This is a genomic window from Staphylococcus pasteuri (assembly GCF_003970495.1).
GTDB lineage: Bacteria > Bacillota > Bacilli > Staphylococcales > Staphylococcaceae > Staphylococcus > Staphylococcus pasteuri.
Map to the genome: position 1 here is coordinate 15,801 of NZ_RXWW01000024.1, position 57,671 is coordinate 73,471.

Annotated in this window: 51 protein-coding genes (1 of these 51 only partly in view); 38 read left to right on the plus strand and 13 right to left on the minus strand. The window is 30.9% G+C overall.

Translation table 11 applies throughout. The annotated features are described in order from the left end of the window. From CD121_RS12350 to ltaS, 6 genes are all read left to right on the plus strand, one after another. Window positions 1–706 (plus strand): chorismate-binding protein (locus CD121_RS12350; protein WP_257214253.1); only part of this gene is annotated, 706 nt, incomplete at its 5' end. Beyond that, window positions 706–1,314, plus strand: coding sequence for an aminotransferase class IV (locus tag CD121_RS03480; RefSeq protein ID WP_046466446.1), 609 nt, complete (start codon window positions 706–708; stop codon window positions 1,312–1,314). The genes CD121_RS12350 and CD121_RS03480, both read left to right, overlap by 1 nt. Window positions 1,315–1,357: 43 nt before the next feature. Beyond that, entirely contained in the window at window positions 1,358–1,564 is a 207-nt protein-coding gene (locus CD121_RS03485) for a hypothetical protein (RefSeq protein WP_017637522.1), read from the plus strand. 20 nt (window positions 1,565–1,584) lie between these two features. Further along, window positions 1,585–2,292, plus strand: coding sequence for a 5-oxoprolinase subunit B family protein (locus tag CD121_RS03490; protein ID WP_126567455.1), 708 nt, complete (start codon window positions 1,585–1,587; stop codon window positions 2,290–2,292). Beyond that, complete coding sequence (locus CD121_RS03495) at window positions 2,280–3,284, plus strand: 5-oxoprolinase subunit C family protein (RefSeq protein ID WP_126567456.1); 1,005 nt, start codon at window positions 2,280–2,282, stop codon at window positions 3,282–3,284. The genes CD121_RS03490 and CD121_RS03495 overlap by 13 nt, the downstream gene beginning before the upstream one ends. A 418-nt stretch (window positions 3,285–3,702) precedes the next feature. Further along, complete coding sequence (gene ltaS / locus CD121_RS03500; RefSeq protein ID WP_029056464.1) at window positions 3,703–5,643, plus strand: polyglycerol-phosphate lipoteichoic acid synthase LtaS; 1,941 nt, start codon at window positions 3,703–3,705, stop codon at window positions 5,641–5,643. 141 nt (window positions 5,644–5,784) lie between these two features. Here the strand turns inward: ltaS and CD121_RS03505 are convergent, their stop codons facing one another. Beyond that, on the minus strand, window positions 5,785–6,600 hold the full coding sequence (locus CD121_RS03505) for a ZIP family metal transporter (RefSeq protein WP_017637518.1): 816 nt from the start codon (window positions 6,598–6,600) through the stop codon (window positions 5,785–5,787). A gap of 102 nt (window positions 6,601–6,702) precedes the next feature. On the opposite strand from CD121_RS03505, the gene CD121_RS03510 reads away from it, so the two are divergent. From CD121_RS03510 to CD121_RS03535, 6 genes are all read left to right on the plus strand, one after another. Then, window positions 6,703–8,592 carry an ABC-F family ATP-binding cassette domain-containing protein gene (locus tag CD121_RS03510; RefSeq protein ID WP_185817740.1) on the plus strand — a complete coding sequence of 630 codons (1,890 nt, stop codon included), beginning with the start codon at window positions 6,703–6,705 and terminating at the stop codon, window positions 8,590–8,592. Window positions 8,593–8,602: 10 nt separating this feature from the next. Beyond that, window positions 8,603–10,384 carry a DNA helicase RecQ gene (recQ, locus tag CD121_RS03515; protein ID WP_029056466.1) on the plus strand — a complete coding sequence of 594 codons (1,782 nt, stop codon included), beginning with the start codon at window positions 8,603–8,605 and terminating at the stop codon, window positions 10,382–10,384. 241 nt (window positions 10,385–10,625) lie between these two features. Continuing rightward, the gene (locus CD121_RS03520; RefSeq protein WP_126567458.1) at window positions 10,626–11,591 is read left to right on the plus strand and encodes an ABC transporter ATP-binding protein; all 966 of its coding nucleotides are present in this window, start codon (window positions 10,626–10,628) and stop codon (window positions 11,589–11,591) included. Next, a complete protein-coding gene (locus CD121_RS03525) occupies window positions 11,584–13,101 on the plus strand; it encodes an ABC transporter permease/substrate-binding protein (protein WP_070452502.1) in 1,518 nt (505 codons plus the stop codon). Before CD121_RS03520 ends, CD121_RS03525 begins: the two co-directional genes overlap by 8 nt. A 195-nt stretch (window positions 13,102–13,296) precedes the next feature. Next, window positions 13,297–14,352 (plus strand): histidinol-phosphate transaminase, encoded by a 1,056-nt coding sequence (gene hisC / locus CD121_RS03530; protein ID WP_126567459.1) that lies wholly within the window; start codon window positions 13,297–13,299, stop codon window positions 14,350–14,352. A gap of 90 nt (window positions 14,353–14,442) precedes the next feature. Continuing rightward, window positions 14,443–14,979: a 5' nucleotidase, NT5C type gene (locus tag CD121_RS03535; RefSeq protein ID WP_029056470.1), complete on the plus strand. Its 537-nt coding sequence runs from the start codon at window positions 14,443–14,445 to the stop codon at window positions 14,977–14,979. 76 nt (window positions 14,980–15,055) lie between these two features. On the opposite strand, the gene CD121_RS03540 is transcribed toward CD121_RS03535, so the two are convergent. The 4 genes from CD121_RS03540 to CD121_RS03555 form a co-directional block, all read right to left on the minus strand. Continuing rightward, the gene (locus CD121_RS03540) at window positions 15,056–15,985 is read right to left on the minus strand and encodes a diacylglycerol/lipid kinase family protein (protein WP_126567460.1); all 930 of its coding nucleotides are present in this window, start codon (window positions 15,983–15,985) and stop codon (window positions 15,056–15,058) included. Between the two features lie 148 nt (window positions 15,986–16,133). After that, window positions 16,134–17,639 carry a peptide MFS transporter gene (locus CD121_RS03545; protein WP_017636673.1) on the minus strand — a complete coding sequence of 502 codons (1,506 nt, stop codon included), beginning with the start codon at window positions 17,637–17,639 and terminating at the stop codon, window positions 16,134–16,136. A gap of 331 nt (window positions 17,640–17,970) precedes the next feature. Next, window positions 17,971–18,471, minus strand: a complete 501-nt coding sequence (gene queF / locus CD121_RS03550) for a preQ(1) synthase (protein WP_017636674.1) — start codon at window positions 18,469–18,471, stop codon at window positions 17,971–17,973. A 17-nt stretch (window positions 18,472–18,488) separates the two neighbouring features. Next, the gene (locus CD121_RS03555; RefSeq protein ID WP_046466454.1) at window positions 18,489–19,367 is read right to left on the minus strand and encodes a DMT family transporter; all 879 of its coding nucleotides are present in this window, start codon (window positions 19,365–19,367) and stop codon (window positions 18,489–18,491) included. Window positions 19,368–20,167: 800 nt separating this feature from the next. Between CD121_RS03555 and nrdI the strand changes: the two genes are divergently transcribed. The 7 genes from nrdI to CD121_RS03590 all read left to right on the plus strand — a co-directional run bounded on the left by nrdI (window position 20,168) and on the right by CD121_RS03590 (window position 28,045). After that, window positions 20,168–20,566: a class Ib ribonucleoside-diphosphate reductase assembly flavoprotein NrdI gene (gene nrdI / locus CD121_RS03560; RefSeq protein WP_026083473.1), complete on the plus strand. Its 399-nt coding sequence runs from the start codon at window positions 20,168–20,170 to the stop codon at window positions 20,564–20,566. After that, complete coding sequence (gene nrdE / locus CD121_RS03565; protein WP_126567461.1) at window positions 20,529–22,634, plus strand: class 1b ribonucleoside-diphosphate reductase subunit alpha; 2,106 nt, start codon at window positions 20,529–20,531, stop codon at window positions 22,632–22,634. Before nrdI ends, nrdE begins: the two co-directional genes overlap by 38 nt. A gap of 390 nt (window positions 22,635–23,024) precedes the next feature. After that, window positions 23,025–23,999 carry a class 1b ribonucleoside-diphosphate reductase subunit beta gene (nrdF, locus tag CD121_RS03570; RefSeq protein WP_002450939.1) on the plus strand — a complete coding sequence of 325 codons (975 nt, stop codon included), beginning with the start codon at window positions 23,025–23,027 and terminating at the stop codon, window positions 23,997–23,999. A gap of 209 nt (window positions 24,000–24,208) precedes the next feature. Continuing rightward, complete coding sequence (locus CD121_RS03575) at window positions 24,209–25,177, plus strand: ABC transporter permease (RefSeq protein WP_126567462.1); 969 nt, start codon at window positions 24,209–24,211, stop codon at window positions 25,175–25,177. After that, the gene (locus CD121_RS03580; protein WP_126567463.1) at window positions 25,167–26,126 is read left to right on the plus strand and encodes an iron chelate uptake ABC transporter family permease subunit; all 960 of its coding nucleotides are present in this window, start codon (window positions 25,167–25,169) and stop codon (window positions 26,124–26,126) included. Before CD121_RS03575 ends, CD121_RS03580 begins: the two co-directional genes overlap by 11 nt. After that, window positions 26,123–26,896 carry an iron ABC transporter ATP-binding protein gene (locus tag CD121_RS03585; protein ID WP_046466457.1) on the plus strand — a complete coding sequence of 258 codons (774 nt, stop codon included), beginning with the start codon at window positions 26,123–26,125 and terminating at the stop codon, window positions 26,894–26,896. The genes CD121_RS03580 and CD121_RS03585 overlap by 4 nt, the downstream gene beginning before the upstream one ends. A gap of 114 nt (window positions 26,897–27,010) precedes the next feature. Next, the gene (locus CD121_RS03590; protein WP_119622726.1) at window positions 27,011–28,045 is read left to right on the plus strand and encodes a ferrated catecholamine ABC transporter substrate-binding lipoprotein SstD; all 1,035 of its coding nucleotides are present in this window, start codon (window positions 27,011–27,013) and stop codon (window positions 28,043–28,045) included. A 62-nt stretch (window positions 28,046–28,107) separates the two neighbouring features. Here CD121_RS03590 and CD121_RS03595 read toward each other — a convergent pair whose 3' ends face one another. The 3 genes from CD121_RS03595 to CD121_RS03605 all read right to left on the minus strand — a co-directional run bounded on the left by CD121_RS03595 (window position 28,108) and on the right by CD121_RS03605 (window position 30,134). Further along, on the minus strand, window positions 28,108–28,422 hold the full coding sequence (locus CD121_RS03595) for a CHY zinc finger protein (RefSeq protein WP_017637108.1): 315 nt from the start codon (window positions 28,420–28,422) through the stop codon (window positions 28,108–28,110). A gap of 23 nt (window positions 28,423–28,445) precedes the next feature. Then, complete coding sequence (murB, locus tag CD121_RS03600; protein ID WP_026083472.1) at window positions 28,446–29,372, minus strand: UDP-N-acetylmuramate dehydrogenase; 927 nt, start codon at window positions 29,370–29,372, stop codon at window positions 28,446–28,448. A gap of 234 nt (window positions 29,373–29,606) precedes the next feature. Further along, on the minus strand, window positions 29,607–30,134 hold the full coding sequence (locus CD121_RS03605) for a GrpB family protein (RefSeq protein WP_108000013.1): 528 nt from the start codon (window positions 30,132–30,134) through the stop codon (window positions 29,607–29,609). A gap of 114 nt (window positions 30,135–30,248) precedes the next feature. On the opposite strand from CD121_RS03605, the gene CD121_RS03610 reads away from it, so the two are divergent. The 3 genes from CD121_RS03610 (at window position 30,249) to CD121_RS03620 (ending at window position 33,100) form a co-directional block, all read left to right on the plus strand. After that, window positions 30,249–31,139 carry an EMYY motif lipoprotein gene (locus CD121_RS03610; protein WP_046466459.1) on the plus strand — a complete coding sequence of 297 codons (891 nt, stop codon included), beginning with the start codon at window positions 30,249–30,251 and terminating at the stop codon, window positions 31,137–31,139. A gap of 147 nt (window positions 31,140–31,286) precedes the next feature. Then, window positions 31,287–31,607, plus strand: a complete 321-nt coding sequence (gene ytxJ / locus CD121_RS03615) for a bacillithiol system redox-active protein YtxJ (protein WP_017636805.1) — start codon at window positions 31,287–31,289, stop codon at window positions 31,605–31,607. A gap of 368 nt (window positions 31,608–31,975) precedes the next feature. After that, on the plus strand, window positions 31,976–33,100 hold the full coding sequence (locus CD121_RS03620) for a glycerate kinase (protein ID WP_029056479.1): 1,125 nt from the start codon (window positions 31,976–31,978) through the stop codon (window positions 33,098–33,100). A gap of 68 nt (window positions 33,101–33,168) precedes the next feature. Here the strand turns inward: CD121_RS03620 and pepT are convergent, their stop codons facing one another. The 4 genes from pepT to gdpS all read right to left on the minus strand — a co-directional run bounded on the left by pepT (window position 33,169) and on the right by gdpS (window position 36,980). After that, window positions 33,169–34,398: a peptidase T gene (pepT, locus tag CD121_RS03625; protein ID WP_126567464.1), complete on the minus strand. Its 1,230-nt coding sequence runs from the start codon at window positions 34,396–34,398 to the stop codon at window positions 33,169–33,171. A gap of 13 nt (window positions 34,399–34,411) precedes the next feature. Next, a complete protein-coding gene (locus CD121_RS03630) occupies window positions 34,412–34,906 on the minus strand; it encodes a threonine/serine exporter family protein (RefSeq protein ID WP_017636808.1) in 495 nt (164 codons plus the stop codon). A gap of 15 nt (window positions 34,907–34,921) precedes the next feature. Beyond that, window positions 34,922–35,683: a threonine/serine exporter family protein gene (locus CD121_RS03635; RefSeq protein ID WP_017636809.1), complete on the minus strand. Its 762-nt coding sequence runs from the start codon at window positions 35,681–35,683 to the stop codon at window positions 34,922–34,924. Between the two features lie 226 nt (window positions 35,684–35,909). Next, window positions 35,910–36,980: a GGDEF domain-containing protein GdpS gene (gene gdpS / locus CD121_RS03640; protein ID WP_029056481.1), complete on the minus strand. Its 1,071-nt coding sequence runs from the start codon at window positions 36,978–36,980 to the stop codon at window positions 35,910–35,912. 454 nt (window positions 36,981–37,434) lie between these two features. On the opposite strand from gdpS, the gene CD121_RS03645 reads away from it, so the two are divergent. Continuing rightward, entirely contained in the window at window positions 37,435–38,514 is a 1,080-nt protein-coding gene (locus tag CD121_RS03645; RefSeq protein WP_017638186.1) for a glycosyltransferase family 4 protein, read from the plus strand. A gap of 77 nt (window positions 38,515–38,591) precedes the next feature. Here CD121_RS03645 and CD121_RS03650 read toward each other — a convergent pair whose 3' ends face one another. Continuing rightward, a complete protein-coding gene (locus tag CD121_RS03650) occupies window positions 38,592–39,233 on the minus strand; it encodes a YigZ family protein (RefSeq protein WP_017638185.1) in 642 nt (213 codons plus the stop codon). Between the two features lie 138 nt (window positions 39,234–39,371). On the opposite strand from CD121_RS03650, the gene fakB1 reads away from it, so the two are divergent. The 15 genes from fakB1 to CD121_RS03725 form a co-directional block, all read left to right on the plus strand. Further along, window positions 39,372–40,238 carry a fatty acid kinase binding subunit FakB1 gene (fakB1, locus tag CD121_RS03655; RefSeq protein WP_017638184.1) on the plus strand — a complete coding sequence of 289 codons (867 nt, stop codon included), beginning with the start codon at window positions 39,372–39,374 and terminating at the stop codon, window positions 40,236–40,238. Between the two features lie 55 nt (window positions 40,239–40,293). After that, on the plus strand, window positions 40,294–41,598 hold the full coding sequence (locus tag CD121_RS03660) for a DEAD/DEAH box helicase family protein (protein WP_246456618.1): 1,305 nt from the start codon (window positions 40,294–40,296) through the stop codon (window positions 41,596–41,598). Further along, window positions 41,599–42,273, plus strand: a complete 675-nt coding sequence (locus tag CD121_RS03665) for a ComF family protein (protein ID WP_126567466.1) — start codon at window positions 41,599–41,601, stop codon at window positions 42,271–42,273. A 62-nt stretch (window positions 42,274–42,335) separates the two neighbouring features. After that, window positions 42,336–42,911, plus strand: coding sequence for a ribosome hibernation-promoting factor, HPF/YfiA family (gene hpf / locus CD121_RS03670; RefSeq protein WP_017638181.1), 576 nt, complete (start codon window positions 42,336–42,338; stop codon window positions 42,909–42,911). A gap of 571 nt (window positions 42,912–43,482) precedes the next feature. Next, a complete protein-coding gene (gene secA / locus CD121_RS03675) occupies window positions 43,483–46,017 on the plus strand; it encodes a preprotein translocase subunit SecA (RefSeq protein ID WP_029056486.1) in 2,535 nt (844 codons plus the stop codon). 286 nt (window positions 46,018–46,303) lie between these two features. After that, window positions 46,304–47,411, plus strand: a protein-coding gene (prfB, locus tag CD121_RS03680; RefSeq protein WP_126567467.1) for a peptide chain release factor 2 whose coding sequence is annotated in 2 segments (ribosomal slippage) — window positions 46,304–46,375 and window positions 46,377–47,411 — 1,107 coding nt in all. Because the reading frame shifts where the segments join, the coding sequence is not laid out codon by codon here. Window positions 47,412–47,813: 402 nt separating this feature from the next. After that, complete coding sequence (locus CD121_RS03685) at window positions 47,814–48,611, plus strand: COG3942 and LysM peptidoglycan-binding domain-containing protein (protein ID WP_070452471.1); 798 nt, start codon at window positions 47,814–47,816, stop codon at window positions 48,609–48,611. A gap of 202 nt (window positions 48,612–48,813) precedes the next feature. Continuing rightward, window positions 48,814–49,455 carry a YfbR-like 5'-deoxynucleotidase gene (locus tag CD121_RS03690; protein WP_017638176.1) on the plus strand — a complete coding sequence of 214 codons (642 nt, stop codon included), beginning with the start codon at window positions 48,814–48,816 and terminating at the stop codon, window positions 49,453–49,455. 5 nt (window positions 49,456–49,460) lie between these two features. Further along, window positions 49,461–49,688: a CsbA family protein gene (locus CD121_RS03695; protein WP_017638175.1), complete on the plus strand. Its 228-nt coding sequence runs from the start codon at window positions 49,461–49,463 to the stop codon at window positions 49,686–49,688. A gap of 339 nt (window positions 49,689–50,027) precedes the next feature. Then, the gene (uvrB, locus tag CD121_RS03700; RefSeq protein ID WP_029056489.1) at window positions 50,028–52,013 is read left to right on the plus strand and encodes an excinuclease ABC subunit UvrB; all 1,986 of its coding nucleotides are present in this window, start codon (window positions 50,028–50,030) and stop codon (window positions 52,011–52,013) included. 7 nt (window positions 52,014–52,020) lie between these two features. Next, entirely contained in the window at window positions 52,021–54,861 is a 2,841-nt protein-coding gene (gene uvrA / locus CD121_RS03705) for an excinuclease ABC subunit UvrA (RefSeq protein ID WP_046466466.1), read from the plus strand. Window positions 54,862–55,133: 272 nt separating this feature from the next. Further along, entirely contained in the window at window positions 55,134–56,066 is a 933-nt protein-coding gene (hprK, locus tag CD121_RS03710; RefSeq protein ID WP_070452466.1) for an HPr(Ser) kinase/phosphatase, read from the plus strand. Window positions 56,067–56,073: 7 nt separating this feature from the next. Next, a complete protein-coding gene (lgt, locus tag CD121_RS03715; RefSeq protein ID WP_017638171.1) occupies window positions 56,074–56,910 on the plus strand; it encodes a prolipoprotein diacylglyceryl transferase in 837 nt (278 codons plus the stop codon). A gap of 7 nt (window positions 56,911–56,917) precedes the next feature. Further along, window positions 56,918–57,400 (plus strand): acyltransferase, encoded by a 483-nt coding sequence (locus CD121_RS03720; RefSeq protein WP_017638170.1) that lies wholly within the window; start codon window positions 56,918–56,920, stop codon window positions 57,398–57,400. An 18-nt stretch (window positions 57,401–57,418) separates the two neighbouring features. Beyond that, a protein-coding gene (locus CD121_RS03725) for a tetratricopeptide repeat protein (RefSeq protein ID WP_126567468.1) crosses the window boundary here: on the plus strand, window positions 57,419–57,671 show its 5' end (the start). Its footprint extends 1,187 nt past the window's final position; 253 of the gene's 1,440 nt are visible here — the first part of the coding sequence; the start codon lies at window positions 57,419–57,421; its stop codon lies beyond the right edge, outside the window.

Below are 57,671 nucleotides of genomic sequence, written 5' to 3' on the forward strand. Positions count from 1 at the left end.
TATTTATTATCCTATTGAAAAGTTATACGAACAATTAACAGCGACAGGAAATGGTAATTATACGGTGCTACTAGATACGGATGAAGTCAGTGTCGCATCCATTTCTCCGGAATTATTCTTTCAAAAAGGTCATTTTAAAATTGAAGATAATATCATTGTTAGTAAGCCCATGAAAGGGACTATACCAAGAGGAGATAATGATAAAGAGGATTATAATAACTATCTTCAATTACAACAATCAGATAAGGATAAAGCGGAAAATGTGATGATTGTCGATTTACTAAGGAATGATATATCTCGAATTGCAGAAACAGGTTCTATTATAGTTTATAAATTATTTTTTATAGAAACTTATCACACTGTATATCAAATGACGAGTATGGTAGCTGGAAAGTTATCTACTAATGTGAAGCTTGAATCAATATTAGGAGCTATTTTCCCTTGTGGCTCTATTACTGGTGCACCCAAAATTAATACAATGCGATTTATTAAAGAATTAGAACAAAGACCAAGGTATATATACTGTGGAACAATAGGATTGTTAATGCCAAATGATAAAATGATTTTTAATATACCAATTCGTACAATTGAATACCGACATCAACAAGCTATTTATGGTGTTGGTGCTGGAATTACAATTAACTCCAATCCTGATTCAGAAGTTCAAGAATTCCAAGATAAAACTAAAATATTGGAGAGATTATAATGTATTTGTTTGAAACGATGAAATTGGAAAAAGGCCAAATCTCACGTTTAATATATCATGAAGACAGAATACAACGATCTAGTAAAATGCTTAATATACCATTTGATCAATCTAAATGGGATGACTTGATTCAAACCATTCAACATCAATATAATCAAGGTATTTATCGCTTAAAAGTAATGTTAGAAGAAAATGGAGAATTAGAATATGTAGTAGCCCCTTTATCTTCTAAGTCTCAATTTACTGCAACAATAGTACCTGAACATAATGGTAGTTCTCATTTAACTAAAATCAATAAGACATCTAATCGTAATCATGTAACGTATCGTTTAGATACAGACTTAGCTCTTATATATGATAAAAATGGAAAGATTTTAGAATTTGATATCGGCAATATAATGATTAAGGAAAATGGTAACTATTATACACCGCAATATAATGAAGATTTTTTATTAGGATGTATGCGTCAGTATTTAATTGACCATGGTAAATTGAAAGAGAAAAATTATTATATTGATGATTTTATAAATAAAGTAAAAGGTAACGAAATAGAAGTATTTTTGTTGAATAGCCTTCGAGAGGTTGCCGATGTAACAATTTATCTTTAAAATTAATTTTAAGAATAGTAAATCATAATAAACGGAGAAAATAATGGCATTAGTATGGATAGTAATATTAGTAGTTGTAACGGTTGTTAATAAAGTGATTATTGATCGATTAATACACAAAAATTCATATGTATTAGCACGTATTGTTGCAACGATTACTACTATATGTGCCATTATATTAGTTTATTTTTTGATTAAATCACTTATGCCTATTGTTATTGAACGTATGAACGTATTTTATCATCAATAAAGACTTTTTGAGGTGAAGGTATGAAAATTTATAGTCAAGGCGATCAAGCCATCGTAGTATCTATAGAGAAAAAGGTGTCTAAGGATCTTACAGAAGATTTATTAGCCTTGAGAACATATTTAAATGAAAGAAACTATCCGTTCATCACAGAAATAGTTCCAACAGAATCGGATATGATGATTATATATGATGCACGAGATATGATTAAACATCACCATATACAATCACCTTTCTTATATATGAAAGCACTAATAGAATCGATTCAATTAGAAATATCACATAATGTTCAAAATAAAGAGCCTATTCAAATCCCTATAGTATACGGAGATGAGTACGGACCAGATTTAGACGCTTTGTTAAAACATTTTAAAATCGATAAATCTCAATTTATACAACTTCATTCAGGAAGCGAATATTTTGTATCAATGATGGGCTACTCACCAGGATTTCCATATTTAACAGGTATGAATAAAAAATTATATGTAAATCATACTAGTACTAAAAAGAAATTTATCCCAGCAGGTTCTGTTGTTATAGAAGGAAAGAAATGTGGCATCGTTACAACTGATACCTACAATGATTGGTTAGTTATAGGCTACACACTATTACAACTTTTCTTCCCTAATAAAACGAATTTTGCCCTTTTAAAATTAGGCGACAATGTTCAATTTATTGCAAAAGAGAAAAACGATTTGAATATAGGAGACTTGAAGACATGTCAATCATAATAGAAAATAGTGGTCTTTTTAGTAGTTTTCATGATTTTGGGAGACACGCCTATGAACATAATGGAGTAATTCCTGGTGGTGCGCTAGATAGTTTATCGCATGAAATCGCTAATCGCTTAGTTGCTAATGATAAAAATGAAGCAACATTAGAAATGACTCAAAAAATGCCGAAGATAAGATTTACTGAACCTACTTTAATTGCTTTGGCAGGTGGAAATTTTAAAGCTGAAACGAAAAATATGAAAATTTACCCATATAAGCTTTATTTAATGAAAAAAGATGATGTTTTGAGATTTGAAGAAACGAGTCGAACATCACGTGTATATTTAGCTGTTGGTGGAGGTTTTGATTTAGAAGAATGGTTAGGTTCAACTTCTACAGATTTTAATGTGAAAATGGGAGGATATGAAGGTAGACAATTAAAAGATGGTGATCAAATCGAAATGAAACGACAATATAGCGATCGTCATCAAAAACTATTTGAGAATCTCTCAGACAAACGACAAACAGATTGGGGCGTTGACGGTTACGCGCTATCTTTTAATTATATGTCAGATGTATTTCATGTTATTAGAAACAAAGGTTCAGAAGATTTTAAAGAGAATGTATTGCAACGCTTTACTTTGAATAATTACAAAGTATCAAGCAAAGCTAATAGAATGGGAATGATATTAGAAGGACAAAAAGTGAAAGCTTATTATGAAGATATGCCAGCGCATCAATCTGTTAAACGAGGAACAATCCAAGTTAAAAGGGATGGAACACCAATCATTTTATTAAATGATCACTATACATTAGGTAGCTATCCTCAAATTGGGACAATTGCGAGCTACCATTTAACAAAACTAGCACAGAAACCAACAGGTTCTAAACTGAAATTTCAATTTATTGATATTGAAACAGCAGAGAAAAATTTAATAAAATACAGTAATTGGTTAAATCAACTGTTCCATGGTATAGAATATCGAATGCAATTGGAAATGCTAAAATAAATTATATAGTAAAAAAGTTCATGCTTAAGACTGATGTCTATAAATATAATCAATAATTAAAATATATGAATAAACGAATTGATGAGTATGATAATGAGAGTAAACATTTCTAAAAGTGTGTTTTTACTTGATATTTGGGTTGACTTCCTTTATATTAATATATTGAGCTATGTATTTTGTTACAATATGATTACATTCGTCATATTAATCTTAATAAAAAATTAACATCAATTATATAGTAGCTAGTTAATAAATTAATCTACTAGCTATTTTTAACGTCAAAATAAAATGTTTAGTGAATTTTTAAAATTATAGATTGTTTTAAATCATTGAAGATAACTTGTAAATAAGTTGGAAATGGCATTGTTTAGAGTTTCTGATATTGATGATTTATTAACAATTAACGGAGGAAACAAACATGAGTTCTCACAAAAAGAAGATAAGTCTTTTTGCGTTTTTCCTGATGATGGTATTTACTATCACCTTGAAGACGTATTTTTCCTATTATGTTGATTTTTCTTTAGGTGTTAAAGGGTTAGTACAAAACTTAATATTACTGATGAATCCATACAGTTTAGTTGCACTCATACTAAGTGTGTTCCTATTCTTTAAAGGTAAAAAGGCTTTCTGGTTCATTTTTGTTGGAGGATTCTTATTAACGTTTTTACTATATGCTAACGTTGTATATTTCAGATTTTTCTCTGACTTTTTAACATTTAGTACATTGAATCAAGCAGGTAACGTTGAATCAATGGGCGGTGCATTAGGTGCTTCATTTAAATGGTATGACTTTGTATACTTCATTGATACAATTATTTACCTATTTATTCTGATTTTTAAACGTCAATGGTTAAGTACAAAAGCGTTTAGCAAAAAGTTTGTGCCAGTTGTTATGGCTGTATCAGTCGCACTATTCTTTTTAAACTTAGCTTTTGCGGAAACAGATCGTCCAGAACTATTAACTCGTACATTCGACCATAAATACTTAGTTAAGTATTTAGGACCATTTAACTTCACTGTATACGATGGTGTCAAAACGATTGAAAACAATCAGCAAAAGGCATTAGCATCAGAAGATGACTTAACTAAAGTGTTGAATTACACGAAACAAAAACGAACAGAGCCAAACCAAGAATATTATGGTGCAGCTAAAAAGAAAAATATCATCAAAATTCATTTGGAAAGTTTCCAAACTTTCTTAATTAATAAGAAAGTAAATGGTAAAGAAGTAACACCATTCTTGAATAAGTTATCAAGTGGTAAACAAGATTTCACATACTTCCCTAACTTCTTCCATCAAACTGGTCAAGGTAAAACATCTGACGCAGAGTTGACAATGGATAATAGTATATATGGGTTACCACAAGGTTCAGCATATTCATTAAAAGGTGACAATACTTATCAATCATTACCTGCTATTTTAGATCAAAAGCAAGGTTATACTTCAAATGTTATGCATGGTGACTACAAAACATTCTGGAACCGTGATCAAATTTATAAACATTTTGGTATAGATAAGTTCTATGATGCAACATATTATGATATGTCAGATGACAATGTTGTTAACTTAGGTTTAAAAGATAAAGTATTCTTCCATGATTCAGCGAATTATCAAGCTAAAATGAAAAAACCATTCTATTCACATCTAATTACATTGACTAACCATTATCCATTCACATTAGATGAGAAAGACGCTTCAATTGATAAACCTAATACAGGTGATTCAACTGTAGATGGTTATATTCAAACAGCACACTATTTAGACCAAGCATTAGAAGAATATGTAACTGATCTGAAGAAAAAAGGTCTATATGATGATTCAGTAATTATGATTTATGGTGACCACTATGGTATTTCTGAAAATCATAATAATGCTATGGAAAAATTATTAGGTGAGAAGATTACACCAGCTAAATTTACTGATTTAAACCGTACTGGTTTCTGGTTGAAAATTCCAGGTAAATCTGGCGGCATTAATAAAGAATATGCAGGTCAAACAGATGTAATGCCAACAATTTTACATCTTGCTGGTATCGATACTAAGAACTATATTATGTTTGGTACTGATTTATTCTCTAAACAACATAACGATGTAGTACCATTCAGAAATGGTGATTTCATTACTAAAGACTACAAATATGTAAATGGTAAGTTATATTCTAATAAGGATAATGAATTATTAACTAAAAAACCAAAAGACTTCGAGAAGAATAAAAAACAAGTTGAAAAAGACTTAGAAATGAATGATAGTTTACTTAATGGAGATTTATTCAGATTCTATAAAAATCCAGATTTCAAAAAAGTAAATCCATCGAAGTATGAATATAAAACAGGACCTAAAGGTAATGAGAAAAAGTAATTGATATAAATTAAAATCCGAATTGAGCGTATTTGCTCAATTCGGATTTTTTGTTCTATTTGCCTTCGTTTTAAAACTCTATTTATAGGAATTTTTATATGGAAATTGCATATTTAATGATTAGAAAAGAACCAATGATGATTAGCCTAATGCAACGTCTAATATCATCATAATGGCAAATCCAAGCATTAAACTTAATGTAGCTAAATCTGTGTTATTACCTGATTGAGAGTCAGGAATAAGCTCTTCAACGACAACAAATATCATTGCACCTGCAGCAAAAGCAAGCGCATAAGGAAGCATTGGTGTGATAATTAGTACCGCACCTGCACCAATCATAGCAAATATTGGTTCTACAATTGCTGAAGCTTGTCCGTAGTTGAACGCTCGCCAACTTGAAGAACCCGCTGCTTTAATTGGCATTGATAGCGCTGCACCTTCAGGAATGTTTTGGATACCAATTCCAATAGCTAAGCCAATTGCTCCTAAAAATGTAGCAGTACCATTACCTGATACGACACCACCAAATGCTACCCCGATTGATAAACCTTCAGGAATATTGTGTAATGTAATGGCTAAAACGAGAAGCGCATTTTTACTCAATGATGTTTGAATACCTTCTTGTTGTTGATTTTTATCTTTAGCATTTCTGTGAATATGTGGTATGACAAAATCTAAACCACGAATAAAGAAACCACCGAATAAGAAACCAATTGCGGCTGGTAGCCAAGGTACGGCTGAATCTTTACTAAATTCAATTGAGGGTTGTAGTAGAGACCAAAAACTCGCAGCAATCATAATACCTGCGGCGAACCCTTGCATAGAGTTCAACACTTTGTCATTTACAGATTTAAAAATAAAAACAGAAGCTGCACCAAGTGCTGTTAATAACCATGTAATGATTCCTGCAATTAAAGCTTGAAAATGAGGAGGCAAATTTTCGAAGAATTCTGCCATAACTAGGTCTCCTTATATCATTTAAGCTTAAAAAGGTGTATAATATATAGAACTGATTTAATCTTAACAAATTTATATTGAAAATTCGATAGTAAAAGGAAGATAAGCATGGAAGCATATAAAATTGAACATTTAAATAAATCCTATGCAGATAAAGTGATATTCGATGATTTAAATTTATCAATATCTGAGCATGAAAAGATTGGTCTCGTTGGGATTAATGGTACAGGTAAAAGTACTTTGCTAAAAGTTATAGGTAATCTAGACGAAGATTTTACAGCCGATATCACTCATCCTAATAATTATCGAATTCGCTATTCATCTCAAAAACAAGATTTAGATGGTGAAATGACTGTTTTTGAAGCAGTACTAAGTTCTGATACACCAACTTTAAAAATTATTAAAGAGTATGAACAAGCTGTAAATCAATATTCAAAAGATCAAACTGACAAACAATTTCAAGTCATGATGAATGCACAAGAAATGATGGATCGCAAAGATGCATGGGATTATAATGCAGAAATTAAAACCATCCTATCTAAACTAGGAATCAATGAGACGAATAAACTCGTTAAAGAATTATCAGGTGGTCAACAAAAACGTGTTGTATTAGCTAAGACTTTAATTGAACAACCTGATTTATTATTGTTAGATGAACCTACAAACCATTTGGACTTTGAATCCATTAATTGGCTTATCAATTATGTGAAACAATATCCTTATACAGTATTATTCGTAACTCATGATAGATACTTTTTAAATGAAGTATCATCTAGAATTATTGAATTAGACAGAGGTAAATTAAAAACTTATCCAGGTAATTATGAAGATTACATCGCAATGCGAGCTGAAAATGAAGAAATTGAACAAAAACAACAAGCAAAGCAAAAGGCACTATATAAACAAGAGTTAGCATGGATGAGAGCAGGGGCTAAAGCAAGAACAACGAAACAACAAGCTCGTATTAATCGATTTAACGATTTAGAATCTGAAGTAAAACAACAAACTAAACAAGATAAAGCACAGTTAAATTTGGCTTACTCTAGACTTGGTAAACAAGTTTATGAATTAGAGCATGTGTCTAAGTCTATTAATGGCAAGATGCTATTCAAAGATATTACTGAAATAATACAAAATGGGCAAAAAATTGGAATTGTAGGACCTAATGGTGCAGGTAAAACAACACTATTAAATATTCTAGCTTCTGAAGAACAATCGTTCGAAGGTACTTTAAAGGTAGGGCAAACAGTTAAAGTTGCCTATTTTAAACAAACTGAAGAAACTTTAGACAGAGATATTAGAATGATTGATTATCTTCGAGAAGAAAGTGAAGTTGCAATGGAAAAAGATGGCACTTCCGTTTCGGTAACACAATTACTCGAACGATTTCTTTTTCCTAGTTCAACACATGGTAAAAAAGTATATAAATTATCAGGTGGAGAACAAAAGCGTCTTTATCTATTACGATTACTAGTACATAAGCCTAATGTTTTATTATTAGATGAACCTACTAATGATTTAGATACTGAGACATTAACAATATTAGAAGATTATATATATGAATTTGGTGGATCAGTTATAACTGTTAGCCATGATAGATATTTCCTTAATAAAGTCGCGCAGGAATATTGGTATATCCATGATGGAATAATGGAAAAAATTATTGGCTCATTTGAAGATTACGAAGCCTATAAAAAATCTCAAGATAAACAAGTAGCAATCGAGAAACAAGCTACAAATCAATCAAAGACTAAGCCACAAACACGTAAAAAATCAGGTCTATCATATAAAGAACAACGTGAATATGAAGCAATGTTGAAACGAATTGATCAAACTGAAACTAGGTTAGTTGAAATTGATGAAGAAATGGTAGAAGCTAGTGCTGATTATGCAAAAATTAAAGAATTAAACGAAGAAAAAGAACAATTAGAAACAACGTATGATGCTGACATCAATAGATGGAGTGAACTCGAAGAATTAAAAGAACAATAAGGGGAATTTAATCATGCAAGAAACTTTATCGCATTATTTTGGCTACGATACATTTCGACCCGGACAAGAAGAAATTATATCGAAAATTATGGATCATAGAAATGTATTAGGTGTATTACCAACAGGTGGTGGTAAATCTATATGTTATCAAGTGCCTGGATTGATGTTAGGTGGGACTACAATTGTTATTAGTCCATTAATATCTTTAATGAAAGACCAAGTAGACCAATTAAAAGCAATGGGGATTAATGCAGCATTTATTAACAGTAGTTTGACTCAAAAGCAGCAAAAAGAAATTGAACAAAAGTTAATCAATGGGCAAATTCAATTTTTATATGTAGCACCAGAACGTTTTGAAAATCAATATTTCTTGAGTCAATTACGAAAAGTAAATATTCATTTAGTAGCTTTTGATGAAGCACACTGTATCTCTAAGTGGGGACATGATTTTAGACCTAGTTACCAAAGCGTTATTCAGAAAGTGTTCACTCTCCCTCAAGATTTTGCAATTGTTGCATTAACAGCTACAGCAACAGCAGAAGTACAGCAAGACATCATGGAAAAATTAAACATTAACAGTCAAGATGAAGTCAAAACAAGTACGAAACGTCGTAATTTAATTTTCAAAGTTAATCCAACTTATCAACGCCAAAAATTTGTCGTAGATTATGTAACAGATCACGATGAAGAAGCGGGTATTATTTATTGTTCAACACGAAAACAAGTAGAAGAATTACAAGAGGTGCTTGATAGTCATAAAGTAAAATGTACTATTTATCATGCTGGTTTAACGAATAAAGAGAGAGAAGCGGCACAAAATGACTTTCTATACGATCGTGTAAATGTTGTTATTGCTACAAATGCATTTGGTATGGGTATTGATAAATCTAACGTTAGGTTCGTCATTCACTATAATATGCCAGGAGATTTGGAATCATATTATCAAGAAGCAGGTCGTGCTGGACGTGATGGATTGAAAAGTGAATGTATTTTATTATTCAGTGAACGCGATAGAGGGCTACATGAATACTTTATAACAGTATCTCAAGCAGATGATGATTATAAAGAAAAAATGGGCGAAAAATTAACTAAAATGATCCAATATACCAAAACGAAAAAATGTTTAGAAGCAACAATTGTGCATTATTTTGAACCTAATGAAAAGTTAGAAGAATGCAAACAATGTAGTAATTGTATTCAAGAAAATAAAACATATGATATGACTAGAGAAGCAAAGATGATTATTAGTTGTGTGGCACGTATGCGACAACAAGAAAGTTATAGTGTTATTATCCAAGTCCTACGTGGGGAAATAACAGATTACATTAAATATAATGATTATAATCAATTAACAACTCACGGTATCATGAAATCGTACACAACATCTGAATTAAGTCATTTAATTGATGAATTAAGATTTAAAGGATTTTTAAATGAAAATGATGAAATACTTATTTGCGATAAATCAGTTAAAAAGTTATTAAATAATGATACAAAAGTCTTTACTACACCGTTTAAACAAAAATCTAAAGAAAAAGTTTATATCAATACAGTAGAGGGTGTAGATAGAGCATTATTTAGTGAATTAGTTAAAGTTAGAAAGCAATTAAGTGATAAACTAGGTATAGCTCCGGTAAGTATTTTCTCAGACTATACATTAGAAGAATTTGCTAAACGAAAGCCAGAATCAAAACAAGATATGATTAATATTGATGGAGTAGGAAGTTATAAACTAAAACATTATTGTCCTCAATTTTTGGAAAGAATACAGTCTTATAAAACAAGTATTTAACAGAATCTATACTGAATAAAATTGAATATAATCAATCCACTCGATAAATTTTAAGGAATATACATAAAATTTATCGAGTTTTTATATTTATTTAAAAAACTAACGAAATAAGAATTTATGTTATAGATTTATTTGATTTACAAAATACAAAAAAGTTAATTATTTTTAATTGTGTTTAAGTATAGAAAAAGGGTATAGTAAACGAAAATGTCTATTTAGTTAGATTAAAGAAGGTGAAGTTGTGATTGAATTTAAGAACGTAACGAAACGATACGGCAATCATGTAGCTGTAGATGATGTGAGTTTTAATATAAAAGAAGGAGAATTTTTCATATTAATTGGACCTTCAGGATGTGGGAAAACGACGACTTTAAAAATGATTAACCGATTAATACCGTTAAGTGAAGGATATATTTATTTTAATAATAAACCCATTAGTGATTATCCTGTATATGAAATGAGATGGGATATTGGGTATGTGTTACAACAGATTGCATTATTTCCACATATGACTATTAAAGAGAATATAGCTCAAGTACCTCAAATGAAGAAATGGAAAGATAAAGATATCGATGCAAGAGTTGATGAATTATTAAAAATGGTTGGATTAGAACCGGAAACTTATAAAAATAGAATGCCAGATGAACTGTCAGGTGGACAACGACAACGTGTTGGTGTAGTACGTGCATTAGCAGCAGATCCACCGGTTATTATTATGGATGAACCATTTAGTGCGTTAGATCCAATTAGTAGAGAAAAGCTCCAAGATGACTTAATTGAGCTACAAACAAAAATCAAAAAGACGATTGTATTTGTAACACATGACATTCAAGAAGCAATGAAATTGGGAGATCGTATTTGCTTACTAAATGATGGTCATGTTGAACAAATTGATACACCTTTAGGTTTTCAGCAACAACCACAAAGTGAATTTGTAAAACAATTTATGGGTAACCATTTAAATAGACATAAATCCAAAGTGCAATTAAAAGAATTGATTATTGATCGTCCACTAGATGAAGTTTCAGTAATGAATAATTATCCTGAAATAAGTAATCAACAATATTTAGAGGATATTTATCAAACATTGATAGCTAATGAAGCTGTTATAGTTGTTGATGAACATTCACAACAAAAAAACTTGTTAAAGAGAGAAGACGTGTTTGAGTATTTGTCTGTAACAAAGGAGGGTAACGATAATGCATGAATTTTGGCAAACTTTAGGTGAACGTAAAGGACAGTTACTCTCAACGATTATTGAACATATTCAAATTTCGTTTATTGCATTATTAATTGCTACTATTATAGCAGTACCATTAGGTATTTTATTAACTAAAACTAAAAAGACATCAGAGATAGTAATGAATATTGCTGCTGTATTGCAAACTATTCCTTCACTCGCATTATTAGGTTTAATGATTCCATTATTCGGAATAGGAAGAGTACCAGCTATTATCGCACTTGTTGTATATGCGCTTCTACCAATTTTACGTAATACATATACTGGTATAAATGAAGTAGACCCATCATTAGTTGAAGCGGCTAAAGGTATTGGTATGAAACCTATAAGACGCTTAACGAAGGTGGAACTTCCCATTGCAATGCCAGTGATTATGGCAGGGATTAGAACAGCTATGGTATTAATTATCGGTACAGCAACGTTAGCAGCATTAATAGGTGCTGGTGGCCTAGGTGACTTAATTTTACTAGGGATAGACCGTAATGATGCGTCATTAATTTTAATAGGTGCGATTCCGGCAGCATTATTAGCCATTTTATTTGATGTTGTATTAAGATTTATGGAAAAGTTATCGTACAAAAAGCTAATGATTGTTTTAGGTACAATGGTTGTTATTATTATGATTGCAATTATAGTACCGCTATTTGCTCAAAAAGGCGATAAAATTACCCTTGCAGGAAAATTAGGTTCAGAACCTTCTGTTATTACAAACATGTATAAAATTTTAATTGAACAAGATACGGATGATACAGTTGAAGTAAAAGACGGCATGGGCAAGACAGCCTTCTTATTTAATGCTTTGAAATCAGATGATATCGATGGTTATTTAGAATTTACAGGTACTGTTTTAGGTGAATTGACGAAAGAGGATTTAAAATCTAAAAAAGAACCACAAGTATATCAACAAGCTAAACAAAGTCTTGAGAAAAAATTTGATATGACTATGCTGAAACCAATGAAATATAATAATACTTATGCCTTAGCAGTCAAACGTGATTTTGCTAAGAAACATAACATTAAAACAATTGGTGACTTATCTAAAGTAGAAGATCAATTGAAGCCAGGATTTACTTTAGAATTTAATGATAGACCAGATGGTTTTAAAGCTGTTAAAAAATCTTATGGACTAAACATATCTAATGTGAAAACAATGGAACCTAAACTACGTTATACAGCAGTGAATAAAGGAGACATCAATTTAATTGATGCATATTCTACAGATGCCGAATTAAAACAATATGATATGGTCGTGTTAAAAGATGATAAACATGTATTCCCACCATACCAAGGTGCACCAATGTTTAAAGAAAAATTCTTAAAAGATCATCCAGAAGTGAAAAAACCACTTAACAAACTAGCTGGAAAAATTTCTGATGAAGATATGCAAGAAATGAACTATAAAGTAACAGTGAAGAAAAAAGATCCTTATCAAGTAGCTAAAGATTATTTAGAAAAAGAAGGGCTTTTGAAAAAATAAGCATAACTTAAGTAAAACCTTAACGCTAACATGTAATACATGTTGACGTTAAGGTTTTTTAATTAATGATCAAGATACGTTTTTTGAATTGAAAAGGGCAAACAATCGTACATAGTTTGATTTATGACATTCGATTTGTATATAATTAACATTAAGATTTTGAAATTTCAGTCAATTCAAGGAGGCAACGAGATTATGAAAAAACAACTTGATCAACTATCTGCATACCAACCAGGTTTATCTCCTAGGGCACTTAAAGAAACCTATGGAATTAAAGGAGATCTATTTAAATTAGCCTCAAATGAAAGTTTATATGGTCCTTCTCCGAGTGTTAAAGATGCTATAACCAAACATTTAGATGAATTGCATTATTATCCTGAAACTTGTTCACCAATACTTAGAGAAGCAATTAGTAAGCATCTTGGTGTAGATGAATCACGAGTATTATTTGGTGCTGGTTTAGACGAAGTGATATTAATGATTTCAAGAGCAATCCTAACACCAGGAGATAAAATTGTTACTAGTGAAGCAACATTTGGTCAATACTATCATAATGCAATTGTAGAAGCTGCATCAGTAGTACAAGTACCTTTAAAAAATGGCTCCTTTGATTTAGAAGGGATTTTAGATGAAGTAGACGATGATACATCACTTGTATGGCTATGTAATCCTAATAACCCCACAGGTACATATTTCACTCACGATGAACTTTATAACTTTTTAGCAAGAGTACCTAGCCATGTACCAGTACTTATTGATGAAGCTTATTTTGAATTTGTCACTGCGGATGATTTTCCTGATACGCTAAAATTACAGGAAACGTTTGATAATGCATTTTTATTAAGAACATTTTCAAAAGCATATGGTTTAGCAGGATTACGCGTAGGTTACGTAGTAGCCACTAATGAAGCTATTGAAAAATGGAATATAATTAGACCACCATTTAATGTGACACGTTTATCTGAATATGCAGCTGTAGCGGCTTTAAATGATGAAGCTTATTTAAAAGATATAACTCAAAAAAATGCCTTTGAACGTCAAAAGTTCTATCAAATACCTCAAAGTGAACATTTTTTACCGAGTCAAACTAACTTTGTGTTTGTTAAAACATCTAAAAGTAAAGAACTATATGAAGCTTTATTAAATGTTGGTTGTATTACCAGACTGTTTCCTAACGGTGTTAGAATTACGATAGGATTCCCAGAACAAAATGATAAAATGATTGAAGTTTTACAGCAATTTGATTACTAAAAAGATGAAATGTCAGAACAGTAAAACCTTTTGTCTGGAACATGCATTTGCTATACTTTAGAAATACATTACATTTGAGGAGTAGATTTAATGTCTCGTAAGAAAATTGCAATAGATATGGATGAAGTGTTGGCTGATACGTTAGGTGCGATTATTGATGCAGTTAATGAAAGAGCTAATCTAGGTATTACTGTAGAATCTTTAAATGGTCAAAAATTAAAACATGTTATTCCAGAGCATGATGGTTTAGTGACTGAAATACTTAGAGAACCAGGATTCTTCCGACATTTAAAAGTGATGCCAAATGCACAAGAAGTAGTTGAAAAATTAAACCAACAATATGATGTTTATATAGCAACTGCAGCTATGGATGTACCGACATCATTTCATGATAAATATGAATGGTTATTAGAACATTTTCCATTCTTAGACCCTCAACATTTTGTATTTTGTGGACGTAAAAATATTATAAATGCAGATTATTTAATCGATGACAATCCTAGACAACTTGCTATATTTGAGGGTGAATCAATTATGTATACTGCAGTTCACAATGTTAATAATGATGATTACCGTCGTGTAAATGGTTGGAAAGAAGTAGAAGATTTATTCTTAAATGAAAAATAAAAAACACGAAGTGGCATATATTCATTTTTTTATGAATGGGAGCCATTTCCTGTTTTATTTTATATTAGAAAGCATATTATTGATTATTATTTTGGTTAGGGAATGTGAGTAATTTGATTGCATCAGGTAATACTTCAAGTTCAATAGGTGTTTCTAAGGCAATTTCACCATCGATATCAATTTTCATAGTAGGTTCAGTTGATAGTTTGATTTTCTGACCTGAAATATGATCGATCCCTTGTGTAATTTCATTCCAGTTCATACTGTCACGTTTTTTGAAAATATCATTAAGTATGCTAAAACTTTGATCATCAAAGATAAATGTATTGAGTTTGCCATCTTGAGGAGATAGGTCAGTTAAAGGAATTCTACTACCACCAATATTTGGACCATTTGCTACTAAAATCATTGATGTATTTCCAGTTTTTTCTTTGCCATCTATATTTAAATTAAAATCAAATTTGCTAGGATCCATTAAAGTTTTTACTGTTGAACCAATATAACTTAGTTTTCCGAAGATATCTTTAGAACCATCTTGAACATTTTCAGCATTTTGAACAATTAAGCCTAAACCAACAAAATTTAGAGCATACATATCATTTACTTTAATAACATCGTAAGTTTGAATATGTGAAGATAACAACTGTTGACTAGCTAGCGTATGATTTGGGTTAAGATTTAGTGTTTTAGTGAAATCATTGAATGTTCCTCCAGGGATGATACCAATAGGTAAATCTAAATCATTTTCCATAACACCATTGATTAATTCATTTACAGTACCATCGCCACCTAAAATAAACAGTAGATCTATTTGGTTTCCATAATGACCATCTTTAATTGATTGGCAGTAACGTTTAATGTCACCTTCATTTTCGCTTAATTGAATTGAAAAATGTTTACACATAGAACTTAAAGACTTTGTTACTTCACCTAAACCTTGGTAGATATCTTTTAAGCCGCTATGTTCATGATAAAATAACACACCATGATTATATTTATTTGTCATTATACATACCTACTTTCCTTAAGTTCTTATTAATATATTTCAATACCCTAAATTGATGGGCAATAATGGTAAATTTATAGCATTTTTCATTATAAACTAAAAAAGCTATAAGCCGAATTATTTCGACTTATAGCAAATATTGTTTAAATTATCTAATACCTCTCATTGCTTTAACAATTTTTGGTGAGAAGGCTAAAATAATTAAAGTAATGACTATAGCTGAAGTACCTAGGAAAATGAAGTAGTTCGTTTGACCTAATGGATCAATGAGTTTTACCAAAGTACCATTAAATGCTTGAGCAGAAGCATTAGTTAATAACCATAAACTCATCATTTGAGCATTGAATGCTTTTGGTGCTAACTTAACTGCCGCACTGTTACCAGTTGGTGATAAACATAATTCACCGATTACACAAATGATGTAAGACAGAATAACCCAGTTTACTGAGAAATGCGCACTTCCATATAAGTTACCGATTAATCCCATTAAGATATATGAAAAACCAGCTAATCCAGCACCAATGACAAATTTAATAGGTAGACTTGGTTGACGTTTACCTAATTTTTGCCAAATCATTGAAATGACTGGTGCAAATAATAAGATGAATAATGGATTAATAGATTGGAAAATAGTTTCTCCGAAGTTTGTTTTCCATCCTAAAAGATTCAATTTCATATCTGAATGTTCAATACCATAAATGTTTAATACGTTTGATCCTTGCTCTTGGATAGCCCAGAATACCATACCTAAAATAAATAATGGTATAAATGCTTTAGTTCTTGAACGTTCGACCTCAGTGACATCTTTACTACGAATCATAACTGTGAAATAAGAAATTGGTAATACAATACCTAATACTAAAACAGTATTACTTACTAAATCGAATGATAATGTATTAGTCATATATGTAACGATTAATACAATGATGATAATTGCTACGATAGCACCTACAATAGCAGAATATTTTTTCTTTTCTGAAGGTGAAAGTGGGTTTGTTGGAGACATACCAACACGACCTAAATTTTTACGATTAAATAATATATACCATACTAACCCAAGTGCCATACCGATAGCTGCAATTAAGAAACCACCGTGGAAGTTTTTAACATCTAAAAATTGTTGCAAGATAATTGGTGAAATTAAAGCACCGAAGTTAACTGACATATAGAAAATTACAAATCCAGCATCCATACGAGTGTCATCTTTAGTATATAATCTACCAACTATATTAGAGATATTTGGTTTCATCATACCTGAACCTATAATGATGAAAAACATTGATGCGAATAAACCAACCATTGAGAATGGTAAGCTTAAGCAAATATGTCCGATAATAATGAGCACAGCACCAATTAGTGTCGCACCTCTAGTACCTGTAATTCTGTCAGCAATCCAACCACCTGGAATACAAGACATGTAAATTAAAGCACCGTAAACAGACATAATAGACATCGCAGTCGTTCTATCAATTCCTAATCCATGATTAGCAACTGAGTAGTACATATAGAATAAGAGCATTGCACGCATGCCGTAATAACTAAATCTCTCCCAAAATTCTACGAAAAATAATACACCCAATCCTCTTGGATGCCCGAAGAATCCTGTTTGTGGTATTTCTTGTATTGCTTGTTCATGGGAATTATTGGCTTTCATATATTTATCCCATCCTTTCTTTTCCCGTAACGCTAACGTTAAGTCGTTTTTAAAAATTGTACTATTGAAATTAAGAAGTTGCGATAATATTCAAAAAATTATAAAAAAGAAAATTCAGTCAATTTACTTGTGATTATTTTATGTATAATTCATACAAAGTAATTAATCATTAACTTCTTAAGATTTAGTACTAGTACTATATAAAATACGCTTTAACTCAATAAAGTGCAAGAGTTTTTTGAAAATTAAATAAAAAACTTTAGCACTAAATGAAACATCTTGCGAGGACATTTCAAAGTACTAAAGTTTTAACAATAAAATAATTAAGGTATTAACGATTGTCTACATTTTCTGGATACATATCATGGTTCATCATTCTATGTTCAGCCATTTGTTCATATTTTGAATTTGGACGACCATAATTTGTATATGGATCAATTGAAATACCGCCACGAGGTGTGAATTTACCCCATACTTCAATGTAATGGGGATCCATCAAATCAATTAAATCATTCATAATAATATTCATACAATCCTCATGAAAGTCTCCGTGGTTTCTAAAACTAAATAAATATAATTTTAATGATTTAGATTCTACCATTTTGATGTTAGGAATATATGAAATATAAATTGTAGCAAAGTCAGGTTGACCAGTAATAGGGCAAAGAGATGTGAATTCTGGACAATTAAATTTAACAAAGTAATCTCTGCCTTGGTGTTTATTCTCAAAAGTTTCTAAAACATCAGGTCTATAATCAAAATCGTAAGTATTATTTTGATTGCCTAGTAATGTAATATCTTGTAATTCATCTTTTTGACGTCCTTGTGCCAAAAGAATCACTCCTTTAATTAAGATTTAGATTGTTGTTGAGTTGCGTTTGATTCTCGTCTAGCTTTTTCAAACATATAATAACTTGCGCCAATAATTACGACATATCCAAGTGTAGCTAATACATCAGGTGATTCTCCGAATAAAATGAATCCGAACAATGCCGTAAATATAATAGAAGCATAAGTAAATATAGAAATATCTTTAGCTGCTGCGAAACTATAAGCTAATGTGATACCAATTTGACCTACTGCAGCTGATAATCCAGCTCCAAATAAATATAGTAACTGTAAATTACTCATTGGCTCATAAGTAAATATTGTAAATGGTATAAGTACTACTACAGAAAATAAAGAGAAATAAAAAACAATAGTATAAGGTGCTTCTCTAGTACTTAAAGCACGTACACAAGTGTAGGCTGAAGCGGCAAAGATACCTGAGAATAGTCCAATAAGTGATGGTATGATTGAAGAAGAAAATTCAGGTTTTACTATTAATAGCATCCCTAATATTGCTACAACCATCGCTGTAATTTGATATTTACGAATTTTTTCATTTAAGAAAATCAAACTGAATAAGATTGTCCAAAAAGGATTGAGCTTCATTAAAGTATCAGCATCACTGAGCACCATATGGTCAATTGCGTATATATTGAACAATACGCCAATCAATCCAAGTGCGGATCTTGAAATAAGTAATGGTTGACTACTTAACTTTCCGAACATAGGCTGCTTATATTTATATATGAAGAATAATGGTATAAACATAGCAACTAAATTTCTGGCTAAAGACTTTTGAAAAACAGGTAAATCACCTGCTAATCTGAAAAATACAGACATAAAGCTAAAGCCTACTGCAGAAATTAGGATTGCAATAATACCTTTAATTTTAGGATTCAATACTATCGCCTCATTTATAAAAATTTAACGTTACTATAGTAGCATAAATGATAGGGTTATGCATAAAAGACTTGATATTTTGGAACAAAGATTATACAATATCAATACGAACATACGTTCTGTAAAGTTTGCTTTGATTGATGGCATTAAACATTTTTAATATCCCTAAAAAATTGTATATAACTGAAAACGATTGCAATTCAATTCTATTGCTTTATAGGTTGTATACGTTGTAATGATAGGATTTTCGTTAATGTATTGGAATGATGGTTATGTATATTTTCTTTAAAAAAGCAAGTGATTTTAACTGAAAAATTTTTTTATTTTTATTGAGGTAAGACTAATGGTGTAGTGGTGCATGTTCAAAAGAAAAGACGAACATTAGACATAAAACTTTAACTTTAAATAAGTATAGCTATTATGTATAATGAAACACAGAATATAGTACCGATATTAATAAACAGACACAATATATTGTGTTTTGAAACGGTACTAATAAAATGAATAATCTTATTATAAATGCAAAATGACACTGATAATTTAAGAAAAAACTCTTATTAACAGTGTTTAGGCACAAAATGTTTAATTATACTATATAGATCTAAATTCGAAACTAACCACTATATCTTGTGGTTTGAAAAATAAAATCACATATTAATATAAGGTCATATAGTTTTTATAAACGTTTCGTTTAGTGACTCATTTCATTCTACAACACAATGTTTTGTAGGAAGCTTTCCTTAACAATAAAGGAGAACTTCTTTTTTAATTTTTTTAAATTGGTGAAAGAAGGCGATCCAATGAAAGTAGTATATTTTTCATTTTCAGGCAATGTACGTCGATTCATTAAACGTGCTGAAATCGAAAATGCGATGGAAATTACATCTGACAACTGTACAGAAACTATTAATGAACCCTACATTTTAGTTACAGGAACCATAGGGTTTGGTGAGGTTCCTCAACAGGTTCAGGCTTTTTTAGATGTTAATCATTCAAATATTAAGGCCGTGGCTGCAAGTGGAAATAGAAACTGGGGTCAGAACTTTGCTAAAGCAGGGCGTACTATATCTGAAAAATATGATATTCCGTTGTTAATGAAGTTTGAAGTGCAGGGAACAAACAAAGACGTTATCGAATTTAAAAACAAGGTGGGTAATTTTAATGAAAACTATGGACGAGAAGAAGTACAATCATATTGAATTAAATAACGAAGTTACAAAAAGAAAAGATAATGGTTTTTTTAATTTAGAAAAAGACCAAGAGGCACTTAAAGTATACTTGGAAGAAATCCACGATAAAACAATTTATTTCGATAGCGAAATCGAAAGATTACATTATCTTGTAGACAATAACTTTTATTTCAATGTCTTTGAAAAATATAGTGAAGCAGATTTAATTGAAATTACAGAATATGCGAAATCAATTAATTTCCAATTCGCAAGTTATATGTCAGCAAGCAAATTTTATAAAGACTATGCACTTAAAACCAATGATAAACAACAATTTTTAGAAGATTATAATCAACACGTCGCTATCGTATCAATGTACTTAGCTAATGGTGATAAAAACCAAGCGAAACAATTTATTTCATCCATGGTTGAACAACGTTACCAACCAGCAACACCAACGTTTTTAAATGCTGGTAGAGCACGACGTGGAGAATTAGTGTCATGTTTCTTATTAGAAGTAGATGATAGTTTAAATTCTATTAACTTTATTGATTCAACTGCGAAACAACTAAGTAAAATTGGTGGCGGCGTTGCTATCAATTTATCAAAATTACGTGCACGTGGTGAAGCAATCAAAGGTATTAAAGGTGTAGCTAAAGGTGTATTACCTGTTGCTAAATCTTTAGAAGGTGGATTTAGTTATGCTGACCAATTAGGACAAAGACCTGGTGCAGGCGCAGTTTATTTAAACATCTTCCATTATGATGTTGAAGAATTTTTAGATACTAAAAAGGTAAATGCTGATGAAGATTTACGCTTATCTACTATTTCAACTGGTTTAATTGTCCCTTCTAAATTCTTTGATTTAGCTAAAGAAGGTAAAGACTTCTATATGTTTGCGCCACATACTGTAAAACAGGAATATGGTGTGACTTTAGATGACATCGATTTAGATAAATATTATGACGACATGGTTGCAAATCCAAACGTTGAGAAAAAGAAAAAAGATGCTCGTGAAATGTTAAATACGATTGCACAAACACAATTACAATCAGGTTATCCTTACTTAATGTTTAAAGATAATGCGAATAAAGTACATGCTAATTCTAATATTGGTCAAATTAAAATGAGTAACTTATGTACTGAAATTTTCCAATTACAAGAAACATCTGTAATAAATGATTACGGCACTGAAGATGACATTAAAAGAGATATTTCATGTAACCTAGGATCATTAAATATTGTTAATGTAATGGAATCTGGAAAATTCAGAGACTCAGTTCATACTGGTATGGATGCATTGACTGTGGTTAGTGATGAAGCTAATATTCAAAACGCACCTGGTGTTAAAAAAGCAAACAGTGAGTTACATTCTGTTGGTCTAGGAGTTATGAATTTACACGGTTACTTAGCTAAAAATAAAATAGGTTATGAATCAGAAGAAGCTAAAGATTTTGCTAATATCTTCTTTATGATGATGAATTATTATTCTATTGAACGTTCTATGCAAATTGCTAAAGAACGTGGAGAAAAATATCTTGATTTTGAGAAATCTGACTATGCAAATGGAAAATATTTCGAATTCTACACATCTCAAGAATTTGAACCACAATTTGAAAAGGTACGTGAATTATTCGAAGGATTAGATATCCCAACTGCTGAAGATTGGAAAGCACTACAAAAAGACGTTGAACAATATGGTTTATATCACGCATATCGATTAGCTATTGCACCAACTCAAAGTATTTCATATGTGCAAAATGCTACAAGTTCAGTGATGCCTATTGTTGACCAAATTGAAAGACGTACTTATGGTAATGCAGAAACGTTTTATCCAATGCCATTTTTATCACCAGAAACAATGTGGTATTACAAATCAGCATTTAACACTGATCAAATGAAATTAATTGATTTGGTATCAACTATTCAAACTCATGTTGACCAAGGTATTTCAACAATACTATATGTTAATTCAGAAATTTCTACTCGAGAACTTTCTAGATTATATGTATATGCGCATCATAAAGGTTTGAAATCTCTATACTATACTCGTAATAAATTATTAAGTGTAGAAGAATGTACAAGTTGTGCTATCTAAAATCATAAACAAATATAATAGAACATTTAGTTTAATCTAATTGAATTTATGATTTAGAGTATCTAAAAGAATAAAGAAAAGTGGTTGAGACATAAAGTCTTTGTGCTCTGGGAAACTGATTAACGGCGTCCCAAAAGCAGGATTTTCGGCAGAAGGGACCCAACACAGAGAATTTCACAAAGAAATTCTACAAGTAATGCAAGTTGGGCAAACTCACACGATTCGACAAAATTTGAGAAACAATTTTGCTCATCGTCCGGTTCTGCTCAAATCCTAAGCGCTTTTGTCCCGACCTCTGTTAATACATAACCTTAATAAGGGATTAGGTAGTTTAATTGAAAGTTAGTGGTTATCTGTCACCTTAATTAAAGGATAGGAGGATTATTATTCATGAAGGCCGTCAATTGGAATACCCAAGAAGATATGACTAATATGTTTTGGCGTCAAAATATATCTCAAATGTGGGTAGAAACAGAATTTAAAGTATCAAAGGATATCGCAAGTTGGAAAACGTTATCTGAAGCTGAAAAGAATACATTTAAAAAAGCGTTAGCAGGTTTAACAGGTTTAGACACACACCAAGCAGATGATGGTATGCCATTAATAATGCTTCATACTACTGATTTAAGAAAAAAAGCAGTATATTCATTTATGGCAATGATGGAACAAATTCATGCTAAAAGTTATTCTCATATTTTCACTACATTATTACCTTCTAGTGAAACAAACTATTTATTAGATACGTGGGTTATTGAAGAACCTCATTTAAAATATAAATCAGATAAAATCATCGAAAACTATCATAAATTATGGGGTAAAGAAGCTTCCATTTTCGACCAGTACATTGCTAGAGTATCAAGTGTTTTCTTAGAAACATTTTTATTCTATTCAGGTTTTTACTATCCACTATATCTAGCTGGTCAAGGAAAGATGACAACATCTGGAGAAATTATTCGTAAAATATTATTGGATGAATCTATTCATGGTGTCTTTACTGGATTAGATGCACAAAGCTTAAGAAATGAACTATCTGAAAGTGAAAAGCAACGAGCTGATCAAGAAATGTATAAATTATTAAAAGAGTTATATGATAATGAAGTATCATATACACATCTGTTATATGATGACATTGGATTAGCAGAAGATGTACTGAATTACGTTAAATATAATGGTAATAAAGCATTATCAAATCTTGGTTTTGAACCTTATTTTGAAGAACGTGAATTCAACCCTATTATTGAAAATGCCTTAGACACTACAACTAAAAATCATGATTTCTTCTCTGTAAAAGGTGACGGTTATACACTGGCTCTAAATGTTGAAGCTTTAAGAGATGAAGATTTTATATTCGATGACGAGAAATAAATAATAAACAGTCTTAATTTTAATCGCTATGAGATTAAAATTAAGACTTTTTTTATGTTTTTAACTTAAATATTAAAATTAATCAAATTTACAGCAATATTTTTCGAAAACCTATTGAATATTACCAATAAATTCTGTAACATTTTAAATGATAACGATTATCATTATCGTCAGAAATAATAAGAATTACTATTCAAGGAGAAAGTGTTATGAAGTTTTTACTTAAGGGATATGTTTTACTCATCTTTCTCGTTGCGTTTACGGTTCTTTCTTTATTTGTTGGTGTTAGCCAAATATCGATTACTGATATTTTCCATCTTAACAGCGACCAATTAAATATTATTTTATCGAGTCGTATTCCTCGAACAGTTAGTATTCTCATATCAGGTAGTACATTGGGTATCGCTGGTTTAATTATGCAACAAATGATGCAAAATAAATTTGTAAGTCCAACGACAGCAGGTACGATGGAATGGGCAAAATTAGGTATTTTATTATCTTTAATTTTCTTTCCTAAAGGACATATACTTATCAAATTAATTTTTGCTGTTATATGCAGTGTAGTTGGAACTTATTTCTTTGTTAAATTAGTTCAACTTATTAAGGTAAAAGATGTCATCTTTATTCCGTTGTTAGGTATTATGCTTGGTGGCATAGTTTCTAGTTTTACGACATTTATTGCGTTACGTACAAATGCAGTTCAAAGCATAGGTAATTGGTTGAATGGTAATTTTGCCATTATTACTAGTGGTCGTTACGAAGTATTATATTTAAGTATTCCGTTTTTAATAATTACATATATATTTGCGAACCATTTTACGATTGCGGGTATGGGCAAAGACTTCAGCCATAACTTAGGAGTTAACTATGAAAAAATAATTAACATCGCTTTATTTATAACTGCAACAATTACTGCGCTTGTTGTTGTCACTGTTGGTACATTACCATTTCTAGGGTTAATTGTTCCTAATATCATTTCAATTTATAGAGGAGACCATTTAAAACATGCTTTACCTCATACAATGATGTTAGGTGTGGTCTTTGTGCTGTTTTCAGACATTATAGGTCGACTAATCGTGTACCCATACGAAATTAACATCGGTTTAACTATAGGTGTGTTTGGAACTATTATATTCCTTATCTTATTGATGAAAGGTAGGGGTAATTATGCTAACTAAACACAATAAGAAAGTATTGTTACTAACCTTAATCACACTAATTATAGGTGTTTTATATTTATTGTTAGGTATTGATTTTGAAATATTTGATTATCAAATCCAAAGTCGTTTAAGAAAATTCATATTAATTATTTTAGTTGGCGGTGCTATAGGTACTTCCGTTGTTATTTTCCAAGCTATTACGACAAATCGGTTACTGACACCATCAATCATTGGTCTTGATTCCGTATACTTATTTGTGAAAATTTTACCTGTTTTTATATTAGGAACTCAATCCACATTAGTTACTAATGTTTATATTAATTTTGTCATTACATTATTAGCAATGGTATTATTTGCGCTTTTCTTATTCCAAGTTTTATTTAAAATAGGCCATTTTTCTGTTTATTTCATACTTTTAGTTGGTGTCGTACTTGGAACATTTTTTAGAAGTATTACAGGTTTTATCCAATTAGTTATGGATCCAGAATCATTTTTAGCTGTTCAAAGTACAATGTTTGCTAACTTTGACGCTTCTAATTCAAAACTTGTTGGATTTTCAGCTATCGTATTAGCCGTGTTAATCGTCATTACTATTATCTCACTTCCATATTTAGATGTCTTATTGCTCGGTAGAGAACAAGCAATTAATTTAGGCGTCAATTATGAAAAAGTAACAAGATTATTTCTCATTGTTGTTGCTGTTTTAGTATCTGTTTCAACAGCTTTAGTAGGTCCAATTACATTTTTAGGACTATTAACTGTCAATTTAGCACATGAATTTATCAAGACTTATGAGCATAAATATATACTACCTGCTACATTATGTTTTAGTTGGATAAGTTTATTTATAGCGCAATGGGTTGTTGAACATCTTTTTGAAGCGACTACTGAAGTAAGTATAATTATTGACCTTATAGGTGGAAGTTACTTTATATACTTATTAGTTAGAGGGAGAAATGCCAATTGATCCAAATTCAAAGTTTAAATAAATCCATTCAGAAGAAGAAAATTTTAAAAGATATTAATGTTGATATTGAAAAAGGAAAAATCACATCACTTATTGGTCCAAACGGTGCAGGAAAAAGTACTTTATTATCAACAATCACAAAGTTGATTCAGATTGATAGTGGCACTGTCAAAATTGAAGATAAGTATATGGATGATTACAAAACAGATGAATTAGCTAAAAAAATTTCAATATTAAAACAAACTAATCATACTGAAATGAATATTACTGTTGAACAATTAGTTAATTTTGGAAGATTTCCTTATTGCAAAGGACACTTAAAACAAGAAGATAAAGAACAAGTACAATATGCCTTAGATTTATTACAGTTAAATGAAATAAAGGATAGAAATATCAAAACATTGTCAGGAGGACAACGTCAACGCGCTTATATAGCGATGACGATCGCACAAAATACTGAATACATTTTATTAGATGAACCACTAAATAATCTAGATATGAAACATTCAGTACAAATTATGCAAACTTTGCGTACATTAGCAAAAACATTAAATAAAACAATCGTTATTGTATTACATGATATTAATTTTGCATCCTGTTATTCAGATAATATTATTGCTTTAAAAAATGGTGAACTTGTTCGTTCTGGTAGTAATCAAACTGTTATTCAAAGCAATGTATTAAGAGAATTATATGAAATGGATGTCAAAGTTGAAAATGTAAATGGTCAACGTATTTGTCTATATTATGATGAATTGATATTGAATTAACACTAGTTTTATTAGACCTTTAAAGGAGTGATGCTTATAGTATATGGATAAATCAATCTATTCAAACACGTTCCTCTCAGCCAATCGATAAAATTAAAAAGGAGTTATTACATAATGAAAAAATCTATTTTAGTCTTATTATTATCTTTAGTATTAGTTTTAGCAGCGTGTGGTAACAACTCTAACAACGATGATTCTGATTCTAAATCTGAAAAAAGTGGTTCAAAAGACACTGTTAAAATCGAAAATAATTATGAAGCACAAGGAAAAGAAAAAGACGGTAGCGATGCTAAAAAGGTAAAAGAAACAGTGGAAGTACCTAAAAATCCTAAAAATGCTGTCGTATTAGATTACGGTGCTTTAAACGATTTAAAAGAAATGGGTCTTTCTAGTAAAGTAAAAGCTTTACCTAAAGGTGAAGGCGGTAAATCATTACCAGATTTCTTAGATGATTTTAAATCTGATAAATATTTAAATACTGGTAACCTAAAACAAGTTAATTTCGATAAAGTTGCTGAAGCAAAACCAGAAGTGATTTTTATTTCAGGTAGAACAGCTAATCAGAAAAATTTAGATGAATTTAAAAAAGCAGCACCTAAAGCTAAAATTGTTTACATGGGTACAGATGATAAACATTATCTAAAATCTATGAAAGAAAATACAGAAAAATTAGGTAAAATTTACGATAAAGAAGATAAAGCGAAATCATTAACTAAGAAACTAGATAAAAAAGTTGATGCAATGAAAGATAAAACATCTAAATTTGATAAAAAAGTAATGTATTTATTAGTCAATGAAGGTGAATTATCTACATTTGGTCCAGGATCTCGTTTTGGTGGTTTAGTATTTGATACACTTGGATTTAAACCAGTCGATAAACATGTAACTAAAGGACCACATGGTCAAAATGTTAATAACGAATATATTAATAAAGAAAATCCAGATGTGATTTTAGCAATGGATAGAGGACAAGTTGTTTCTAATAATGCGACTGCTAAGAAAACATTAAATAATGATGTATTGAAAAACGTAAAAGCCGTTAAAGATCATAAAATTTATGAACTTGATCCTAAATTATGGTATTTTGCTTCTGGTTCAACAACTACTACTATGAAACAAATTGATGAATTAGAAGAAGTTGTAAAATAATAAATAATAAGCGCTAATAGCCTCATTGTGAGAGCCATTAGCGCTTTTATCATTTTAAATTATTAAACTTCGAAATAAAGATGGTAATGGAATTTACATCTATGATTAAAGTGAGATTGACATTTCGGACAAGATTCAACCATCATGTATTCGTTGATTGTCATTTCATTTTTACAGACACCACACATAATGGCATACTCGTTAAATTCATCTTCACTCCAGCGTTTGATAGGATGTGTCTCATGGTCGTTGTGACATTGATAACAAGGATAATATTTATTACAGCATTTGAATTTAATTGCTATAATATCCAAAAATGACTGATAATGTATGCATCTTGTTTCATTATCAACAATTGAACCGTAAACTTTCGGCAAAGAAACAAACCTCCTATAACCAATTAATCTGCGTCCGGATGTTCTCCTATAATACGTACCTCTGTATTTAATTCAACATCAAATTTATCTTTAACTGTTTTTTGAACATGATGGATTAAATCTTCATAATCTGTCGCTGTACCTTTATCTACATTAACCATAAATCCAGCATGTTTAGTTGAAACTTCAACGCCACCAATACGATGACCTTGTAGATTAGAATCTTGAATTAATTTACCAGCAAAATGGCCTGGTGGTCTTTGGAAGACACTTCCACATGATGGATATTCAAGTGGTTGTTTAGTTTCACGGCGTTCAGTTAAATCGTCCATTTTAGCTTGAATTTCTTTTAAGTTACCAGGTTCTAATGTAAATGCAGCTTCTAAAACTACGAGATGTTTTTTCTGTACGATACTATTTCTGTAATCTAGTTCTAATTCTTGAGTTGTTAATTTAAGTAAATCACCATTTTCATTAACACATAGTGCATAGTCAATACAATCTTTCACTTCGCCACCATAAGCGCCAGCATTCATAAATACTGCACCGCCAATTGATCCTGGTATGCCGCATGCAAATTCTAAACCAGTTAGTGCGTAGTCTCTTGCTACACGTGAAACATCAATAATGGCTGCACCGCTACCCGCGATAATTGCATCATCTGACACATCAATATGCTTTAATGATAATAGGCTCAATACAATACCTCTAATGCCGCCTTCTCGGATAATAATATTCGAACCATTTCCTAAATAAGTGACTGGAATATTATTTTGGTTTGCATATTTAACAATCGCTTGTACTTCCTCATTTTTAGTAGGTGAAAGATAAAAATCAGCTTTACCGCCAGTTTCAGTGTAAGTGTATTTTTTTAAAGGTTCATCTACTTCAATAATGTCGTTTGGAATAATTTCTTGCAAACCTTTTAATATATCGTTTTTATTCACTATCCGTACGTCCTTTCTTTATTCAATACTAATATTATTATTATATCAATTTTATTTGCTATTTGCGAAATAAGAAGATATTATACGCAAAGTAAACCGACTAAGATGTGTATAATACATTATTATTTTATTTTGATTTATATGCTATATAATTATGATATGTTGAACATTTATAATGAGATTTTTAATATCGTAAATATAAATTTATATAATGATTGGTAGATTATATGTTTCTCTTTATTTTAAGTGACCATATTGTTTGTATATATTTTCAAATATAGATTGCTTTTGGCTTTCATACGTTCTTATTGATTCAACATTGTTTAATAATTGTTTCTTTTTTTGAGCGAATTCATTTGCGATATCTATATTATTATTTAATATGTGATCGACAGTTTGATATTGTTCAAATAATTGAGTGTTTAATTGAACGATGTGTAAACGAACTTCTTGCTTTAATTCTCTAAGATTATTAAACTTTGCCATCATTACTTTCTTTTTATAAGCGTGATGTAATCGATAAAATCCAGCATAATTGAGACGCTTTTCATCTAATGATGTAATATCATGTAAATTATCTACACCGATAAGCAAATCAAGTATGGGTTCAGTCTCATAATTAAAATGCTTCGTTCCACCAATATGCTGTGTATATTTAATTGGTGAATCTAGTAAATTATACAATAGAGCGCTTGTTTCTTGATATAAATGGTTGTAATGGTCATCTGCTTGATATTTAATGAGAGGTTGAACATGCCCGTACATGGTTTTACTCCTTTGTTATAAATTGGTAAGCTATAAAGTCTGAGATACTATAACATAATTTATTTTCTTAATAAATACGTTTCTGTATAATGTTCTATGGTAAGGGGTGCAAATATGAAAAAAATAATACTTATCCCAGTGATTTTCCTCATTATTATCTCGTTAACAGCATGTAGTAATAAAACTAATTCAGATTTAAATCATTTTGAAAGCAAATTAGATGAAGTGAATCATAAACAAGATAAATTAAAAAAAGTTATGAAAAAAATAAATCTTAAAGAATTAGATCATTTAAGTAAAACAGACACTACTGATAAAAACAGAAAAGAGTTTATTAAACTTCAAGATGATATTGATCAACAATTAATACCTGCATTTAAAGAATACGAAAAATCTGCAAAACAATTGCCTGCTGAAACAAAAGAGGTTAAAGAGTTAAAATCTGAGTATCTTAAAACTGTTAAAGATAAAAAAAGTTCAATATATGATTTGAAAGATTTTGTAGACTTGTGTAACGATTCAATCAAAGATAATGAAGATATTTTAGATTATACTAAATTATTTGAGAAGAACCGCTCTCAAGTTGAAAAGAAAATAAATAATGCTTCTAATAAAGAAGATGCAAATCAATTAACATCAAAATTAGAAAGTAATAATAAAGATTTAAAACAAACTGCCAAAAAATATTTAGATACGTCTACAAGTGATGCAAAAACAGCCAAAAAAGCAATTGAAAATCATATTTCTCCTTTAATTGAGAAACAAATTAAAGATATAAATCAAACTAATATTTCTGATACAAATGTCGATAATGCCCGTAAGAACGCGATTGAAATGTACTATAGTTTAGAGAATTATTATGATACTCGTATTGATACTATAGAAGTTGGTGAAAAAATATCTAAAATAGATGTCGATAAGTTGCCAAAAGAGGGTAAAGATATAGATAAGAAAGATAAGGAATTTAATTCGAAATTAAAAAAGGTAAAACAAAAAAACAATTAATTTTGATTAGAATTAAATAAATTAAATAACCATGGTTAACATTGCTAAGTAAAATGTGTATAATTGTACCCACTGATATTATTTTCGGGATATGAATATCACGCATATGCTCAGAAAATGTGATAAATACTTTTAGAGGTGAATAGAATGGCTATAAAGCTGAGTTCAATTGACCAGTTTGAACAAGTGCTAAATGAAAATAAATATTTATTTGTTTTAAAACATAGCGAAACTTGTCCAATTTCTGCAAATGCGTATGATCAGTTTAATAAATTTTTATATGAACGCGATATGGATGGTTACTATTTAATAGTACAGCAGGAGCGTAAGTTATCGGACTATATTGCTGAAAAAACAAATGTAAAACATGAATCACCACAAGCATTTTACTTCGTCAATGGTGAAATGAAATGGAATGCTTCACATAGTGATATCAATGTTTCATCATTAGCTCAAGCAGAAGAATAATTTTTTCAGATAAGTGAACAAATAATTGAGTGATGAACGTAAATTTTAACTAATTTTGTGTTCATTTAAAAGATAAAAGTCATTTTATTACTATGATGTAGTAGTGAAATGACTTTTTTAGTTATTAAAACGAAATATGGTTTATCATTTATGGTTTGCTAGTGAATAGGATATAATAAATCAATATTCAAAATGTAATTGTTTTAATATAATTTGTAATAGCTTTTATTGTGAAATACGCAGCATTCATATGTATAATATGTTAGTGTAAAATATTAATTATACGATGAATCTATAAATTATATTTAAAACATCATATAAATGATTTTAATAAGTAACACTATATATAAAACAAGGTGGTTAAGGCGATGAAAGTTTTAGTAGCCATGGATGAATTTAATGGTATTATTTCTAGTTATCAAGCAAATAGATATGTAGAAGAAGCGGTTGCTAGTCAAATTGAAAAGGCAGATATAGTGCAAGTGCCATTATTTAATGGCCGCCATGAATTAATGGATTCTGTATTTTTATGGCAGTCTGGTAGTAAATATCGAGTTGCCGCTCACGATGCAGATATGAATGAAGTAGAGGCAATATATGGTCAAACTGATAGTGGAATGACAATTATAGAAGGTAATTTATTTTTAAAAGGTCAAAAACCAATTCAACAAAGAACTAGTTATGGTTTAGGAGAAATATTAAACGCAGCACTAGACAACGATGCTAAACATATTATTATTTCATTAGGTGGAATTGGCAGTTTCGATGGTGGAGCAGGGATGTTACAAGCCTTAGGTGCTAAATTCTATGATGATGAAGCAAATATTGTTGATGTGACAAAAGGTGCCCATGTCATTAAATATATTAGACGCTTAGATTTTTCAGAAATTCATCCGAAATTAGCTGAAGCTAATATTCAAGTGATGTCAGATTTTTCTAGTAGATTATATGGTAAGCAAAGTGAAATTATGCAAATGTATTCTACGCTAGGGATGACTCAAAATGAAGCAGCAGAAATAGATAATTTAGTATGGTATTTTAGTGAATTATTTAAAAGTGAGTTAAAAGTGACGATTGGACCTATCGAGCGTGGTGGTGCTGGTGGCGGTATTGCTGCAGTATTAAAAGGATTATATCAAGCAGAAATTTTAACTAGTCATGAGCTTGTAGATCAAATTACACATTTAGAAGATTTGGTACAACAAGCAGATTTAATTATTTTCGGTGAAGGGTTAAATGAACGAGACCAATTGTTGGAAACTACGACATTACGTATTGCAGATTTAACCGAAAAGCATAATAAAACATCAATTGCTATTTGTGCTACTGACGATAAATTTGATTTATTCGAAGGTAAAGGTGTGACGGCAATGTTTAATACATTTATCGACATGCCTGAAACTTACACTGATTTTAAAATGGGTATTCAAATTAGACATTATACTGTTCAAGCATTAAAACTATTAAAAACACAATTTGATGTTAATCAATAAAATAAACTAAATAACACGCCTTGGTTGTCATTTTGTATAAGACAATCAAGGCGTGTTTATTATTGTATTTATTTATTTGAATTGGCTACTTCTTCAGCTATACCTACCATAACGTGGATAGCTTTTTCCATTACATTAATAGAAGCATATTCATAAGGACCATGGAAATTGCCACAACCTGTAAAAATATTTGGTGTTGGTAAGCCCATAAATGAAAGTTGTGAACCATCTGTACCACCGCGAATTGGATCGGTATTTGGTTTAATATCTAATTGATTGAATACTTTAGTTGGAATATCAATAATATGTTGATGTGGTTTTATTTTTTCAGCCATATTATAGTATTGATCTTCAACATCGACTTTAACAGGATAATTTTCGAAATGTGAGTTAATATCATCACGAATTTCCATAAGTCGTTTTTTACGTAAATCGAATTTCTTTTTATCATGATCTCGAATAATATATTGTAATGTTGCTTTTTCAACGTTACCTTCAAAGTTCATTAAATGATAGAAACCTTGATAACCTTCAGTACGTTCAGGAACTTCATTTGGAGGTAACAAACTATTAAATTGTTGTCCAAGTGAAATGGCATTAATCATAGCATTTTTGGCAGAACCAGGATGTACGTTCACACCATGACAAGTAATAGTAGCTGCTGCAGCATTAAAGCTCTCGTATTGTAGCTCACCAAGTTGACTACCATCCATTGTATATGCGAAATCAGCATTAAAACGTTCAACATCAAATTGATGAGGACCGCGACCAATTTCTTCATCTGGAGTAAAGCCAACACGTATTTTACCATGTTTAATTTCGGGATGTTCAATAAGGTATATTAGACCTTCCATAATTTCAACTACACCGGCTTTATCGTCAGCACCTAATAATGATGTACCATCAGTAATCATTAGCGTATCACCGATGACATGTTTAAGTTCAGGGAAGACTTTAGTATCTAAAATTCGGTTTGTTTGTCCTAGTTGAATTGATTTTCCATCATATTTTTCAATGATTTGCGGATTAACACCAGTCGCATTAAAGTCAGGTGATGTATCAACATGTGCTAAAAATCCAACAGTTGGTACGTCCGCATCTATGTTGCTTTCTAATGTAGCAAACAGATAACCATGATCATCCATATCTGTTTCAAGGCCCAAATCTTTTAATTCTTTCTCCAATAGATTTAGTAAATCCCATTGTTTAGTTGTAGAAGGCGTAACATTAGAATTTGGATCTGATTGTGTATCAATTTTTACATATCTTGTTAATCTATCAATTATTTGTTCTTTCATGTTAGACATCCCCTTAAACTCTGTTATTCATATTATAAGATTTCTTATAAGATTTACCTTTAATCTTACCATAATACTGTTTGATACGTGTGTAGATATAATAGATAATTTCTGCAACAAGAATACCAAATGAAATCGCACCAGATATTAGTGTAACTTCTAAAAAAGTATTTACTGCATTTGTATAATTATTTGAAACTAAATAACGTGTAGCTTCATAAGCTGCGCCACCAGGTACAAGTGGGATAATTCCAGGAACAATGAAAATGATAACAGGTCTTTTGTAACGTCTACTCATCGTATGGCTTAATAATCCTAATATTAAGCTACCTAAAAAGGAAGCACCTACTTTACCAAATTGCATGTCTACAGTGAATTGATAAATAGTCCACGCTACCGCACCGACAAACCCACAAGCTAACAATAGTCGACGAGGCGCATTAAAAATGATGGAGAATAGGACTGTGGAAATGAAACTGATTGTAAAGTGAAATAAATAAAATAACAATATGAACAGCCTCTCTTAAAAAATTAGTAATACAATTGCAACACCGGCACCAATAGCAAATGCAGTTAATGCTGCTTCAACACCTCTAGACATACCTGCTAATAGTTCTCCTGCAAGCAAATCTCGAATTGCGTTGGTAATTAGAATACCAGGCACAAGAGGCATTACACTAGCAATAGTAATAATATTTTGATTGGTCGCTAAGCCAATTTTAGAACTTGCAACTGCTATTGATATAACGACTGAAGCAGCAACAAATTCTGAGAAAAATTTAATTTGGATATAACGTTGAACTAGACTAAAGGTTAAAAATGCAGCGCCTCCAGCTATCGCAGCTATCCAACAATCTGATGCGACACCACCAAACATAAATAAGAAAAATCCGCATGCAATGGCTGCTGCAAATAAATTAATTAAAAAAGAATATTGCAACGAAGCACTTCTAAGGTGGATTAATTCAGACTTAGCTTCATCTATTGTAAGTTGATTGTTAGAAATTTTACGAGATAAGCTATTTGTTAAAGCTATTTTTTCCAAATCTGTCGTTCTCTCTCTGATTCGTATCAGTCTTGTACTTGTTCGATCATTTAATGAAAAAATGATAGCGGTAGAAGTTACAAAACTATATGTATCATATAAGCCATAGCTATGTGCAATTCTATTCATTGTATCTTCAACTCGGTATGTTTCAGCACCCGCTTCAAGTAATATTCTTCCAGCAATCAATACAACATCAATCACTTTATTTTCATCAATGATAGTGATTGAGTCAGACATGAACAACCACCTCCTAGTTAATTTATTGATATGAATAATTGAAGTGTACAACTTGCGCTAACAACTTTCAATAGAGGAAGGCAGATTGAAAAGATTATGTAATGAAGAAAGTAGAAGGGGAGAATAAAAATAAAAGCAAAAAGAAGACTTAATTTAGTTGTCTTCTTTTTGCTTCTAATGTTGGAATTTATTTCCTAGGTTATGACTACCGTTTAAAAATAGGTCATTATAATTTGATAATTGGATTAAACATTACCTTATTTCTACCTTCGCTTTTCGCGACATGGACCATGTCATCTGCATCTTTAAATACGCGTCTTTGAGATTTACGATCATCTCTCGTTAAATATCCTACACCGATAGAGACTGAAAGTTTGATGACTTCCTTATTAGGTAAATGGAATGACGATTTTTCTACACCTTGTCTAATGTTTTCAGCGAGTTTTACACTTTGATCTAATGTGTAATCATTAATGACAACTGAAAATTCTTCTCCACCATTTCTAAAAATTGAAAATTGTTTGGGAACATAATTTTTTAGTAATTGAGACATTTGTTTTAATACAGCGTCACCTGCTTGGTGAGTATATGTATCATTAACATCTTTAAAACCATCAATATCAATAAGTAATAAACCTAAACTTTCTTTATGTTCTTCAGTATATTTTGATAATTGATTTAAATGTCTATCAAATTCTTTAACATTTCCAAGTCCAGTTAAATAATCATATTTATCTTCGTTTTCATAACGATTAACTAATGAGAAGAAATGCCATATGTCTACGAAAGTAATTGCAGAGGCAATTGTAATGATAAATGAAATAGGAATTAAGATAGCAATCTCAATCAAATCATATATCGGACTAAATAAAGCTAAAATAAATAAGATGATAATACTAATCGTATTTAAAATAAGTAAAGATACGATGTCGTTTTGTTTCAAAAATGGACCTACAGCACTAACGACACCAGCAATAACAATTAGAGTAATACCATAGATAATTGAATTATCGAAAATAAGCACATCTACTAGTGCTACAATAATAGCAGAAGTAAGTGTATAAATCATATTGGTATAACGCCCTAAAAATAATAAAGGAACAAATGTTAAATGTACTAAGTATTCTAAACGGAATGGTATAGGATAAGCAGCTAATAATAGTGCTACAAGCGTCATTAAAACAGTGACATATTCTTTTGAAAAGACCATTCTTTTATTTTCAGAGTATTGCAGTCTATGAAATAAATAAATACCTGCAACCATGACTGAAATATTATATATAATTGCTTCAAACATAGTTTTACCGACTCCTTTATTGACCAATAGTTATTGTAAGTGAAAACTTACAATTTGTCATTAGTCAGACTAAAATTTTCCTATACATAATAGAGATTAATGTTAAAATATAAATTTAAGTGATATGATGAAAAAAATGAGTTTCGTCGTAAGAGATTTTTTGTTTCATTGTAGATAATACATAGTATTAATATTGTTATTATATGGGATGTTTTGTAAGTCTAATAACTATTTTTACAAGGGAATTGTTTATATGGAATACTGATTCCAACAATACGTGTATAATATATAATTAGAAATAAGCGCTTTTAAGTATAAAAGGTAACGTTTAATGAAAATGTAGAAATACGAAGGATATTTTAATTTATAATAAATAAAGGAAGTAAAATGGTTGGATTTCTTAATATTTTTCTTTAATGATAGAAACTAACTTAAATTTGATGAAGGTGAACTGATGTATACATTATTACTTATTGCATTTACTATGATAGTCAGTTTAATAATAACCCCCATTATTATTGCGATATCTAAGAAATTAAATTTAGTAGATAAACCCAACTTTCGTAAAGTACATACAAAGCCAATTTCAGTAATGGGTGGTACGGTTATTTTATTTTCATTTTTAGTTGGAATGTGGCTCGGACATCCAATTGAAAGAGAAGTAAAACCATTAGTCATTGGCGCTATTTTAATGTACGTTGTTGGATTAATTGATGATATTTATGATTTAAAACCATACTTAAAATTAGCTGGCCAAATCATAGCAGCTTTAGTTGTTGCGTTTTATGGAGTCACAGTCGATTTTATTTCACTACCAATGGGACCAACGATTCATTTCGGTATTTTAAGTATTCCTATAACAGTGATTTGGATTGTAGCTATAACTAATGCGATTAATTTAATCGATGGTTTAGACGGATTAGCATCTGGCGTGTCAGCGATTGCTTTGATGACAATAGCATTTATTGCAATTTTACAGGCGAATGTTTTTATTATAATGATTTGTTGTGTATTAATCGGATCATTATTAGGTTTCTTATTCTATAATTCTCACCCAGCTAAAATATTTTTAGGTGACAGTGGGGCACTGATGATAGGATTTATAATTGGATTTGTATCATTGTTAGGTTTTAAAAATATTACATTTATAGCTTTATTTTTCCCAATCGTTATTTTAGCGGTACCGTTTATAGACACAATTTTTGCTATGATACGCCGAATGAAAAAAGGTCAACATATTATGCAAGCAGATAAATCCCATTTGCATCATAAATTATTAGAACTTGGTTATACTCATCGCCAAACTGTACTATTAATTTATTCAATTGCGATATTATTTAGTTTATCAAGTATTATACTTTATCTATCACAACCACTCGGTGCTTTAATGATGTTTATTTTAATTCTATTAACTATTGAACTTATTGTTGAATTTACTGGTTTAATTGATGATAATTATAAACCAATATTAAAACTCATTACTAAAAGAGATAATCGTCCGCAACATCAATACGAAGAAAAACATGATCACTAAACGAGATAAAGCTATCAAAAAATGACATATGAGCATTTACTATTAATAAATGCATGTCGTTTTTTTGATAGCTTTTTTTAGTCTGTAGAGATATCGAAAGGTAGCATTTTGCTATCTTCAGTTTGGATTTCATAATTCCCAGCGGTTGTTTTATTTAAGAACTCGATAAACTTATCGTACTCTGTTTGAACTACATCTATTTCATAACTTACTTTGTCAGTATAGCTTTGATTTCTAAGCATAAAAGTAGTTGATTCTAATTCGTATTCAAATTTGCCAGTTTGATCGTAACTTAAAGTGACTGTCACTGGTATAGCTGATCTCAATTCTACACGGCCAATGTCGTAAATCACATCTCGGACAGCACCACTATATGCTCTAATAAGTCCGCCACCACCGAGTTTAATTCCACCAAAGTAACGAGTGACAACAACACAAGCATCATGAATATCTAGTTTTTTTAATATTTCTAACATCGGTACACCTGCTGTGCCACTTGGTTCACCGTCGTCGTTTGCTTTTTGAATATTCATTTCAGGACCTACTGTATAGGCTGAACAATTATGCGTTGCATCTTTATGTTGAGTTTTAACTTCATTGATAAATGATTTAGCTTCTTCTTCAGAAGTCACCGGTTTAATATGAGCAATAAAACGTGATTTATTAATAACATTTTCAAATGTATGTTCTTTTTTTACAGTGATGATTGGTTTTGACATCGTTTCACTTCCAAATCTATAATTTTCATATTAGTATTATACACTCTGTAAATACTTAAAATAAAATGTTTAAATGGCAATTTCTTTTTTTGATAAAATATTGTATTATTACTATGAGTATAATTGAGGAGGACTACTATGAAGATTGCTGTAATGACTGATTCTACTAGCTATCTATCTCAAAATTTAATCGATAAATATGATATTCCAGTTGCACCATTAAGTGTGACGTTTGATGATGGTGTAAGCTATACAGAAAGTACAGATGTAGATATTGATCGTTTTTATGAAAAAATGGCAACGTCTGCGACAATACCTACTACAAGTCAACCTGCTGTAGGTGAATGGATTCAACGATATGAAAACTTAAGAGATAAAGGCTATACAGATGTAATAGTTGTATTCTTATCTAGTGGAATTAGTGGGAGCTATCAATCTGGTAAGCAAGCTGGTGAAATAGTAGAAGGCATTAATGTATATGCATTTGATAGTAAGCTTGCGGCTATGATGGAAGGTTGTTACGTATTACGTGCAATTGAAATGGTGGAACAAGGTTATAAGCCAAATGATATCATAGCAGAATTAACAGATATGAGAGAACATACAGGCGCTTATTTAATAGTAGATGATTTAAAAAATCTACAAAAAAGCGGACGAATCACAGGTGCACAAGCTTGGGTAGGTACATTGTTAAAAATGAAACCAGTACTTAAATTTGATGACGGTAAGATAGTCCCTGAAGAGAAGGTACGTACGAAAAAAAGAGCACTTAAAGCATTAGAAGAAAAAGTGTTAAACCAAGTTAAGGACTTTGATGAAGTAACGATATTTGTGATTAATGGTGATAAGACTGAAGATGGTAAAGCATTACTAGACTCTGTTAAAGAAAATGCACCATCACATAGTCAAGTTGCTTATTCAGAATTCGGACCGGTAATCGCTGCCCATTTAGGTTCAGGTGGATTAGGTTTAGGTTACACTGCCCGTAAAGTAAGACTTGATTAATATTTATAGAGGACATATTGGATTGTACATCAACAATCTAGTATGTCTTTTTATTTTGGAGGAAAATAAAATATTACAATATGGAAAAATCATTCAACCAGATGTGACATTAACTAATGAACAGATCGCAAATATAAGTAAAGGCGTCATATTGAAAAATAATCGATGGCATTGTGTTCAATGTGAAACGAATAAACAAATATATTTTCATAGTTACTATTCTGATTATAATGAGAAGGAAATTGTTTATTGTAGAAAATGTATTCAATTAGGTCGTATGGATAGTCAGACTGATTATAGAATATTGCAGAGTAAACAAAAAGTTTCAGAATGTAATTATCAATTAGACTTCAATCTTTCTGAACAACAAAACTATGCTTCAAAACAAATTGTAGATGCTATAAAAGAGAAAAGAAAGATACTGCTTTATGCAGTAACCGGAGCAGGAAAGACAGAAATGATTTTCGAAGGTATAAAAGTAGCTAGAAATAAAGGTGATAACATAGCCATTATATCACCACGAGTTGATGTAGTTGTAGAAATAAGTCAACGTATTAAAGATGCTTTTTCTCAAGAAAACATAGATGTGTTACACCAAAATTCACCACAACAATTTGATGGACATTTTATCATTTCAACCGTGCATCAATTATATAGATTTAAAAATCATTTTGACATCATTATTATTGATGAAGTAGATGCTTTTCCGCTTTCTATGGACGATGATCTAATTAGTGTGATTCATTCAGCCTCTAAACATTCAGCATGTCAAATTTTCATGACAGCAACACCACCGAGAAAACTATTATCTTCCATAGAAAAAGACAATGTAATTAAACTGCCTGCAAGATTTCATAGACAACCTTTACCAGTTCCAATTTTCCAATATTTAAAATTCAACTCTCGAAAAATTCAATTTAAGTTATTAAATATTCTGATAGAACAAATACAATGCCAACGTTATACATTAGTATTTTTCAATCATATTAATAGCATGATTGAAGCCTATGAGCACTATCAATCACATATTCCAAATTTAATCTATATTCATAGCGAAGATGATGAGCGGTTTGAAAAGGTTAATTCCCTAAGAGAAGGTAAGCATCCAATAGTTTTCACAACAACCATTCTCGAAAGAGGGTTCACCATGGAAAAATTAGATGTAGTCGTTACAGAAGCGGATCAATTTTCAAAGGAGGCATTGATTCAGATAGCAGGTCGTGTAGGAAGAAAGAAACAAGCGCCAACAGGAAAAGTAATTTATTTGCATAATGGTGTATCAATGGCAATGATTTTAGCAAAGAAGGATATTAAAGACATGAATAAATTAGCTATTAGGAAAGGCTGGCTAGATATATAAATGCAACGATGTTTACAATGTTTAAATCCAATCAACGAAGCTATAACGATTATTAATTTTTATAAACCTCCAAGTGTTATATGTGAAAAGTGTTCTGAATTGTGGCAGAGAATAAGTTTAAAAGACGAATTTAAAAGGTGTACCCGCTGTTTAAAAGCTTTAGATAAAGATGAACAAAATTGTGAGGATTGCTTATTTTTAAAACAACATTTTAATATTGATTACCAATTAATATGTGATTATAAATACGAAGGAATTATGAAAGATATGATACATCAATATAAATTCTTGAAAGATCAATATTTAAGTAAGGTCATTGCTGAAATGATTAACGTACCAAAAGTGGATTATGATTATATCATTCCTATACCATCTCCCCATGAACGTAATATAATGAGAACTTTTAATCCAGTTGTAGAAGTATTAAAAGCTAAAAATGTGACTTACGATAATATATTGTCAATGAAATTAAGACCTAAACAAGCAAACTTAAATAAAAGATTACGCATAAAGGAAAGTAATCCATTTTATATTAATGAAGAAGTTGATTTAACTAATAAAGCAATATTACTCATAGATGATATTTATACAACAGGATTAACTATTAACCATAGAATGTGTAAATTATCTGAATTAAATGTCAGAAAATTCAATGTGTTTGCGTTTGCAAGATAAGTGCGACGTGGTAAAATATAATTAAGCATTACCAATATAAGAGGTTAAAGGAGAGATTGACTATGATTAGATTTGAAATTCATGGAGATAACCTCACTATCACAGATGCAATTCGCAACTATATTGAGGAAAAAATTGGTAAGTTAGAGCGTTACTTTAATAATGTGCCAAATGCAGTTGCACACGTTAAAGTTAAAACTTATTCAAATTCAACTACTAAAGTTGAAGTAACAATCCCTCTTAAAGATGTTACTTTAAGAGCTGAAGAAAGACACGATGATTTATATGCAGGTGTTGATTTAATTACGAATAAACTTGAACGTCAAGTTAGAAAATATAAAACTCGTGTAAATCGTAAGCACCGTGATCGTGGTGATCAAGAAGTATTTGTTGCTGAAGTTCAAGAAGCACCACCTGAAGAAATTAGTGGCGCAGAAGAAAGTACAGACAATGATATTGAAATCATCCGTTCTAAACAATTTAGTTTAAAACCAATGGATTCTGAAGAAGCAGTTTTACAAATGAACTTACTAGGTCATGATTTCTATATCTTTACTGATCGTGAAACAGATGGCACTAGTATTGTATATCGTAGAAAAGATGGAAAATACGGTTTAATCGAAACATCTGAACAATAAAACTTAGATAAAGCTTATCTTAATTGAAATAAGCAAATTTGTTTTTATAATTAAATGGACAGATAGATATGGGGGAGTGAGATTAGGGATTCATATAGGAATTCCTTCTCACTTCCTTTTTATATTTAAAGCTACTTGATAGATTAATGAATGAAAATTTATGGTTTAATAGAGGGTAAATAAAGCTTATTTATATATAGTCTCACATATCATACAACGTTAACCATTATTGAAAATAACGAATTTCATATACCGTATAATAAATTTCGTAATTTATGCGAAGTTTATTTATTTGAGACGAGAAATAATACATAGTAACATGTTAGAATTAACTTGTTGACAATTCATTAGATTCAACATAAACATAGCATCATGCTAACTAAAATTTAGATGTTTGAATTTATGAAGAAAATAGCGTAAAGTATGTAAGCCTTAAAGACAAAAAATATTTACGTCATTGATAAAGGATAATTAGATATCCGAATGAGTATTTAAGTATAATTCTAAATGTATAAATGGTAAGATAAATTGTTGAAAGCCAAACAGTTTTTTAGCTAAAGGAGCGAACAGAATGGGATTTTTATCAAAAATTGTTGACGGCAATAAAAAAGAAACGAAAAAACTAGGTAAATTAGCTGACAAAGTACTCGCATTAGAAGAAGATACAGCTATTTTAACTGATGAAGAGATACGTAATAAAACGAAAGAATTTCAAGAAGAACTTTCTAAAATTGAAGATGTAAAAAAACAAAATGATTATTTAGATAAAATATTACCTGAAGCATATGCGCTTGTAAGAGAAGGTTCAAAACGTGTATTTAATATGATTCCTTACAAAGTTCAGGTAATGGGTGGTATTGCGATTCATAATGGTGATATTGCCGAAATGAGAACTGGGGAAGGTAAAACATTAACTGCAACAATGCCTACATATTTAAATGCATTAGCAGGTCGTGGTGTGCATGTTATCACTGTCAATGAATACTTATCTAGTTTCCAAAGTCAAGAAATGGCTGAATTGTATGAGTTCCTAGGTTTAACAGTTGGTTTAAACTTAAACAGTAAAACAACGACAGAAAAACGTGAAGCATACGCTCAAGACATCACATATAGTACTAATAATGAATTAGGCTTTGATTATTTAAGAGATAACATGGTAAATTATGCTGAAGAACGTGTAATGCGACCACTTCATTTTGCTATCATCGATGAGGTCGATTCTATTTTAATTGATGAAGCAAGAACACCATTAATTATTTCTGGGGAAGCTGAAAAATCAACATCTTTATATACTCAAGCAAATGTATTCGCCAAAATGCTTAAAGCGGATGAAGATTATAAATATGATGAAAAAACTAAATCTGTAAACTTAACAGAACAGGGTGCCGACAAAGCTGAACGTATGTTCAAAATTGATAATCTATATGATGTACAAAACGTAGATATTATTAGTCACATTACAACAGCATTAAGAGCTCATGTTACGTTACAACGTGACGTTGACTATATGGTTGTTGATGGAGAAGTACTTATCGTAGACCAATTCACAGGTCGTACAATGCCTGGTAGACGTTTCTCTGAAGGTTTACACCAAGCGATAGAAGCTAAAGAAGGCGTTCAAATTCAAAATGAATCTAAGACAATGGCATCTATCACATTCCAAAACTATTTCAGAATGTACAATAAATTAGCTGGTATGACTGGTACAGCTAAAACAGAAGAAGAAGAGTTCAGAAATATATATAATATGACAGTAACTCAAATTCCTACTAATAAACCAGTTCAACGTGTTGATAAATCAGACTTAATTTATATTAGTCAAAAAGGTAAATTTGATGCAGTTGTAGAAGATGTAGTTGAAAAACACAAAAAAGGTCAACCAGTTCTATTAGGTACTGTAGCTGTTGAAACGTCAGAATATATTTCAAACTTATTGAAAAAACGAGGCGTTCGACACGACGTTTTAAACGCTAAAAACCATGAACGTGAAGCAGAAATCGTAGCAGGAGCAGGTCAAAAAGGCGCTGTAACGATTGCCACAAACATGGCAGGTCGTGGTACAGATATTAAACTAGGTGACGGCGTTGAAGAAATCGGTGGTTTAGCGGTTATAGGTACAGAACGTCATGAATCACGACGTATTGATGACCAATTACGTGGTCGTTCTGGTCGTCAAGGTGATAATGGTGATAGCCGATTCTATCTTTCACTACAAGATGAACTAATGGTACGTTTTGGTTCAGAACGTTTACAAAAAATGATGAACCGACTAGGTATGGATGATTCTACACCTATTGAATCTAAAATGGTTTCAAGAGCTGTAGAATCCGCACAAAAACGTGTTGAAGGTAATAACTTTGATGCACGTAAACGTATCCTAGAATATGATGAAGTGTTACGTAAACAACGTGAGATTATTTATAAAGAAAGAAACGATATCATTGATAACGAAGATAGCTCACAAGTTGTAGATGCAATGTTACGTTCAACATTACAACGAGGCATTAACTATCATATTAACGAAGAAGAAGAAAACTTAGATTATCAACCATTTATTAACTATATAAATGATGTTTTCTTACAAGAAGGCGAATTAAAAGAATCAGAAATTAAAGGTAAAGATTCTGAAGATATTTTCGAAGTGGTATGGGCTAAAATTGAAAAAGCTTATGCTGAACAAAAAGAAACACTTGGCGATCAAATGAACGAATTCGAACGAATGATTTTATTACGTTCAATTGACAGTCATTGGACAGATCACATTGATACAATGGATCAATTACGTCAAGGTATTCATTTACGTTCATATGCACAACAAAATCCATTACGTGATTATCAAAATGAAGGACATGAATTATTTGATATAATGATGCAAAATATCGAAGAAGATACATGTAAATTTATTTTGAAATCAGTAGTACAAGTTGAAGATGACATTGAACGTGATAAAACAACTGATTTTGGTGAAGCAAAACATGCATCAGCTGAAGATGGTAAAGAAAAAGTTAAACAAAAACCTATAGTTAAAGGTGAAGAAATAGGTCGTAATGACCCTTGTCCTTGTGGAAGTGGCAAGAAATATAAAAATTGCCATGGTCAAGCATAATTTTGTGTAAAACAATGACAATAATATTTGATAGCCTGGGGCATAATTGTCTCAGGCTTTCACTTTTTGTAGAATTTAAAAAAACGGAGTTTAAAGAAGAGTTAAATGCTGTTAGCAAGCATTCATCTCTTTGATGACACGTTTATTTATCATACACTGCACTTAATCTTGAATATGATAGAATATAAATGTATAAAAATGATGGATCTGTTTATTTAAGATTAATTAAAAATAATATTTATGTTAAAACAATAAATCAAACTACAAGTGAAATAGGAGAGACATTATGGAATTATCAGAAATCAAACGAAATATAGATTCGTATCAAGACAATTTAAGTCAAATTAGGGGGTCTCTTTGACTTAGAAAATAAAGAGACTAATATACAGGAATATGAAGAAATGATGACTGAACCTAATTTTTGGGACAATCAAAATAAAGCACAAGATATTATAGATAAAAATAACGCTTTGAAATCTATCGTTAATAGTTATTATAAATTAGACGAAGCTGTTGAAGATATGTCAGCAACTGTTGAACTTTTACAAGAAGATTATGACGAAGACTTGAAACAAGAATTAGAAAATGACGTCGTTGCATTTAAAGAAGATATTGATCGTTTCGAATTACAATTACTGTTAGACGGTCCATATGATGCGAATAATGCTATTTTAGAGCTACATCCTGGCGCAGGTGGCACTGAATCACAAGATTGGGTGAGTATGTTATTAAGAATGTACCAACGCTATTGTGAACAGAGTGGTTTCAAAGTAGAAACAGTTGACTATTTACCTGGTGATGAAGCAGGAGTGAAAAGTGTGACATTATTAATTAAAGGTCATAACGCTTATGGTTATTTAAAAGCTGAAAAAGGTGTGCATAGGTTAGTTAGAATTTCACCTTTTGATTCGTCAGGTCGACGTCATACATCATTCGCATCTTGTGACGTTATTCCAGACTTTGATAACGATGAAATTGAAATCGAAATTAATTCTGATGACATTACAGTTGATACATTTAGAGCATCTGGTGCAGGTGGACAACATATTAATAAAACAGAATCAGCAATTAGAATTACCCACCATCCTACTGGTATTGTTGTTAATAACCAAAATGAACGTTCACAAATTAAAAACCGTGAAGCAGCTATGAAAATGTTGAAATCAAAATTATATCAACTTAAATTAGAGGAACAAGCACAAGAAATGGCAGAAATTCGTGGAGAACAAAAAGAAATAGGATGGGGAAGTCAAATTCGTTCATATGTATTCCATCCTTATTCAATGGTAAAAGATCATCGTACCAATGAAGAAACTGGTAAAGTAGATGCTGTAATGGATGGAGATATTGGTCCATTTATTGAATCGTATTTAAGATGGCAAATGGATAAATAAGTTATAAGTTAAATAGGCAACAATTGGAATAATATTTTGAAAGGTGCTTACGTGATAAGCGCCTTTTTAATTTATAATTTTTTAAGTATGTAGTAGTTAAATGTTTTGAAATCCATTTTAATAACGCAAATACGTATATTTGAAAAAGACTATAACTAAATAACTCTATGCAATTAGTAGTTTGTAATATTACTCAGTAATATTTTGACTAGGTGTAAAAATAGCCTAAAAAATTAATGGGATGACTGATACTAATGAATTTGTAATGAAATATATATGGCAAGTTTATATTATTGTGTATAAATATTATATTACATCAATTTAACATTACTCATTTTAAAATAATATTGTGGTATATTAAATTCATCAAATTAGAATTTACAACAAAGGAATGACATATTAATGAAGAAGACGTTTTTAGTATCATTATCATCAGCAGCTGCATTTATTGCATTAAGTAATGTTGCAGACGCTCAAGAACAAACATCTATATCTAATGTTAATGCATCTCAGAATGTAGCAGCAGTTGAAGCTGACAGCACGAGCCAATATATCGTCAAATCAGGTGATACGTTGTATCAAATCGCTTTAGATCATGATATTACTTTAGACGAATTGTATAAACTTAATCCTGGAGTAACACCATTAATTTTCCCTGGAGATATTATTGTAGTATCGCCAACAGGATTAGCAAACCAAGTTCAAAATACATCATATAGCTCTAATCAATTCGAAGCTGAAGAACCAATTCCATCAGCAAGTACACAATATAATAATGTGCCACAAGTATCAGCACCTCAAGTACAATATACAGCAGAACCATCGTATGAAGGTTCAAATGGTTTACATTCAATAAGTAATTCTGGGAACTTATATGCATTTGGTAATTGTACTTATTATGCATTTAATAGACGTGCTGAATTAGGCAAACCAATTGGTAGCCTTTGGGGTAATGCTGCTGACTGGGCTACCAGCGCTAGAAATGCAGGTTTCACAGTAAACAATACTCCAGTTGCAGGAGCAGTATTCCAATCTAATCCAGGTACTAATGGTGCTGGAGGATATGGGCATGTAGGTGTTGTTGAAAAGGTAAATAGTAATGGTACACTTACAGTTTCTGAAATGAACTGGAACGGTGGATTTAATGTTAAATCATATAGAACAATCACAAATCCAGGAAGTTATAATTATATACACTAATCTTTAACATTTAATAGGATTAAAATAGCAGTAATACAATGACTTAAAATTATTGTATTGCTGCTCATTTTTTATCGATATTTTGTGTACTAAGTGAAGGTTTTGAAAACGATATTAGGATATTGCTTTTAATCATAACGATGATTGGTATAATAAAAAATAAGTCTTCATCTATGATTAAATATAAAGGAGGCATCACACAATGGGCATTCATCAATATTATAAAAGATTATCTGATTTGGAAAAGCTTATTAGGTTGCCTGGCAAATTTAAATATTTTGAACATAACGTAGCTGCGCATTCATTTAAAGTAACTAAAATAGCACAATATTTAGGTACTGTAGAAGAATATAATGGTAATGTCATTGACTGGAAAAGTTTGTATGAAAAAGCTTTGAACCATGATTTTGCAGAAGTGTTTACTGGAGATATCAAGACCCCTGTAAAATATGCTAGTAGAGAGTTGAAAATGCTTTTTTCTCAAGTTGAAGAAGAAATGGTAGAGAATTTTATCGAAGAGGAAATTCCTTCTCAATATCGTGATATTTATAGATTGAGACTACAAGAAGGTAAAGATGACTCTATAGAAGGTCAAATACTAGCTGTAGCAGATAAAATTGATTTACTTTATGAAACGTTTGGAGAAATACAAAAACGTAATCCCGAACCATTATTTTTCGAAATATATGAAATGAGTTTAGAAACGATTATGCAATTCGATCATTTAGCTTCTGTTCAAGATTTTATTGATAATGTAATTCCTGAAATGTTAACTGAAAACTTTATCCCAAGAACAGAATTACGTGAAACGACAATGACAATACTTAATAAAAGAAACAGGTGAAATAAATGATTTGGTATGCATGTGCTGCATTTTTTCCTTGTATATTAATCGTTCTCTTTAGTGTAGTTACTAAAAATAAATGGATTGGTACTTCCGTAACTTTAATATTAATAGCTACGTCAATTTATAAAGGCTTTTTCCACAATGAATGGATTATCTTTATAGATGTTGTATCATTGCTAGCCGGATATTTAATCATAGATCAATTAGAATTTCACAAAAGAGAAGAATAACAGAAACAATACACTGAATTAACCATCATGATAAATAAATATTAGTTTAGAAAGCAAGCATAGTTCGTTAACTATGTTTGTTTTTTGTTTATCATATAATATAAAAAAATTAGCGAACAAATGTTTGTATTTCGTGGTAAAAATTTGTTAAAATAGATAATAAATTATGAATAAATAATCCCATGTATACTTATAAGAACAGACTGATGCATGACTAATAAATAATAAGGGAAATAGATTAATAAATTCGTATAGTAGGAGTAACACTCTTTCAAAGATACTCAATTAACAATAAGTAATAGATTTTAGATGTAAACAACATAGGAGGCGTATGTCGTAATGGTCGAACATTATCCATTCAAATTAAATTCAGAGTTTGATCCACAAGGTGACCAACCTGAAGCTATAAAGAAAATTGTAAAGGGTGTTGAAGAAGGTAAAAGACATCAAACATTACTTGGTGCAACTGGTACGGGTAAAACATTTACAATGAGTAATGTGATTCAACAAGTGGGTAAACCTACATTGATAATCGCACATAACAAAACATTAGCTGGCCAATTATATAGTGAATTCAAAGAATTTTTCCCTGAAAATAGAGTGGAATATTTCGTTAGTTATTATGATTACTATCAACCTGAAGCATATGTACCATCTACGGATACCTTTATAGAAAAAGATGCTTCTATTAATGATGAAATTGATCAATTAAGACACTCTGCGACAAGTGCATTGTTTGAGAGAGACGATGTTATCATCATTGCTAGTGTAAGTTGTATTTATGGTTTAGGTAACCCAGAAGAATATAAAGATTTAGTTGTTAGCGTCCGCGTTGGTATGGAAATGGAACGCAGCGAATTACTAAGAAAATTAGTAGATGTACAATATACTAGAAATGATATAGATTTCCAAAGGGGTACATTTAGAGTCCGCGGTGATGTGGTAGAAATTTTCCCAGCATCTAGAGAAGAAATGTGTATTCGAGTGGAATTTTTCGGAGATGAAGTAGATCGAATTAGAGAGGTTAACTATTTAACTGGCGAAGTTATTAGAGAACGTGAGCATTTTGCTATATTCCCAGCATCTCACTTCGTTACTCGTGAAGAAAAAATGAAAGTAGCAATCGAACGTATTGAAAAAGAATTGGAAGAACGATTAAAAGAATTAAGAGATGAAAATAAATTACTTGAAGCCCAAAGATTAGAACAACGTACAAATTATGATTTAGAAATGATGCGAGAAATGGGCTTCTGTTCAGGTATTGAAAACTATTCAGTTCATTTAACATTACGACCACTAGGTTCTACACCTTATACATTATTAGATTACTTTGGTGATGATTGGTTAATTATGATTGATGAATCTCACGTAACATTGCCTCAGGTTAGAGGGATGTATAATGGTGACAGAGCGCGTAAACAAGTTTTAGTTGATCATGGTTTCAGATTGCCAAGTGCTTTAGATAACAGACCACTAAAATTTGAAGAATTTGAGGAAAAAACAAATCAATTAGTATATGTATCAGCAACGCCAGGACCATACGAACTAGAACATACTGATGAAATGGTCGAACAAATTATTAGACCTACAGGATTACTAGATCCGAAAATTGATGTACGTCCAACAGAAAACCAAATTGATGATTTGTTAAGTGAAATTCAAGATAGAATTGATAAGAATGAAAGAGTACTTGTTACAACGTTGACGAAAAAAATGAGTGAGGACTTAACTACCTATATGAAAGAAGCGGGTATTAAAGTAAATTATCTTCATTCAGAAATTAAAACGCTTGAAAGAATAGAAATTATTCGAGATTTAAGAATGGGTACATATGATGCCATCGTTGGTATTAATTTACTAAGAGAGGGTATAGATATTCCTGAAGTTTCTTTAGTAGTCATTTTAGATGCGGATAAAGAAGGATTTTTACGTTCTAATCGCTCATTAATTCAAACAATTGGACGAGCAGCACGTAATGATCGAGGCGAAGTAATCATGTATGCTGATAAAATTACAGATTCTATGAGATACGCCATTGATGAAACACAAAGACGTCGTGAAATACAAACAGCGCATAACGAAAAATATGGTATTACGCCTAAAACAATTAATAAGAAAATTCATGATGTTATTAGTGCCACTGTTGAAAATGACGAAACAAATGAAAATAAACAAACTGAACTACCTAAGAAAATGACTAAAAAAGAACGACAAAAAACGATAGAAAATATAGAAAAAGAAATGAAAAAAGCAGCTAAAGATTTAGACTTTGAAAAAGCAACAGAACTAAGAGATATGTTATTTGAATTAAAATCAGAAGGGTGACAATTAAATGAGAGAACCATCCATAGTAGTGAAAGGTGCAAGAGCGCATAATTTAAAAGGTGTCGATATTGAATTACCTAAAGACAAATTAATTGTAATGACAGGTATTTCAGGTTCAGGTAAGTCTTCATTAGCCTTTGACACTATTTATGCAGAAGGTCAAAGAAGATATGTAGAATCATTAAGTGCATACGCACGACAATTTTTAGGTCAAATGGATAAACCAGATGTAGATACTATTGAAGGATTATCACCGGCTATTTCTATTGATCAAAAGACAACAAGTAAGAACCCACGATCTACAGTTGCAACCGTAACTGAAATTTACGATTATATCAGATTATTATATGCTCGAGTGGGTAAACCTTATTGTCCAAACCATAATATTGAAATAGAGTCACAGACTGTTCAACAAATGGTAGATAGAATATTAGAATTAGAAACGCGAACAAAAATTCAATTGTTAGCTCCTGTGGTTTCACATCGTAAAGGAAGTCATGAAAAGCTAATCGAAGATATTGGTAAAAAAGGTTATGTACGTTTACGAGTAGACGGAGAAATTGTTGATGTTAATGAAGTGCCAGATTTAGATAAAAACAAAAACCATACTATAGAAGTTGTTGTTGATAGACTAGTAATTAAAGAAGGAATTGAAACAAGACTAGCAGATTCTATAGAAACAGCACTTGAATTATCTGAAGGAAGTTTAACAGTTGATGTGATTGATGGAGAAGACCTAAAGTTCTCTGAAAATCATGCATGTCCTATTTGTGGATTCTCAATTGGCGAATTAGAACCCCGAATGTTTAGTTTTAACAGCCCATTTGGTGCTTGTCCTACTTGTGATGGGTTAGGTCAAAGATTAACAGTCGATATGGATTTAGTTATACCTGACCCAAACAAAACACTAAACGAAGGTGCCATTGAGCCATGGGAGCCAACAAGTTCAGATTTTTATCCAACTTTACTAAAACGTGTCTGTGAAGTTTATAAAATTAATATGGATAAACCTTATAAAAAACTTACCGATAGACAGAAAAATATATTAATGCATGGCTCAGGCGATAAAGAAATTGAATTTACATTTAACCAACGATTTGGTGGCGGCAAACGTAAAAGAAAAATGGTCTTTGAAGGTGTTCTTAATAATATTGATCGTCGATATCATGAATCACCATCAGAATATACTCGTGAAATGATGAGTAGATACATGACCGAGTTACCTTGTGAGACTTGTCATGGCAAGCGTTTAAGTAAAGAGGCATTGTCTGTTTATGTTGGTGGATATAATATAGGCGAAGTTGTTCAAGATTCGATTAAAGAAGCATTGAAATATTATCAAAACATTGAACTATCAGAACAAGACCAAGCAATAGCAAATCAAATTCTTAAGGAAATTATTTCACGTCTAGCTTTCTTAAATAATGTTGGGCTTGAATACCTTACATTAAACCGTGCTTCTGGAACATTATCTGGTGGTGAAGCACAACGAATTCGATTAGCAACACAAATTGGGTCTCGTTTAACAGGTGTACTTTATGTTTTAGACGAACCTTCAATAGGTTTACATCAGCGTGATAATGATCGTCTAATTAACACACTTAAAGAGATGCGGGATTTAGGAAATACATTGATTGTTGTAGAACATGATGATGATACGATGCGTTCTGCAGATTATTTAGTGGATGTAGGTCCAGGTGCTGGTAGTCACGGTGGTGAAATTGTTGCACAAGGTACACCAAAACAAGTGATGAAAGATAAAAACTCATTAACTGGACAATATTTAAGTGGTAAGAAGAAAATTGATGTACCTGAATATCGTCGGGAAGTTACGAAAAAGAAAATTAGTATTAAAGGTGCTAAAAGCAATAACTTAAAAAATGTAGATGTTGATTTCCCTCTATCAGTAATGACTGTAGTGACAGGTGTATCAGGCTCAGGTAAAAGTTCATTAGTTAATGAAGTGTTATATAAATCTCTAGCACAAAAAATTAATAAATCTAAAGTGAAACCTGGAGAATATGATTCTATTAAAGGCATAGATCAATTAGATAAAATTATCGATATTGATCAATCACCGATTGGTAGAACACCACGTTCAAATCCAGCAACTTATACAGGCGTGTTTGATGATATAAGAGATGTTTTTGCTCAAACCAATGAAGCTAAAATACGTGGCTATCAAAAAGGTCGTTTTAGTTTTAACGTTAAAGGCGGACGTTGTGAAGCTTGTAAAGGTGACGGTATTATTAAAATAGAAATGCATTTCTTACCAGATGTTTATGTTCCTTGTGAGGTATGTGACGGTAAACGATATAATAGAGAAACACTTGAAGTCACATATAAAGGTAAAAATATTGCTGATGTTTTAGAAATGACTGCTGAAGATGCAACTCATTTCTTTGAAAATATCCCTAAGATTAAACGTAAACTACAAACATTAGTAGATGTTGGTTTAGGATATGTCACATTAGGACAGCAAGCAACAACTTTATCTGGTGGTGAAGCACAACGTGTTAAACTCGCATCAGAATTGCATAAACGCTCTACTGGACGTTCCATTTACATTTTAGACGAACCAACAACTGGTTTACATGTTGATGATATTAGCAGATTATTAAAGGTATTAAATCGTCTTGTTGAAAATGGTGATACTGTTGTGATTATTGAACATAACTTAGATGTCATTAAAACTGCAGATCATATTATTGATTTAGGACCAGAAGGTGGCGATGGTGGCGGAACGATCGTTGCTACTGGTACGCCTGAAGACATTGCGAATGTAGAAAACTCTTATACAGGACAATATTTAAAAACTGTATTAGAAAGAGATAGAAATAAAGATTAATCATAAAAGAATGATGTTATAATTTATATTAAGGTGATTTCAGAGTATACTGGAATCATCTTTTTTAAATGTAGATATTTATCATCCAAATTAAAAAGAATACACATTTTTCAAAAACAATATACATAATAAAGTATTCAATAAGGCATAATTTATAGAGCGTATTTTCTAAATATTAAATAAGCGTAACTTTTTGATATAGAAAGTAGTTTGATTTTTGATATGATTAAAGAAAGCGAAATTGTAGTAACATTTCAAATAGAGGTGAACACATGTTAACAACTGAAAGATTAGTTGAATTATTAAAATTAGAATTAATAGCTGGGGAAGAAGGATTAAATAAACCTATTAAAAACACAGATATCTCTAGACCTGGTTTAGAAATGGCTGGTTACTTCTCACATTACGCTTCAGACAGAATACAATTATTAGGTACGACTGAGTTATCATTTTATAATTTACTTCCAGATGATGAACGTCAAGGAAGAATGAGAAAATTATGTAGACCAGATACGCCTGCAATTATAGTAACAAGAGGATTAGAGCCTCCTGAAGAATTAGTTGAAGCAGCAAAAGAATTAAATACACCACTTATTGTTGCTAAAGATGCAACGACAAGTTTAATGAGTAGATTAACTACATTTTTAGAACATGAACTAGCAAAAACAACATCATTACATGGCGTACTAGTTGATGTTTATGGTGTAGGTGTTCTCATAACTGGTGACTCTGGTATCGGTAAAAGTGAAACAGCATTAGAATTAGTTAAAAGAGGACATAGATTAGTTGCTGATGACAATGTTGAGATAAGAGAAATTACTAAAGATGAATTAATAGGTAAACCACCAAAATTAATAGAACATTTATTAGAAATACGTGGTTTAGGAATCATTAATGTGATGACATTATTTGGGGCGGGCTCAATTTTAACTGAAAAACAAATCCGTTTAAATATTAATTTAGAAAACTGGGATAAAGAAAAGTTATACGATAGAGTCGGCTTAAACGAAGAGACTTTACGTATTTTAGATACTGAAATCACGAAAAAAACAATTCCTGTAAGACCTGGACGAAACGTTGCAGTTATTATTGAAGTTGCTGCTATGAACTATCGTTTAAATATTATGGGAATAAATACAGCAGAAGAATTTAGCGAACGACTTAATGATGAAATTGTTCGTAACAGTCATAAAAGTGAGGAGTAATTAGTTTATGGATTTAACTTTGAGTTATATTGATCCTGTCGCATTTCACCTAGGTCCATTACAAATACGATGGTATGGAATTATAATTGCTTGTGGTATCTTAATAGGGTATTTTGTAGCACAAGAAGCTTTGAAGAGAGTTGGTCTACATAAAGACACATTAGTAGATGTTATCTTTTATTGTGCCATATTTGGTTTTATTGTAGCTCGTATATATTTTGTAATATTCCAATGGCCATATTACATGCAAAATCCAGGAGAAATACCTAAAATATGGCATGGCGGTATAGCTATCCATGGAGGATTAATAGGTGGCTTTATTACAGGAGTTATCGTATGTAAATTAAAAAATTTAAACCCATTCCAAATTGGAGACATTGTCGCACCGAGTATTATTTTAGCTCAAGGTATCGGACGATGGGGCAATTTCATGAACCATGAAGCACACGGCGGTATAGTATCTAAAACATTCTTGGAACAACTTCATATACCTCGATTTATTATTAATAATATGTATATTGATGGTCATTATTATCATCCAACATTTTTATACGAATCAGTATGGGATGTGTTAGGATTTATCTTATTAATTTCGATTAGAAAGCATTTGAAACTAGGAGAAACATTCTTCTTATATCTAATTTGGTATTCAATAGGTCGTTTCTTTGTTGAAGGACTTAGAACAGACAGCTTGATGTTGACAAGTCATATAAGAGTGGCACAATTAGTATCGGTTATACTTATCATTATTAGTATTATTTTAATTATTTATAGACGATATAAATTTCAACCACCTGTTTATAAAAATGCTGGTCCATTAAGTTGGCCAAAGCAAAAGGTGTAGATTTTCAATGAGAAAACTCCAAACACATGATAGATATCAAAAATCATCGATTAATCCATTATGGCAAATATATCGACTAATACGTTTTCCAAAAGTGTTTAAACAAACATTAATAATTGAAATTTGTCGAGTAATGCCAAATTTAAAATTAAAAAATGTTATCTATCGTAAGTATTTAAAAATGAATATTGGCAAACAAACTGTATTCGCATATAAAGTAGTACCAGATTTGTTTTATCCCGAATTAATAACTGTTGGCAACAATAGTGTGATTGGTTATAATACTACAATATTAACGCACGAAATTTTAGTGGATGAATTTAAATATGGTAAAGTTCAAATAGGTCATAATACATTAATAGGTGCTAATGTGACAATACTTCCTGGAGTAACTATTGGAAGTCATGTCACCATTGGTGCAGGAACAGTTGTCTCAAAAGATGTGCCAGATTGCGCATATGCGATTGGTAATCCTATAAAAATAAATTAAAGATGGAGGTGACAATCTTTGGCAGATAAAAACAATAAAATTATTTCAATGGCTTTTGATGAACCGTTTTATCGTAAAATGGCTAATCAGAAGTGGAAGCAACAAGATTATAAAAAAGCAGTCGATTATTACGGTAAAGTGCTAGAATTGTCACCTGAGGATTTTGATATTCAATTAAACTATGCTCAATGTTTAGTAAAACTAGGTTTTGGAAGCCAAGCTGAAAAGGTATTTTATGAAAATATTATAAATGATAGACGTAAGGCAGATA

Excerpts from the sequence above, each read along its gene's own strand:
- CD121_RS03540 (WP_126567460.1), bottom strand. The coding sequence starts at position 15,985 with ATGACAAATAAATATAATCATGGTGTGTTATTTTATCATGAACATAGC.
- CD121_RS03610 (WP_046466459.1), top strand. The coding sequence starts at position 30,249 with ATGAAAAAAATAATACTTATCCCAGTGATTTTCCTCATTATTATCTCG.
- hisC (WP_126567459.1), top strand. The coding sequence starts at position 13,297 with ATGAAAAAACAACTTGATCAACTATCTGCATACCAACCAGGTTTATCT.
- pepT (WP_126567464.1), bottom strand. The coding sequence starts at position 34,398 with ATGAAAGAACAAATAATTGATAGATTAACAAGATATGTAAAAATTGAT.
- CD121_RS03620 (WP_029056479.1), top strand. The coding sequence starts at position 31,976 with ATGAAAGTTTTAGTAGCCATGGATGAATTTAATGGTATTATTTCTAGT.
- CD121_RS03525 (WP_070452502.1), top strand. The coding sequence starts at position 11,584 with ATGCATGAATTTTGGCAAACTTTAGGTGAACGTAAAGGACAGTTACTC.
- CD121_RS03485 (WP_017637522.1), top strand. The coding sequence starts at position 1,358 with ATGGCATTAGTATGGATAGTAATATTAGTAGTTGTAACGGTTGTTAAT.
- ytxJ (WP_017636805.1), top strand. The coding sequence starts at position 31,287 with ATGGCTATAAAGCTGAGTTCAATTGACCAGTTTGAACAAGTGCTAAAT.
- nrdF (WP_002450939.1), top strand. The coding sequence starts at position 23,025 with ATGAAGGCCGTCAATTGGAATACCCAAGAAGATATGACTAATATGTTT.
- nrdI (WP_026083473.1), top strand. The coding sequence starts at position 20,168 with ATGAAAGTAGTATATTTTTCATTTTCAGGCAATGTACGTCGATTCATT.
- hprK (WP_070452466.1), top strand. The coding sequence starts at position 55,134 with ATGTTAACAACTGAAAGATTAGTTGAATTATTAAAATTAGAATTAATA.
- lgt (WP_017638171.1), top strand. The coding sequence starts at position 56,074 with ATGGATTTAACTTTGAGTTATATTGATCCTGTCGCATTTCACCTAGGT.
- gdpS (WP_029056481.1), bottom strand. The coding sequence starts at position 36,980 with ATGTTTGAAGCAATTATATATAATATTTCAGTCATGGTTGCAGGTATT.
- CD121_RS03490 (WP_126567455.1), top strand. The coding sequence starts at position 1,585 with ATGAAAATTTATAGTCAAGGCGATCAAGCCATCGTAGTATCTATAGAG.
- fakB1 (WP_017638184.1), top strand. The coding sequence starts at position 39,372 with ATGAAGATTGCTGTAATGACTGATTCTACTAGCTATCTATCTCAAAAT.
- ltaS (WP_029056464.1), top strand. The coding sequence starts at position 3,703 with ATGAGTTCTCACAAAAAGAAGATAAGTCTTTTTGCGTTTTTCCTGATG.
- CD121_RS03505 (WP_017637518.1), bottom strand. The coding sequence starts at position 6,600 with ATGGCAGAATTCTTCGAAAATTTGCCTCCTCATTTTCAAGCTTTAATT.
- CD121_RS03635 (WP_017636809.1), bottom strand. The coding sequence starts at position 35,683 with ATGTCTGACTCAATCACTATCATTGATGAAAATAAAGTGATTGATGTT.
- CD121_RS03685 (WP_070452471.1), top strand. The coding sequence starts at position 47,814 with ATGAAGAAGACGTTTTTAGTATCATTATCATCAGCAGCTGCATTTATT.
- hpf (WP_017638181.1), top strand. The coding sequence starts at position 42,336 with ATGATTAGATTTGAAATTCATGGAGATAACCTCACTATCACAGATGCA.
- CD121_RS03650 (WP_017638185.1), bottom strand. The coding sequence starts at position 39,233 with ATGTCAAAACCAATCATCACTGTAAAAAAAGAACATACATTTGAAAAT.
- CD121_RS03720 (WP_017638170.1), top strand. The coding sequence starts at position 56,918 with ATGAGAAAACTCCAAACACATGATAGATATCAAAAATCATCGATTAAT.
- CD121_RS03605 (WP_108000013.1), bottom strand. The coding sequence starts at position 30,134 with ATGTACGGGCATGTTCAACCTCTCATTAAATATCAAGCAGATGACCAT.
- CD121_RS03690 (WP_017638176.1), top strand. The coding sequence starts at position 48,814 with ATGGGCATTCATCAATATTATAAAAGATTATCTGATTTGGAAAAGCTT.
- uvrA (WP_046466466.1), top strand. The coding sequence starts at position 52,021 with ATGAGAGAACCATCCATAGTAGTGAAAGGTGCAAGAGCGCATAATTTA.
- CD121_RS03545 (WP_017636673.1), bottom strand. The coding sequence starts at position 17,639 with ATGAAAGCCAATAATTCCCATGAACAAGCAATACAAGAAATACCACAA.
- CD121_RS03480 (WP_046466446.1), top strand. The coding sequence starts at position 706 with ATGTATTTGTTTGAAACGATGAAATTGGAAAAAGGCCAAATCTCACGT.
- CD121_RS03645 (WP_017638186.1), top strand. The coding sequence starts at position 37,435 with ATGTATACATTATTACTTATTGCATTTACTATGATAGTCAGTTTAATA.
- CD121_RS03580 (WP_126567463.1), top strand. The coding sequence starts at position 25,167 with ATGCTAACTAAACACAATAAGAAAGTATTGTTACTAACCTTAATCACA.
- CD121_RS03495 (WP_126567456.1), top strand. The coding sequence starts at position 2,280 with ATGTCAATCATAATAGAAAATAGTGGTCTTTTTAGTAGTTTTCATGAT.
- nrdE (WP_126567461.1), top strand. The coding sequence starts at position 20,529 with ATGAAAACTATGGACGAGAAGAAGTACAATCATATTGAATTAAATAAC.
- CD121_RS03665 (WP_126567466.1), top strand. The coding sequence starts at position 41,599 with ATGCAACGATGTTTACAATGTTTAAATCCAATCAACGAAGCTATAACG.
- CD121_RS03695 (WP_017638175.1), top strand. The coding sequence starts at position 49,461 with ATGATTTGGTATGCATGTGCTGCATTTTTTCCTTGTATATTAATCGTT.
- CD121_RS03590 (WP_119622726.1), top strand. The coding sequence starts at position 27,011 with ATGAAAAAATCTATTTTAGTCTTATTATTATCTTTAGTATTAGTTTTA.
- uvrB (WP_029056489.1), top strand. The coding sequence starts at position 50,028 with ATGGTCGAACATTATCCATTCAAATTAAATTCAGAGTTTGATCCACAA.
- CD121_RS03535 (WP_029056470.1), top strand. The coding sequence starts at position 14,443 with ATGTCTCGTAAGAAAATTGCAATAGATATGGATGAAGTGTTGGCTGAT.
- secA (WP_029056486.1), top strand. The coding sequence starts at position 43,483 with ATGGGATTTTTATCAAAAATTGTTGACGGCAATAAAAAAGAAACGAAA.
- CD121_RS03575 (WP_126567462.1), top strand. The coding sequence starts at position 24,209 with ATGAAGTTTTTACTTAAGGGATATGTTTTACTCATCTTTCTCGTTGCG.